The organism is Bradyrhizobium sp. HKCCYLS2038 (genome assembly GCF_051167655.1).
GTDB lineage: Bacteria > Pseudomonadota > Alphaproteobacteria > Rhizobiales > Xanthobacteraceae > Bradyrhizobium.
Genome location: NZ_JBNPTM010000003.1, coordinates 1 through 57,671 on the forward strand (window position 1 = coordinate 1; position 57,671 = coordinate 57,671).

The following is a 57,671-nucleotide window of genomic DNA, read 5'->3' on the forward strand; positions in this document are numbered from 1 at the left end:
CCACCTATCGCCCAAGGAGGGGCGTTCGAGAATCGCAAGCATTAGGGTGAATTCATCAGGAACTTCTTCTGATGTTCCTTCATGCAGTGATTAGATTCCAACTGTGCTGCACAAAACGAGCAGCGCTCGATAGATATAACGGAGGATATTATGCAACTACTTGAAAAAATTGCTTTTAGCGACATCGAAACGTCTGAACGCTGTTCATTGGTCAAACATGGTGAGATAGTGCAATTTTCCCACCTTCAGGAAACTCACATTGGTATTCGCACATTCTTCGACGATCCGATGGGAGGCAAAGAGGCGGTTTTTATAATCGGAGGTCCAGATCACGGCCATCTTCTTTCACTTGATCTGATCGGGAACCCGGCAGCACTTATCATAACGAAGCTCGTGCGTTTTGTGGCTGTTGAACCAGCGCCATTTATTGTTGGACGAACGTCAACGGCCGGTGAGTTATATCAGCAAAATGAGTCGGGAGCATTTCTTGCGAGTGGCGTTGTCGTCGACCAAAGCGTAAGGCGCCCGGCATACGTATACTTGACTCCAGAAGGGGAACAGTTCGGTTCGGGACATTGCCTAGCGATGATCAATCCTGGTCGTTGGCGTGGGATCTCGCACAGGTTTGAGGTAGAGGTTTTGCCCGATAGGACATCGTAAGCGTACCCGAAATCGCGCCATATTGGACGGTCCAATGTGGCGCTTCGTCGAAAGGCGCAACGATTAGCGGATTTTTAATCTTCTAGTCCTCATTATTCCTACGCAAATCCAATCGCTTAAAGCGCTATGTTGCGCTCATGTGGCGCCCTTGGCCGGTGACTCCGGCTGTGGGCGCTTTTTTCGGTTTCGCGTGGTCAATTCGCAGGTGTGTTGAGTAATGGGCAAATCCGGCCCGAAGTGTTCAATCTGCTCCCACAAGTCCCGGCATCAGATCGAGATCGGGCTCGCGCACGGCATCTCACACGAGGCGCTGGCCAGGCGGTTCAACGTCAGCCACGACGCGATCGGCCGTCACGCGAAGAACCACGTTACCCCGGCGATGCGCGCGGCGATCCTGACCGCGCAGGCGCCCAGCAAGATCGACCTCGCCGAGCTGCAGGCGACGGAGCAGGAAGGCTTGCTGTCGCAACTCGTGCACCAGCGGGCGCGGCTGCAGCAGCTCGCCGCCATGGCTGGCGATTACGGCGACGTCGGCGCGGCGATAAACGCAGAAGGCAAGATCACGGCCAACCTGGCGCTGGTCGGCAAGCTGCTCGGCATGATCGTGCAGCGCCACGACGTGCGGTCTACCAATCTCCTGGTAAGCGCCGATTATCTCGCCATCCGTCAGGTGCTCGTGGAGACGCTGCGGCCGTTCCCCGACGCGGCCCGGGCCGTGGGCGCGGCGCTGCACCGCCTTGAGACGGACGCCGCCGCGGCGATCACGCAGGCCACCAGGCCGGCGCCGAAGGTGATCGACGTAACGCCCGCAGCGCCGCCTTGCCCCGTGCCGCCGCCATGTTGATGGCCCGAGACATAGCGCGCGCGCTGGATCCGGCCTTGCTGGCCTCCGATGCGGATATCGTCCTGGACCCGTGGCAGGCGGAGTTCGTGCGCTCCGACGCGCCTCAGACTGCCATGCTCATTCCCCGCCAGCACGGCAAGACCGAAGCCGCGACCATCAAGGCGCTATCCGTCGGCACCACCGAACCCGACAGCCTCATTCTGATCGCCAGCCCCGCACAGCGCCTCTCTGACGAGTTCGTGCGCCGGTCCCGCAAGACTTACGGCAAGTTGGAAAATGTCCCTGAGCTGGTCGGGGACGCCGCGCGCCGTATGGAATTCGCAAACGGCTCCCGCATCCTGGCGCTGCCCGGCGACAACGACGGCGACACCCTGCGCGGCCTAGCAAACGTGCGCTTGGCCATCATTGACGAGGCGTCCCGCTGCTCCGACGATCTGATCACTGCCATCCGCCCCATGCTGGCCACCAACCCGCGCGCCCAACTCGTCTATTTGAGCACGCCCGCCGGCAAGCGTGGGAATTTCTACGAAACGTGGGTCACCGACGATCCGGACTGGCACAAGATCCGCGTCGAACTCGGGTCGTGCTCCCGCATCACGCCTGAATTCCTCGCCCGCGAGCGCAAGAATCTCGGTGAGACGAAATATCGCCAGGAATATCTCTGCGAGTTTCTCGACAGCGACGAGTCAGCGTTCGCGGGCGACATCATCGACGCGATGTTCACCAACGAGGTGCGGCCGCTATGGATGTGATTCTCAACCCGACGCTGGACGGTTGGCGATCCAGCTACGCGCGTCCGGTCGATCGCTGGTTGGTTGGCGTCGACCTTGGCCAGAGCACCGACCCGACCGCAATCACCGTCATGAACCATCGCGTCGTTCCGCTCGACGGGTGGGAATTGAACGAAAAGGCACGGATCCGTCGACAGAAACGAGCGGTGCATTTTGACGTTCGCCACCTCGAACGGCTCAAGCTCGGAATGTCCTATCCGCAGCAGATTCAGCACGTCGCCAATCTGCTCGTACGTCCGCCGCTGAGCTTACTCAATCCGCAACTCGTCATTGACGAGACGGGAGTCGGGCGGCCGGTCGGCGATATGTTCGATGCGGCCGGGCTCTATCCCGCGCGGATCACGATCACCGCCGGCCTCGAAGCGACACAGCACGGCGCCAAAACGTGGCATGTGCCAAAAGGGCTGCTGATTTCGAACCTCGAAGCACACGCACACAGCGGCGAACTGCGCATTGCTGCCGTTGCCAACGACGCCGCCGCGCTCAAGGATGAGCTGAAGGACTTCAAGCGCAAGATCTCGGAAGCCGGCCGGACGACCTATGCCGCGCGTGTTGGCGCGCATGACGACTTGGTGTTGTCGGTCGCAATCACGCTGTGGCTGGCGACGCAGGGACCGACGACCAGCATCCAAGAACTGAGGGTGTGATTAGGCAAGCGGGCTGTAAAGTTCAACCGCATCAAATTCGGTAGTATCGATCTTTGAAGAATCCATAACTATTCCATATCCTGCGATCGAGTCGCGAAACATACAGAAATACGCGGAGAAAGACGATCCGTTTGGATCAACTACAAATGTATAGTCAAATTGATCATTCAGGGTCACCCGATTTCTAACGAGTTGAGGGCGGCCGGAAAGCAAAGAGAGGAAATCCGCGAATAGTTCTCCGCGATGAGTGTACGCGTTCGTCATCCAGCGAATAAACATTTTACCGCTGGGTGGCAGGATGTCGTTAGTGTGCTTGTAATGCAGCGCACACAGTAGTTTTCGTAAAATGATTAGCGTAGAGTCTTCGGTGAGGCGTGCATCGAGGGCGCACATATCCAACTCGGAAAAGAGCGCGCCCTGCGGCAGCTTAAGTCCTTCAGCCTTGTAAAACGCACGCTTCTCTCGAGTCGACATCGGATGAAGAAGCCCAGGAAAATTGTTCTTAGCTGCATCGAGGTATTTGTGGAGCTCCTTCCTCTGAGACTCTGTTCTAGGCCCCGATGGGCCGAGCCTAGTGAGTATCGCGAAAACATTTTCGTGGCTGCGCGAGGTGGCGTTGCATTCCGAGCAAGCTGGGAAGCTATACCCTTCGGGCCAATTTCGTTCATCGAAGATTGACCTAGCAGGCTGGTGATCCTCCGTTGTCGCCGGCCTGCTTCCGCCGCAAAAGCAACAAAGTGGGTGTAGCTTAAAGAATTGATCTCGAAGCGATTTGCGATCGGCTTTCATCGAAAGGCTCGGTCTTATCCAGGATCGGATGCTATTGTAGGTTGCGGTTGATCGATAGGCTCAGATTGCATGCATCCTGTGGAAGCTCACGCTTTGCCATGTCGCGCTTATGTCGCACCGAGTAGCCGGGAGCCTCCGGGAATCGTTGGAAGTATTGGGGAATTTTGCGCAGCACGCGCGACATGAATTTGATTAGCTCAATGGGTTTAAGTTGTTGAAATCGTTGGCGATCCCAGCAGGACTCGAACCTGCAACCCGCGGAGTAGAAATCCGCTACTCTATCCAGTTGAGCTATGGGACCGTCGTCGCAAGATGAACGGCCGCGAGGGCGGTTCACGCGATACGCGCCGGCGGGCGGAGCCCGGCGACGCGGCTTCCATAGCACGGGTCATATGAAAAATCTCTGGTTTCGCCAAGAGTGAGCGAACCGGGAACGGGGTGGCGGCGACCAAGCGGAGGCGGAGGGCGGTTCTGGTCGCCTCGTCCGCGTGGCCACCGGCCCCTGACGGGGGTGCCGCGGCCTTTGCCGGTATGCCATGTGCTGTGAATTGCCGTTGATGAACAGATTTTCCGGTGCTGCACGCTCGACGATCACGGCGGCGGCGAACGGGCGCCATGGCCCCTGCAACCTCTGCCATCAGCCCGTCACCATTTCGCGTCCATTCTCGCCACGAATCGGCCAAACACGGGCATCGTTCGGGCTGTCCCGACGAGCCGTCCCCATCGCCGTCCAAGGAGTTGTCCCATGATCGGTCTGGTTCGCGCCGTCGCCGTCTGCGCCATCATGGCGCTCGGCCTCGTCTCCGCCGGGTCTGCAGCTCTCGCCGCCGACAAGGCGTTCAAGCGCGACGATCTGGCGGATGCCGCGATCAAGCTGGAGGCGCAGATCAAGAGCGAGGCGGGGGCGGTCAACAAGCCGCTGGCGACCTTGCGCACGGATGCCGACGCGGCGCTCCGGCGCAACGATCTGCGTACTGGGCTGCAGATCCTCGGGCAGATCGCGACCGCGGCGCCGGAGGATTCCGGCAACTGGCTGCGGCTGGCGCGTACCGTGCTCACCCAGATTCGGCCGTTCAACACCTCGGAGCAGACCTTCCTGTTGGAGCGCGCCTCGACCGCCGCCTACATCGCCTATCAGCGCGCCGGCAATGCCGGCGAGGAGGCGGATGCGCTGGCTCTGCTCGGCAAGACCATGGCCGAGCGCAAGCTGTGGCGGCCGGCGCTCGATACGCTCAGGATGTCGCTTGAGCTGCGCGAGGTCGCCGATGTCCGCGGACAGTATGAGCGGATGCGCGACGAGCACGGCTTCAAGCTGCTCGACTACACTGTGGATTCCGACTCGGCGAGCCCGCGCGCCTGCTTCCAGTTCTCCGAGGATCTCGCCAAGCGCACCGACTTCTCGCCGTTCGTGGCGCAGGCCGGCAATGACAAGCCGGCGCTGACCTCGGAGGACAAGCAGCTCTGCGTCGAGGGCCTCAAGCACGGCGAGCGCTACAACATCAATCTCCGCGCCGGGTTGCCGTCGGGCGTCAAGGAGAGCCTGCCGAAATCAGCCGAGTTCAACATCTATGTCCGCGACCGCAAGCCGTTCGTGCGCTTCACCGGCAAGGCCTATGTGCTGCCGCGCACCGGGCAGAAGGGCATTCCGCTGGTCAGCGTCAACACGCCCGCGGTCAACATCAAGGTGTTCCGGATCGGCGACCGCAACCTGATCAACACCGTCATCGACAGCGATTTCCAGCGGCCGCTGTCGAGCTACCAGCTCAGCGATCTCGGCAACGAGCGCGGCATGAAGGTGTGGAGCGGCGAGCTCTCCACTCAGATGACGCTGAACCAGGACGTCACGACGGCGTTTCCGGTCGACCAGGCGCTCAGCGACATGCAGCCGGGCGTCTATGTGATGACGGCGGCGCCGAAGGGCCAGGCGAGCGGCAATGACGAGGACAGCGGCGGCCAGCTCGCCACGCAATGGTTCATCGTCTCCGATCTCGGCGTCGCCGCGTTCTCCGGCAATGACGGCATCCACGTATTTGTCAACTCGCTCGCCTCGACCGATCCGGTGGCGCGCGCCGAAGTGCGGCTGGTCGCCCGCAACAACGAGATCCTGGCGACGCGCAAGACCGACGAGGCCGGCCATGTGCTGTTCGAGGCGGGGCTGGCCCGCGGCGAGGGCGGGCTGTCGCCGGCGATGCTGACGGTGTCAGGCGACAAGGCCGACTATGCTTTCCTCAGCCTGAAGACGTCGGCGTTCGACCTGTCGGATCGCGGCGTCGCCGGGCGCGAGGCCCCGGCCGGGCCGGATGCCTTCGTCTATTCCGAGCGCGGCGTCTACCGCTCCAGCGAGACGGTCTACCTCACCGCGCTGCTGCGCGACGGCAAGGGCAATGCCATGACCGGCACGCCGCTGACGCTGGTCGTCGAGCGTCCCGATGGCGTCGAGTTCCGGCGCGCCGTGCTGCCCGACCAGGGCGCCGGCGGGCGCTCGTTCAGCGTGGCGCTGAACTCGGCGGTGCCGACCGGCACCTACCGCGTGCGCGCCTTCACCGATCCGAAGGGCGCGGCGGTCGGCGAGACCACCTTCATGGTCGAGGACTACATCCCCGAGCGGCTGGAATTCGACTTGTCGTCCAAGGACAAGCAGATCAAGGCTGAGGCTCCAGTGGAAGTGAAGGTCGACGGCCATTTCCTGTATGGCGCGCCGGCCTCCGGCCTGCAGCTCGAGGGCGACCTGCTGGTGACCACCGCCGCCGAGCGGCCGGGTTTTCCCGGCTATCAGTTCGGCGTCGCCGACGAGGAGAGCGCCTCCAACGAGCGCACGCCGATCGAGGGCATGCCGGAGACCGACGCCAAGGGCGCCGCGACGTTCCCCGTGAGCCTTGCGAAGCCGCCGTCCTCCAGCCGGCCGCAGGAGGCACAGATCTTTGTGCGCCTGGCCGAGACCGGCGGCCGCGCCGTCGAGCGCAAGCTGGTGCTGCCGGTCGCGCCGAAGGCGGCGCAGATCGGCATCAAGCCGTCGTTCACCGGCAAGAGCGTCGGCGAAGGCGACAAGGCCGAGTTCGACGTCGTGTTCGTCTCGCCCGAGGGCAAGACGCTGGCGCGCAACGGGCTGCGCTATGAGCTCTTGAAGATCGAGTCGCGCTATCAGTGGTACCGGCAGAACTCCTATTGGGAGTACGAGCCGGTCAAGTCGACCAAGCGCGTCGGTGACGGCGATGTCACGATATCAGCCAGCAAGCCGGCGCGGCTGAGCTTCCAGCCGGAGGCCGGCCGCTACCGGCTCGACGTCAAGTCGGCGGATGCGGATGGCCCGGTGACGTCGCTGCAGTTCGACGTCGGCTGGTACACCGATGGCAGCGCCGACACGCCCGATCTCTTGGAGACCTCGCTCGACAAGCCGCAATACCAGTCGGGCGACACCATGGTCGTCACGGTGAATGCGCGCACCGCCGGCAAGCTCACGGTCAACGTGCTCGGCGACCGGCTGCTGACGACGCAGACCACCGAGGTCAAGGAAGGGACCAACCAGGTCAAGCTCGCGGTCGGCAAGGACTGGGGCACGGGCGCCTATGTCGTGACGACGCTCCGCCGCCCGCTTGATGCGGCCGCGCAGCGCATGCCGGGCCGCGCGCTTGGGCTGGCCTGGTTCGGCATCGACAAGTCCGTGCGGACGCTCAACGTCGCGCTGACGCCGCCGGCACTGGTGCGGCCGGGCGCGGCGTTGAAGATCCCGGTCAAGGTCGGCGGGCTCAATCCCGGCGAGGACGCCAAGATCGTAATCGCGGCGGTCGATGTCGGCATCCTCAACCTCACCAACTACAAGCCGCCGGCGCCGGACGATTATTATCTCGGCCAGCGCCAGCTCTCGGCCGAGATCCGCGATCTCTATGGCCAGCTGATCGACGGCATGCAGGGCACGCGCGGCCAGATCCGCTCTGGCGGTGACTCCGGTGGGGCCGAGCTGCAGGGCTCGCCGCCGACGCAGAAGCCGCTGGCGCTGTATTCGGGCATCGTCACCGTCGGGCCCGACGGCACCGCCGAGGTTAGCTTCGACATTCCGGAGTTCGCAGGCACCGCGCGCGTCATGGCCGTGGCGTGGAGCGCGACCAAGGTCGGCCGTGCCAATGTCGACGTGACCGTGCGCGATCCCGTGGTGCTGACCGCGACCCTGCCGCGCTTCCTGTTGTCAGGCGATCGCGGCACGCTGTCGTTCGACGTCGACAATGTCGAGGGCATGGCGGGCGACTACGTCGTCAGCGTCAAGGCAAGCGGGCCGGTCAAGGTCTCCGGCAACGCCAATGTGACGCTGAAGCTCGCGGCCAAGCAGCGGGCGTCGTCGACCCTGCCGCTTGATGCATCGGGCACCGGCACGGCGCAGCTCGATGTCGACATCAAGGGACCGAACGGGCTGAGCCTCGCGCGGCACTATCAGCTCGACGTCAAGCCGGCGACGCAGGTGCTGGCGCGGCGCTCGATCAGGACCTTGGCGAAGGGCGAGAGCCTGACGCTGACCTCGGACATGTTCAGCGACCTCGTGGCGGGCACCGGCACGGTGTCGCTGTCGGCGGGGCTGTCGACCGCGCTCGATGCGGCGACCATCCTCAAGGCGCTCGACCGCTATCCGCATGGCTGCTCGGAGCAGATCACTAGCCGCGCGATGCCGCTGCTCTATGTCAACGAGCTCGCCGCCGGCGCACATCTGGCGATGGATACCGAGGTCGACCAGCGCATCCGCGACTCGATCGATCGCTTGCTGGCGCGGCAGGGTTCGAACGGCTCGTTCGGGCTTTGGTCGGCCGGCGGTGACGATCCCTGGCTCGACGCCTACGTGACCGACTTCCTGACCCGCGCCCGCGAAAAGGGATTTGCGGTGCCGGACGTGCTGTTCAAGAACGCGCTCGACCGCGTCAGGAACTCGGTGGTCAATGCCGAGGAGCCTGAGAAGACCGGAGGCCGTGATCTCGCTTATGGCCTCTACGTGCTTGCGCGCAATGGCGCGGCGCCGATCGGCGATCTGCGCTATCTCGCCGACACCAAGCTCGGCAATCTCGCCACGCCGATCGCCAAGGCACAGCTCGCCGCCGCGCTGGCGTTGGTTGGCGACCGCGCCCGCGCCGAGCGGGTCTATGGCGCGGCAGCCGACAGCCTCGCGCCAAAGCCGGTGCTGGTGTTCGGCCGCACCGACTACGGCTCGGACCTGCGCGATGCCGCCGCGCTGGTGTCACTGGCTGGCGAGGGCAACGCGCCGCGCGCGACGCTGACCCAGGCCGTGGCCCGCGTCGAGGCCGCACGTGGCCTGACGCCGTACACCTCGACCCAGGAGAATGCGTGGATGGTGCTGGCGGCGCGGGCGCTCGCCAAGGAGACCCTGGTGCTCGATGTCAACGGCCAGGCCGTGAAGCAGGCGTTGTATCGCAGCTACAAGGCCGCGGAGCTCAGCGGCCAGCCGCTGAAGATCACCAACACCGGTGATGCGCCGGTGCAGGCGGTGGTCTCGGTGTCCGGCTCGCCGCTGACGCCGGAGCCGGCGGCGTCGAACGGCTTCAAGATCGAGCGCGGCTACTACACGCTCGACGGCAAGCCGGCCGACATCAAGACGGTGAAGCAGAACGATCGCTTCGCGGTGGTGCTGAAGGTCACCGAAGCCAAGCCGGAGTATGGACACATCATGGTGTCGGACTATCTGCCGGCCGGGCTCGAGATCGACAATCCGCGCCTGGTGTCGTCGGGTGACAGCGGAACGCTGGACTGGATCGAGGACGGCCAGGAACCGGTCAATACCGAGTTCCGCGACGACCGCTTCACCGCCGCGCTCGACCGCGCCGCCGACTCCAAGGCGGTGTTCACCGTCGCCTACGTCGTGCGCGTGGTGTCGCCCGGCAAATACGTGCTGCCGCAGGCCTATGTCGAGGACATGTACAATCCCTCGCGCTATGGTCGGACCGGGACCGGCTCCGTGGAGGTCCGCGCGGCGAAATGAGTGACGGTGGAACGAGTGGTGGTGGACGCAGGACGGAGCCTCAGTCTCCGTCGTCATGGCCGGGCTTGACCCGGCCATCCACGGCCGCGCGCGAGGACGGCGTGGATGCCCGGGTCAAGCCCGGGCATGACGAGAGGAGGGGGCGCGTCGCAAAACGTATAGCGGTACTTGCGCTCCTGCTATTCGTGGTCGTAGCGACGGCCCTCACCACCTACACCATCTCCCTCGGCCCACTTCCGCTGCGCGAAGCGAAAGCCGTCTCCACCACGGTGGTCGACCGCCACGGCAAGCTGTTGCGCGCCTATGCGATGGCCGACGGACGGTGGCGGCTGCCGGTCAGTGCGAAGAAGGATGTCGATCCGACCTATCTCAAGCTGCTGCTGGCCTATGAGGACCAGCGCTTCTTCGAGCATCACGGCGTCGATCCGCGCGCGCTGGCGCGCGCGGCGATCCAGCTGGGATCTCATGGCCACATCGTTTCCGGCGGCTCGACCATCACGATGCAGCTGGCGCGGCTGCTCGAACCCAGGCGGCAGCGCTCGCTGCACGCCAAGCTCAGGCAGATCGTCCGCGCGCTCGAACTCGACCATGAGATGAGCAAGGACGAGATCCTCGATCTCTATCTCACGCTCGCGCCTTACGGCGGCAATCTCGAAGGCATCCGCGCCGCCTCGATCGCTTATTTCGGCAAGGAGCCGAAGCGGCTGTCGCTGGCGGAAGCCGCGCTGCTGGTGGCGCTGCCGCAGTCGCCGGAGACGCGAAGGCTCGACCGCCATCCGGAGGCTGCGCGGCGCGGCCGCGATCGCGTGCTCGACCGCATGGTCTCGGAAAACGTAATCTCCGCCGAGGACGCCGCGCAGGCGAAGGCGCAAGCCGTGCCGGCGTTCCGCAACCCGATGCCGATCCTGGCGCCGCATGCGGCCGACCAGGCGACGGCTATCGTGAAGGACCAGCCGATCATTCGGCTGACGCTGGATGCCTCGCTGCAGAAGGTCCTTGAGCCCTTGGCGCGCGACCGCGCCGTTGCGCTGGGACCGAACGTCTCGGTCGGCATCATCGTGGTCGACAACGACAGCGGCGACGTGCTCGCCCATGTCGGCTCGGCGGATTATTTCGACCAGAGGCGGGCAGGGCAGGTCGACATGACCCGTGCGGTGCGCTCGCCCGGCTCGACGCTCAAGCCCTTCATCTATGGCCTCGCCTTCGAGGATGGCTTCGTGCATCCGGAGAGCCTGATCGAGGACCGCCCGGTGCGCTTCGGCTCCTACGCGCCGGAGAATTTCGATATGACGTTCCAGGGTACGGTGCCCGTGCGCAAGGCGCTGCAGCTGTCGCTGAACGTGCCGGCGATCGTGCTGCTCGATCGCGTCGGCGCCAGCCGGCTGTCGTCGCGGCTGAAGCAGGCGGGCGGCAATCTGGTGCTGCCGAAGGACGAAGCGCCGGGCCTCGCCATGGGCCTCGGCGGCGTCGGCGTGACCCTGCAGGACCTCGCCCAGCTCTATGCCGGGTTCCCCCGTCTCGGCACCACCAAGCCGCTGCGCGAGATCATCACGGCCGATGAGACCGACCCGCGCGAGCCGATGCGGCTGATGGACCCTGCGGCCGCCTGGCAGGTCGGCAACGTGCTCCTGGGAACGCCGCCGCCGGAAAACGCGGCGCGGAACCGGATCGCGTTCAAGACCGGCACCAGCTACGGCTATCGCGACGCCTGGTCGGTCGGCTTCGACGGCCGGATCACGATCGGCGTCTGGGTCGGACGCCCCGATGGGGCGCCGGTGCCCGGCCTGATCGGCCGCGTCTCAGCGGCGCCGATCCTGTTCGACGCCTTTGCCCGCAGCGGCAAGCTGCCGGCCGCCTTGCCCAAGCCGCCCAAGGGGGCGCTGGTCGCCGGCAATTCAAAGTTGCCGTTGCCGCTGCGCCGGTTCCGCCCGATCGGCGAGCTCGTGCGCACCGGCGCGGAGCAGGCGCCGCATATCCAGTTCCCGCTGAATGGCTCGCGGATCGATGTCGACCGCTCCGCCGGACAGGAGGCCTCGGTGATGCCGGTGAAAGTGTCCGGCGGCGTGCTGCCGCTGACGATGCTGGTCAACGGCCTGCCGGTCGGCGAGATCGACAGCCGGCGCCAGCGCCTGATCGATCCGCCCGGGCCGGGCTTTGCACGCCTGACCGTGATCGACGCCACGGGCGCTGCGGACACAGTTGTGGTCAGAATCCAGTGACCGTTCGCTAAGCGGTTGTCGGCATGGCGGTTTCAGCGTATTCGGAACCCCATGGTCGAGACCTATGCCCGCCCCCGTTTTGGAGAGCCGCGCGAGCCGAAAAACCTGGTGAATCCGGGCAGTCGGCTGGTGCGGATGATCGATGCCGTCACCGTGAGCCACACCAGGGCGATCGCGTTCCTGCTCGTCTGCGGCCTGCTTTTGTTTCTGCCCGGCTTCTTCACGATCCCGCCCATCGACCGCGACGAGGCGCGCTTTGCGCAAGCCACCAAGCAGATGGTCGAGAGCGGCGATTACGTCGACATCCGCTTCCAGGACGACGTGCGCTACAAGAAACCGGCCGGCATCTACTGGTTGCAATCGGCTGCGGTCGAGACCGCCTCGGCGATCGGCCTGCCGCGGGCGCAGCTGCGCATCTGGGTCTATCGAATTCCCTCGCTGATCGGCGCGATCGGTGCGGTGCTCCTGACCTATTGGACGGCGCTCGCTTTCGTGACGCGGCGTGGCGCAGTGTTCGCGGCACTGTTGATGTGCTGCTCGGTGCTGCTCGGCGTCGAGGCGCGGCTCGCCAAGACCGATGCGATGCTGCTGTTCACGGTCGTCGCCGCGATGGGCGCGCTGGCGCGCGTCTATCTGTCCTGGCAGCGCGGTGACGATCCGGAGCGTCCGCCGTGGGGACCGCCGGCGATCTTCTGGACTGCGATCGCCGTGAGCATCCTGGTCAAGGGCCCGCTGATCCTGATGCCGGTCGGGCTGGCGATCATTTCGCTCGCGATCATGGACCGCGGCGCGAACTGGCTGTGGCGTCTGCGCCCCCTGTGGGGCCTGATGTGGATGCTGGTGCTGGTGCTGCCCTGGTTCGTGCTGATCTTCCTGCGCTCCGGCGACGCCTTCTTCGCGGACTCCGTGGGTGGCGACATGCTCGCCAAGATCTCGGCCCAGGAGTCGCATGGCGCTCCGCCCGGCCTCTATCTGCTGCTGTTCTTCATCACCTTCTGGCCCGGGGCGCCGCTGGCGATCATGGCCGCTCCCGCCGTGTGGCGCGCGCGCCGCGAGCCTGGCGCGCAGTTCCTGCTGGCGTGGCTGGTGCCGTCCTGGATCGTGTTCGAGGCCGCGCTGACCAAGCTGCCGCATTACGTGCTGCCGCTGTATCCGGCGATCGCGATCCTGACCGTCGGCGCGCTCGAGCGGCGCGTATTGTCGCGCTCCTGGCTGCGCCGGGGCGCGGCCTGGTGGTTCGCGATCCCGGCGATTACATCGGTGGTGGCCGTGATCGGTGCCATCATCGTCGCGCACCAGCCGGTGTTCCTGGCTTGGCCGTTCGTCGCGGCCTCGCTGATCTTCGGCCTGTTCGCATGGTGGCTGTATGACGACAGCCGCGCCGAGCGCTCGCTGCTGAATGCCGGCGTGGCGGCGATGTTCCTTGCGTTCGTGGTCTACGGCGCGGTGCTGCCGGCGCTGACGCCGCTGTTCCCGAGCGCCGAGATCGCACGCGCCCTGCGAAACGTGGTGTGCGTCGGGCCCAAGGCGGCCGCCGCCGGCTTCCACGAGCCGAGCCTCGTGTTCATGACGGGCACCTCGACGCAATTGACCGACGGCTCCGGCGCGGCCGACTTCCTCAGCCAGGGCACATGCCGCTTCGCCCTGATCGAGCAGCGCACCGAGCGCGCCTTCGTGCAGCGCGCCGAGGCGATCGGGCTGCGCTACAACGTCGCCACTCGGATCGACGGCTACAACATCTCGCAGGGCCGCGCGGTCTCGATTGCGATCTACCGTTCGGAAGGCACCGAGTAGATGGCGGCGGAAACACCCTCGTCATCGTCGTATGTCGCGCAGCTCGCCCTGGTCGGCAAATTCTCGCTCGGCCGCCTGGTGCGCCGGCCGCAGACGGCGCCTGACGCGGCGGCTTGGCAGCGCCTGTCGCGTCAGTTGCTGCTGCTCGGCGGCATCGGCATCGGCACGATTCTGGTGCTGATGGTCGCCTTCGACGCCTATGAGATCGGCTTGATGCCCGCGCGCGGCACGCCGAGCCTGTGGCCTTGGCGCATGATCACCGATTTCGGTAAGGATGAATATGTGCTGGGTCTGCTGGCGGTCGGCGTCGTCGCGACGATCCTGATCGTGCCGCTGTGGCCCGAGGCGACGCGCAGCCGCCTGCTCAACTTCGCCACCCATGTCCAGTACCTGTTCTTCGCGTTGCTGACCTCATTGCTTGCCGCTCAGGTGCTGAAATACGTCATCGGCCGCGGCCGGCCCTTCGTCGGCGGCGAGGCGAACGCCTTTCACTTCGATCCCTTCAACGGCACGCCGGCCTATTTCAGCATGCCCTCGGCGCACGCCGTGACCGCGTTCGCACTGGCCTTCGCGATTTCAGCGGTCTGGCCGCGGCTGCGGATTCCGATGTTCATCTATGCCGCTATCATCGCGCTCAGCCGGCTGGTGCTGCTGGCTCACCATCCGAGCGATGTGGTCGCTGGCGCCGTCCTCGGCCTCGCCTGCGCCATGCTGGCCCGCTACTGGTTCGCAGCACGGCGGCTCGGCTTTCGACTGTCGAAGGACGGTCGAATCGTACCGCGCTAGGGGGTTGCGAGCGGGGCCCAAGCCCCATAATAAGCCTCCGCCGCAGCGCCCGGGGCAGGAACCGGTCCGATCACGTCATCACGAGTCCCCATCTTGTCGACCGAAACCCCCGTTGCCGTCTCCATCGTCGTTCCCGTGCGCAACGAGTCCGGCAACATCACGCCGCTGATCACCGAGATCGCGGCCGCGCTCGATGGTCGCTGGCCCTACGAGATCATCTACGTCAATGACGGCTCGACCGACGACACCGCGCAGCGGCTCGCGGAGGAGATGGCGCGCCGGCCGAACCTGCGCGTCCTGCGCCACGAGAAATCGACCGGTCAATCCGCGGCCGTGCGCAGCGGCATCCGCGCCGCCCACGGCGCCATGGTCGCAACGCTCGACGGCGACGGGCAGAACAATCCAGCCTTTCTTCCCGACCTCATTGCCGCGCTCGACAAGGGCGGCGCTGGTGTCGGCCTCGTCGCCGGCCAGCGTGTCGGCCGCAAGGACACCGGCTTCAAGAAGCTGCAGTCGCGGATCGCCAACAAGATCCGCAACGCCGTCCTGCATGACGGCACCCGTGACACCGGCTGCGGCCTCAAGGCCGTCCGCCGCGACGTGTTCCTGATGATGCCGTATTTCGATGGTCTGCACCGCTTCCTGCCGGCGCTGGTGCGGCGCGAGGGCTACGACATCGCCTATATCGATGTGATCGATCGTCCTCGGCACTCGGGCGTATCGAACTACGGCTTCTTTGACCGGCTGTGGATCGGAATCATGGATCTCGCCGGCGTGTGGTGGCTGATCCGCCGCAAGAAGCCGACGCCGGTCGCGATCGAGGTGAAGTGATGCTGATTCAATTCGGGCAGGCGTTCAGCAACTATCTCTACGACATCTTCATCGCCAAGTTCGATTTCTGGCTGGTGTTCGGCCTCGCCGCCCAGCTCGCTTTCGCCGCGCGCTTCCTGGTGCAGTGGATCGCGAGCGAACGCGCCGGCAAGAGCGTCGTGCCGCTCGCGTTCTGGTTCTTCTCGATCGGCGGCGGGCTGATGACGCTGGTCTATGGCCTGGTGAAGCGCGAGCCGGTCATCATCTTCGGCCAGCTGCTCTCGAACATCATCTACGTCCGCAACGTCATGCTGATCTTCAAGAACCGCCAGCGAGAATCGCAGACGCTGAGCAATTGAGCGGCGGTGCTGACTTGCCGGATCTGAGCTGGTGCAGTGGGAATCAGCATCCGCCTCTGACATCGATTTGGGCGCAACTCGTCCCAAGCCGTCATGCCCGGGCTTGTCCCGGGCATCCACGTTCTTCCTCGTTGCTAGACGTGGATGGCCGGGACAAGCCCGGCCATGACGGAGCAGAATAATTTGCAGCGCGCCAGTGCGCTCAGCGTGGCAGCGGCTGAGCTCGGGACGAGGGCAGGGCGACCGGCGCGGGGCTGTCCGCCACTTCGCTCCGGCGACTAGCCACCTCGCCCGCCGCATCCAGCACCGGATACGCCACCGAGCAGATGTGTGAGTGGATGCGCCGGAGATCGCGCAGAACGTCGAGGTGCAGTGAGGTGGTTTCGAGCGTCTCCGAGCGGCCCTCGCGCAGGCGCTCGAGATGGCGCTCGGTGGCGGCGAGCTCGGCGTTGCGGAGTTCGCTCTTCTGGTCCAGCAGCTGATGCGCCTGCTGCGCGTTGCCCGACATGAAGATGCCGAAGGCGATGCGCAGCGATTCCATGATCTGGCGGTGGAACGCCTGCAGCTCGTCGGCGCCTTCGATCGAGAACTGGAAGCGGCGCTTGATCTTCTTGGTCGCGAGCTCGCTCAGGTTCTTGTCGATGATGTCGCCGATATGCTCGAGGTTGATCGCGAAGGAGATGATCTCCATCGCGCGCTTGCCCTCGCGTTCGTCGAGGCTGCCGCGCGTCAGCTTGGTGATGTAGAGCTTGATCGCTTCGTCGAGCCGGTCGACGATGTTGTCGGTGCGCGAGACCTGGTCGACCAGGCCGCGGTCGTTGGTCATCATCGCCGTCATGACGTTGCGCAGCATGGTCTCGACCAGATCGCCCATGCGCAGCGCCTCGCGCGCGGCGTCGGCGAGCGCAAGCGAGGGCGTCTCGAGCGCCGTCTCGTCGAGATAGCGCGGCTTGGCCGGATCGACCTCGGCCGGACGGTCCGGGAACAGCCTGACCAGCAGCTTTTCCATGCCGCCGAGCAGGCCGATGAAGATCACCGCCGTGCCAAGATTGAAGGCCATGTGGAACTGCGCGGTCAGCTTCGACAAATCGGGCTGCCACAGTTGCAGCTGCTCCGCGAGCGGATGCAGGAACGGCGCGATCAGTCCGACGCCGATGATGCGGTTGAGGAGATTGCCGACCGGCAGGCGATAGCTCGCCGGATTGTCGCGGCGGGCGCCCTCGAACACCGGATTGACCGCGCTGCCGAGATTGGCCCCGAGCACGAGCGCCAGCGCCGCATCAGGCGTGATGAAATGCGCATAGGCGAGCGACATCACCAGCAGCACGCTGGCGACGCTGGAATGCACGATCCAGGTGACGGCGGCGCCGAAGATGATGCACAGCGTGACGTCGGCGGTGATCGCCTGCATGAACACGCGCATCGCCGGCGCCTGCTCGGCGGGCGCGAGCGTGTCGATCAGGATGTGCAGCGACAGCAGCATCAGGCCGAGGCCGATCGACACCCGGCCGATGTCCTTGATGCGCGAGCGCGGCCCGCTGCGGAACGCAACCAGCCCCAGGATGAACAGCACCGGCGCCACCGCGGCGACGTTGAACGAGAGCACCTGGACGATCAGCGTCGTGCCGATATTGGCGCCGAGCATGATCGCGAGCGCCGGAATCAGCCCGACCAGACCTTCGGCCGCGAAGGAGGTGGTGATGAGGGCGGTCGCGGTGCTGCTCTGCAGCAAAGCGGTGAGACCAAGGCCCGCGGCCAGCGCGCTGAAGCGATTGCGCAGCGCACGCGACAGCAGCAGGCGGAGATCCGGACCGAAGGCGCGCAGAATGCCGCTGTGGACCATGTGGAGGCCCCACAGCAGCAACGCCACACCGCCCATCAGATCGAGAAGAACCATGGATTTCCGTTCGTATCCGCTTCCGTCAATGCCGAGGCTACGCCCAATCGGCAGCGGATCAACGCCATTTTGTCAGCCCCGCCTGCCTGATCGCGGGGCGTTCCGTTGTCGTCGGCCAGTGTGATCGGGCGTGATCAGGCCGCGTTGAAGGCGGCGAAGCCGCGGTCGAGATCCGCCTTGAGATCCTCGACATCCTCAAGGCCGATGTGCAGGCGCAGCGTCGGGCCGCCGGGCGCCCAGGTTGTGGCGCTGCGGTAGCTGGTGCAGTCGAACGGGATCGCGAGGCTTTCGAAGCCGCCCCAGGAATAGCCCATGCCGAACAGCGTCAGCGTATCGAGCATGGCGTCGACAGCGGCCTGCGGCTTCGGCTGCAGCACGATGCTGAACAGGCCCGAGGCGCCGGTGAAGTCGCGTTTCCAGATCGCGTGCCCCGGGTGGCTCTCCAGGGCGGGATGCAGCACCTCGATCACTTCGGGACGCGCGGCGAGCCAGCGCGCCATCTCCAGGCCTGAGCGGTGGTGCTGCGCCAGCCGCACCCCGAGCGTGCGCACGCCGCGCAAGGCCAGGAACACGTCGTCCGGGCCGGCGCAGACGCCGAGCAGGCGGATGCCCTCGGCAATCAACGGCCAGGCTTTCTCGTTCGCCGAAATCGTGCCGAACATGATGTCGGAATGGCCGCCGATATATTTGGTCGCCGCCTGCATGCTGATGTCGACGCCCTGTTCGAGCGAACGGTGGTACAGCGGCGTGGCCCAGGTGTTGTCGTCGATGACCAGCACGCCATGGGCGTGCGCCACGGCGGCAATGGCCGGAATGTCGGGCATCTCGAACGACTGCGAGCCGGGCGCCTCGACAACCACCGCGCGTGTATTCGGCTTGAGCAGTTGCTCAATTCCTGTGCCGATCAGCGGGTCGAAATAGGTCGTTTCGACGCCGTAGCGCGCCAGCATGCCGTTGCAGAAATTGCGGGTCGGACGATAGATGCTGTCGCAGACCAGCACGTGATCCCCGCCCTTGAGCACCGACAGCAGGGTCGTGGAGATCGCCCCGAGACCGGACGGGGCAATGCCGACGCCAGCGCATTGCGGCCCTTCGAGCGCCATCAGCGCCTGCTGCAATGCCTTTGTCGTGGGCGTCCCATGGCGGCCATATTGGAATTCGCCGCGGTGCGCGTGCAGATCGTCGGCCGTCGGGTAGAGAACGGTCGAACCGTGAACGACAGGGGGATTCACGAATCCGTGCTGCGCCTTCGTGTCCCTGCCCGCCGTGATCAGCCGTGTTCCGACATTTTGTCGCACCGCCGCAGCGGGGTCGTTGTTCGAGGCCATTCGCGTGTCTGCTTTCGTGTGAGGCTGCCGGAATCGCGAAATTCGGGCAGGGGCGATCGTTAATAACAGAATGCAGAACAGGGCCGTCAACCCCTTGACCCGGACCGCCAGTCGTTCTGTGATGCTGGCGCAATTCGATCGCTGCACGTTGAGGGGCTTGCCGCGATTTCCGCTCCATCAGTCCTGCATGGCTTGGCCGTGCATGGGAGCGCCATATTGTTGGTATGGCGTTTGCAGTGGCGGATTCAGGTCGGGCCCATCGACGCGCTGAGATTTCATCGCTCCCCAAGGACGACTGCGAAAGGCTGTATTTATGAAACGCGTCACTCTGGCTCTCACTCTTGCTCTCGCCCCGGTCATGGCGAGCGTCGGCGCCCACGCCGAAACGCTCAAGACCGTCAAGGATCGCGGCATGGTCGCCTGCGGCGTCAGTCAGGGTCTGCCCGGTTTCTCGAACCCGGACGACAAGGGCAACTGGACCGGGCTCGACGTCGACGTCTGCCGCGCCATTGCCGCCGCGATCTTCAACGATCCGACCAAGGTCAAGTACGTCCCGCTGTCCGCCAAGGACCGCTTCACCGCGCTGCAATCCGGTGAAATCGACGTGCTGTCCCGCAACACGACCTGGACCCTGTCGCGCGACACCTCGCTCGGCGCCAACTTCGCCGGCATCACCTATTATGACGGTCAGGGCTTCATGGTGAAGAAGGCTCTGAAGGTCAATTCCGCGCTCGAGCTGAACAGCGCCTCGGTCTGCGTGCAGACCGGCACCACGACCGAGCAGAACCTCGCCGACTACTTCAAGGCCAACAAGATGAAGTACGAGGTGATCGCGTTCGCCGGCGCTGACGAGACCATCAAGGCCTATGAGTCCGGCCGTTGCGACGTGTTCACCACCGACGTCTCGGGCCTTTATGCCGAGCGCCTCAAGCTCGCCAATCCGGCCGATCACGTCGTGCTCCCCGAGGTGATCTCGAAGGAGCCGCTCGGCCCGATGGTGCGCCACGGCGACGACCAGTGGTTCGACGTCGTGAAGTGGACGCTGTTCGGGCTGGTCACGGCCGAGGAAATGGGCGTCACCCAGGCGAACGTCGACGAGATGGCCAAGTCTGACAAGCCGGATTTCAAGCGCGCCTTCGGCACCGACGGCAATCTCGGCGAGCAGCTCGGTCTGACCAAGGACTGGTTCTCGCGGATCGTCAAGGCGGTCGGCAATTACGGCGAGATGTACGACCGTAACGTCGGCGCCGGCTCCAAGCTGCAGATCGCCCGCGGTCTGAATCAGCTCTGGAACAAGGGCGGCCTGCAGTACGCACCGCCGATCCGCTGATCGCTGTACGATATCGGGGCTGCGGCGAATGAGCATCGAAGCGAGGTTACCGCCTCCGCAATATGGGCTTCGTCTGAAGCGCATGCTCGGGGGCAAGGCAGGATGGAATGGCATCATCCTGCAGATCCTGTTCGTCGCAGTCCTGGTCTGGGTTGGCTACGAGATCGTAGCCAACGCCCGCACCAACCTCGCCGCCCAGCGCATCACGACGGGCTTCGGGTTTCTGAACAATACGGCCGCTTTCGACGTCAACCAGACGCTGATCAGCTATAGCGGCTCCGACAGCTACAGCCGCGTGCTGCTGGTCGGCATCCTGAATACGCTACTGGTGTCGGTGATCGGCATCTTTCTGGCGACGATTCTGGGTTTCCTGGTCGCGCTCGGCCGGCTGTCGCCGAACGCCTTGCTCTCGCGCGTCTCCGGCGCCTATGTCGAGCTGATCCGCAACCTGCCGCTGTTGTTCCAGATCCTGTTCTGGTACCTCGCGGTGCTCGCGGCGCTGCCTGGACCGCGCCAGAGCATCTCGCTGTTCTCGATGTTCTTCCTCAACAACCGCGGCTTCATCGTTCCCAGCCCGGTCGAAGAGCCTGGACTGATGCCATTCCTGGCCGCGCTCGGCGTCGCGATCGTCGCCTCGCTCGGTCTGCGCTCCTACGCGCGCCGTGAGCTGTTCGTGCGCGGTCACGCGATGCGGATCTGGCCGTACGTGCTGGGCATGCTGATCGGATTGCCGCTGATTGCGACCCTCGTGTTCGGCGTGCCCGTTGCGTTCGAAATCCCCGTGCTGAAGGGCTTCAACTTCGCCGGCGGCTCCCGCATCATCCCCGAGTTCGTCGCGCTGACCTTGGCGCTGACGATGTATACGGCCTCGTTCATCGCCGAGGTCGTCCGCGCGGGCATTCTGTCGGTCCACAAGGGCCAGATGGAGGCGGGCCTGTCGCTCGGACTGAGCCGCGGCACCGTGCTGCGCCTGATCGTCGTGCCGCAGGCGCTGCGCGTGATCATGCCGCCGCTGACCAACCAGTATCTGAACCTGACCAAGAACTCGTCGCTGGCGGTTGCGATCGGCTATCCCGACCTGGTGTCGGTGTTTGCCGGCACCACGATGAGCCAGACCGGCCAGGCGATCGAGATCATCGGCATCACCATGGGCGTCTATCTCGCGATGTCGCTGATCACGAGCGCTGTGATGAGCTTCTACAGCTGGCGACTTGGCAAGAGATTGGGCGCATGACCGACATCACCGCTTCGAGCTTCATTCGCCAGGACATGGCCGGGGAGCGCCCGGCGCCGATCAAGACCACGGGCTTCGTCGGTTTCGTCCGCACCCGGCTCTTGAATTCGCCGACCAACATCCTGCTCACCTTGGTGAGCGCCTTGTTGATCTGGTTCACGGTGATCCCGGCCTTGCAGTTCCTGCTGGTCGACGCCGTCTGGGTCGGCAAGGATCGCGAAGCGTGCCTGGCGCAGAATGCCGGTCATGCGGTCGGGGCGTGCTGGCCTTACATCACCGCGAAGTTCAGTCAGTTCATGTACGGCTTCTACCCGGAGGCCGATCGTTGGCGGGTCAACCTGACCTATGTGCTGGCGGTCGTGCTGCTGGTGCCGCTGCTGATCCAGCGTGTACCGGCCAAGGGCCTGAACGCCGGCCTTTTCTTTTTCGCGCTGCCGGTGGTCGCATTCTTCCTGCTGTATGGCGGCGGCCTGTCCGGCTTCGGCGTGAGCTGGACGACGGGCGCCTTGCAGCTGTTCGTGGAGAGCGTCGATACGGCGGGCAACGCGCTGGTCCGCGCCGGCGACAGTGTTCCGGTGATCGGCCTGCTGTTGTGGCTGCTCGGCAAGCTGGTCGTGCTGATCGGAACGCTGGCGTCGCTGATCATCTGGCCGCTGGTCTGGATCCGCAACGAGCTGCAGCAGTCCCATCAGCCGGTGTGGAACGATCTCGCTGTCACGGCGATCGTCGTGACCGCGCTGGTGTTCGTGATCGGCGGCGGGAGCAGGGCGCTGCGCAGCGTGATCGCGACGGCTGCCACCTTCGTCGGCATCGCCATCGTCATTGCGATCATGGGACTAGACCGCAACGGCCTTCCGATCGTGGATACCCGACTGTGGGGCGGCCTGCTGGTCACCCTGGTCGTGTCGGTGATCGGCATCGTCGCCTCGATGCCGATCGGCATCGCGCTGGCACTCGGCCGCCGCTCGACCATTCCGCTGATCCGCATCTTCTCGATCGCCTTCATCGAGCTGGTGCGCGGCGTGCCGCTGATCACGGTGCTGTTCTTCGCGACCTACATGCTGCCGCTGTTCCTTCCCGGCAACGTCCGCGTCGACGGCCTGGTGCGGGCGCTGATTGGCGTCGCGCTGTTCTCCGGTGCCTATATGGCCGAGGTGATCCGCGGCGGCCTGCAGGCCATCCCGCGCGGCCAGGCGGAGGCGGCGAGCGCGCTCGGCCTGTCCTGGTGGAAGACCACGAGCTTCATCGTGCTGCCGCAGGCGCTGCGCCACGTCATTCCCGGCATCGTCAACAGCTTCATCTCGCTTTTCAAGGACACCTCGCTGGTGTCGATCGTGGCGCTGTTCGATCTGCTCGGCAGCCTCAAGGCCTCGTTCGCCGACCCGGTCTGGGCGACGCCGACCACCGCCTTCACCGGCTTTGCCTTCACCGGGCTGATCTACTTCGCCTTCTGCTTCGGCATGTCACGCTACTCCCTGCTGGTCGAGCGCCGCCTGAACGCGCACCGGCGCAATTGAGCCAGAGATCATCGAGAGATCCATGACCGCAAATTCGATCGTTAGCATTGCCGCGCTGAACAAATGGTACGGCGAATTCCACGTCCTGCGCGACGTCAACCTGTCCGTCGCCAAGGGCGAGCGCATCGTGATCTGCGGGCCCTCGGGCTCCGGCAAATCCACCCTGATCCGCTGCATCAACGCGCTGGAGGAGTTTCAGGAAGGCGAGATCAATGTCGACGGCATCGACCTCGGTCCGAATCTCAAGCGCGTCGACGAGGTGCGCCGCGAGGTCGGAATGGTGTTCCAGAGCTTCAACCTGTTTCCGCATCTGACCGTGCTGGAGAACTGCACGCTGGCGCCGATCTGGGTGCGCAACATTCCACAGAAGGAAGCTGAGGCGGCCGCGATGAAGTACCTGGAGCGGGTCAAGATCCCGCACCAGGCGCACAAATATCCCGGGCAGATGTCTGGCGGTCAGCAGCAGCGCGTGGCGATCGCCCGCGCGTTGACGATGAATCCCAAGGTCATGCTGTTCGACGAGCCGACCTCGGCGCTCGACCCGGAAATGGTCAAGGAGGTGCTCGACACCATGGTTGACCTCGCCAAGGAAGGCATGACCATGCTGGTCGTCACCCACGAGATGGGTTTCGCCCGCGAAGTCGCCAACCGCGTCGTGTTTATGGACGCCGGTCAGATCATCGAGTCCAACACGCCGGACGAGTTCTTCGCCAACCCGCAGCATGCGCGCAGCAAGCTCTTCTTGAGCCAGATCCTGCGGCATTGAAGAGGGGCGAATAGGGATTTGCGAATAGCGAATAGGGCGGTAGTCCCGTCGCTACTCGCTACTCGCTACTCGCTACTCGCTACTCGCTACTCACACGAACGGCGGCTTGATGCCGCTGCGGCGCTCCAGCCATTCCGGCACCGGCAGATTCTTCGAGCGCATGAAGTCGGGGTTGTACAGCTTCGACTGATAGCGGTTGCCGGAGTCGCACAGGATGGTCACGATGGTGTGGCCTGGACCCAGCTGCTTCGCGAGTTGCATCGCGCCCGCGACGTTGACGCCGGTCGAGCCGCCAAGGCAGAGGCCCTCGTGCTGCAGCAGGTCATAGATGGTGTTGACGGCGTCTTCGTCCGACACCAGGAACGCCGTGTCGACCTTTGCGGTCTCGATCACCGGGGTGACACGGCCGATGCCGATGCCCTCTGTGATGGAATCGCCGGGCGTGGATTTGACCTCGCCGTTCTTGAACCAGTTGTACATCGCAAAGCCGTGCGGGTCGGCGCAGGCGGTGACGATGCCCGGGTTCTTTTCCTTCAGATAGCGGCTGGTGCCGGAGAGCGTGCCGCCGGTGCCCACGGCGCAGATGAAGCCGTCGACCTTGCCGCCGGTCTGCTCCCAGATCTCGGGCCCAGTCGACTCATAATGCGCCTTGGCATTGTCGAGGTTGTTCCACTGGTCGGCGAACAGCACGCCATTCGGCTCGGTCTTGCGCAGTTCGTCCGCGAGCCGGCGGCCGACATGCTGGTAGTTGTTCGGGTTGTTGAACGGCAGCGCGGGGACTTCCACCAGGTCGGCGCCGCACAGCCGCAGCATGTCCTTCTTTTCCTGGCTCTGCGTTTCCGGGATCACGATCAAGGTGCGATAGCCGCGTGCATTCGCGACGACGGCCAGCCCGATGCCGGTGTTGCCGGCGGTCGATTCCACCACGAGTCCGCCCGGCCGGAGTTCGCCGCGCTTCTCGGCCTCGAGGATCATCCACTTGCCGGCGCGGTCCTTGACCGACTGGCCGGGATTCATGAATTCGGCCTTGCCGAGAATTGTGCAGCCCGTCGCTTCCGAGGCGCGCTTCAGCTTGATCAGGGGCGTGTTGCCGATCGCCTCGATGACGTCGTTTCTTATGGACATGTCGCAAATACCTTGGGCAGCTTTCCTGAGACCAGATCTAGGAAGACCCTAGCCTAGTCTCCAGTGTGGCGTAAGCGGCCGGTGTCAGGCGCCTGACTTGGCGAAAACGACCTGCCTGACGTCGATGTTCCCCGACAGGAAACCGGCCTCGCAGTACGACAGGTAGTATTCCCACAGCCGGCGGAAGCGCTCGTCGAATCCCGCAGGCGTCAGGTCCGGCCAGGCGCTGCGGAAATTGCTTCGCCAGATCGCGAGCGTCTTGGCATAATCTTGCCCGAAGATGCGCTCGCGAATGACGGGCATGCCAAAGCGCTCGCCGAACGACTTCAGGATCTGCGGCGTCGGCAGCATTCCACCCGGAAAAACGTAGCGCTGGATGAAATCGACCTCGCGGCGATAGTGCTGGAACAGGCTGTCCTGGATGGTAATCGCCTGGACGCCCGCCAGCCCGCCGGGCCGCAGTCGGTCTCGCAGCTGCGAAAAATATCTTGGCCAGAACTGCTCGCCGACCGCCTCGATCATCTCGATCGAGGCGATGCGATCGTAGCGATCGCGTTCGTCGCGGTAATCCTGCAGCCGGATCTCCACCTTCTCGGCAAGCCCGGCCTCATGGATGCGGCGCTGCGCGAACTCGCGCTGCTGCTCGCTGATCGTCAGGCCCACGACCTTGGTGCCGAACGTCTTGGCGGCATATTCGGCAAATCCGCCCCAGCCGCAGCCGATCTCGAGCAGCGTCTGGCCGGGCTTCAGGTCGATCGCCTCGGCGAGCCGCTTGTACTTGTTGGTCTGCGCCGCGGTGAGGTCGGTGGTGTGCTCCTCGAACAGCGCCGAGGAATAGGTCATGCTAGGATCGAGCCATCGCGAGTAGAACGCGTTGCCGATGTCGTAATGGGCGTAGATGTTGCGCTTCGCCTGCCGCTTGGTGTTGCGGTTGAACCAGTGCCGCACCAGCTGGGCAAACCGGATCAGCGGCTTGTCCTCCAGCATCGATTGCAGCAGATGCTGGTTGACGCAGAACAGGTAGAGAAACTGCGTGAGGTCGGGCGTATCCCAGTCGCCGTTGAGATAGGCTTCGGCAATGCCGATATCGCCGCCGTTGATGATGCCGGCAGCGAAGCCGTAATTGGCCAGGATCATCGCCGCCGCGGGTCCGGGCTCGACGCCGCCGAGACGGACAACGCGGCCGTCGGGCAGGGTGACGTCGAGCGTGCCCTTCCTCAGGCGCGAGCCGAATCCCAGCGCGAGGCGGGGCAGGCGAGGCAGATCGGCAAGCACCTTGTCGATGTTGTCGGGGGTGATGGTGATGACGTCCGGCATGGCAGGTCCATTTACGCAACTGCGCCGCGTCCACCTCTCCCTTTGCAGCAGCCGCTGAGGCGCCTGTCCAGGTCGGAGGTGGAGCAGAGCGCGCTGCCCGTTTGTGGGTCAGCGCCGAGATATATAAGCGTGACTGTCGTTTCTCGCCAAGCCGGTTCCAGCACTTGCGGCGATTTCGCCGCGCGGGACGAGGCGGACTCCCTTGGCCCACAACCGCAGCGCCTCCCAGTGGATGGCAGCGAAGATCTTCAGGGTCACGAGCGGGAGGGAGAGGAAGGCGGCAAGCAGTGACCGCGACGTCAGCGACCGCCGGCAGCCGAAGAACGTGGCAGCGAGCAGCGGACCGTCGGCCGACGTTTCGAGAATCCGCAACTTCACATTGTCGCCCGGGGGCGTCACCCGGAAATGATAACGCATCGCCATGTCGATGAAGGGCGACACATAGAAGGTCTTGTCCTGGGACTGGCGCAACCCGGCCGCGGACAACTCGTTCGGCTTGACCGGCAGCACGTAGGGATTGATCTCGCCAAACGTGTTGCGGACCTCGTAGATCATCAACGCCAGGGCGCCGTCGCTACGGTAGCAGAAATACACCGAGAGCGGATTGAACACGTAGCCCAGCAGGCGCGGATAGCACAGCAGGAGCACGCGACCACCGTCGAGGTCGATGCCATGCTCGGCCGCACGGTCCTTTGCGTAGGCGAGCAGGGACGAGCCGTCGCGCCGGCCGTGATCGCGCTCGTGAAAGCTGTAGAGCGCGCGCCGGTTGATTCCGAAGAATGCCGACTGCCGGTCGGCTTCCTCCAGCCGACCGACATCCACCAGCAGGCTCATCACCCGATACTGGAAGCGGTGCGTGGCCGGCCTCATGCGGGCGTGCATGACCTCGCCCACATAGAGCGCCGCTGCGGCGTCCCGGCCGTCCTCGCTCCGCTGGTGAAGTTTCGTGTCCATCTCGTGCCTATTCCGCCGCTTCGGCGAGTTCGGTCGGAAGCGCACGCCATGGAACGCTGGCGCCGAGCGCTTCTGCGACGGCGAGACCCGAGCGCAAGCCGTCCTCATGGAAACCATACCCCGTCCAGGCCCCGCAGAACCAGGTGTGGCGTTGCCCCTGAATCGTCGCCAGACGCTTCTGCGCCGCAAAGGCGGCAGCCGTGTATTGCGGATGTTCACAGACATACTTGCCGAAGGTCAGTTCGGGAGCCGGAGCGAAAGGCGGGTTGAGGCTGACGAACACCGGCTTGTCGTGATCGATGCCCTGCAGGTTGTTCATCCAATAGGTCACAGCGACGTCGTTCATCGGAACGCCCTCACGCTGCCAGCGCAGGAAATTCCACGACGCCCAGGCGCGTCGCCGCTTCGGCATCAACCGGCTGTCGCGGTGCAGATAGATCGTGTTGGGCGAGTACTTGATCGCGCCGAGCACGCTGCGCTCATTCTCGTCGGCATCGGTGAGCATGGCCAGCGCCTGGTCGCTATGGGCGGCGATCACGACGTGATCGTAGGTGTCGCGATGACCGCCACTGTCCTCGACGACGACCCCGTGCGCCGTGCGCTGGATGCCGGTGACGGCGCTGCCGAGCCGGACCTGGTCGCGAAAGCTCGCCGTCAGCTTCTCGACATAGCGTTGGCTGCCGCCCTTGACGGTGCGCCAGACCGGACGGTCATATTGCAACAACCGGTGATTGCTGAAGAACGCGACGAAGTTCTCGGCCGGAAAGTCCAGCATCTCCGATGCCGGGGCCGACCAGATCGCGGCGCCCATCGGCGCGAGGTAGTCGGTCAGCAGCCGCGGGGCGAAATGGTTGCGGCGAAAATAGTCGCCAAGCGTGAGTCCCTCGAGGCGGCCGGCCTTGAAATCGGCGGTGCTCTGCTCGTTGAAGGTGAGAATGTCCCTCAGCATCCAGAGATAGGATGTCGACAGCAGGTTGCTCGGTTGGGCGAACAGCCCCTTGGCGGTGTCGAGCCAATTGTTGCCGCCGCCCTTCCATTCGAAGCGGCCGGCGTCTGCGGTGACGGCGAAGCTCATGCTGCTCTCGACCGTCTCGACCCCGAGATGATCGAACAGCGCCGTCAATTCCGGGTAATTCAGCACGTTGTAGACGATGAAGCCGATGTCGACCGCAACCGCGGCGCCATCATAGTCGATGGTGACGGTGTGGCTGTGGCCACCGGGTCGGATATCGCGCTCATAGACGGTGATCGGGTAACGCTTCGCCAGGGACCAGGCCGCGGCATTGCCCGCGATTCCCGTCCCGATCACCGCAATTCTCATCGATTGTCCCCCAAAGTTCACGCGCAAGTTACGGAGCCGCCGCCAAACGGTTTCAGAGCGCGCGTTCCGCGCGTCACACCCCGCCTAAAATGGCCGTCGACAGATGAAATGTTGGTAAGGCTATTCCGGGAGACCTGTGGCCCTTCTGGCACCAAAACCCGCTGAATTACGGGAGATTCGTGGATTCCGGGGAGTGATGATGGCGGCTCGCCGCAACGGGACAGCGGAGCTGCAGGGCTGTCCGCGGCGATGGGGGGCGGGTAGAATGATTCCCAATACGACAGGGAAGCATCACGCCAGTGTCACCAGTGGGAATCGCCGTCGACGAGCCTTGCCGCGCGTCCGCTGACACGCGGGCCGCCGTCGAACGGCGGAAGCGTCGCGCCTTTATTGGCCTGCGACATTTCGTCCGCTGGGTTGCCGCGATCGGATTGGCGGCGGGCTCGGCAGGCTGCCTGCTGACCCAGGACATTCCAGATCCGGCGCTCGACATGCCCCGGCGCTACAAGTCCGCCTCCGGTGCCGATCTGGCGGCCCCGCCGCCCTTGGACTGGTGGCGCGGCTTCGGCTCGCGCGAGCTGACCCAGCTGATGGAGGAGGCGCAGAGCGTCAACCTCGATATCGCCGCGGCGGTGGCGCGGTTCAGGCAGGCCGACGCGCTGGCACGCCAGGCCGGCGCGGCGCTGCTGCCGAGCCTGTCGACCACGGGGCAGGAGACCTATTCGCGCACCTCAGGCTCGAGCTCCAGCGGACTGACCAACGGCGGCCGCGAGGTCGTCAATTATCAAGCCTCGCTCTCCGCGAGCTACCAGCTCGACTTCTTCGGCCAGAACCGTGACGCGCTTCAGGCTGCCGAGGAGACGGCGGTCGCCAACCGTTTCGACCGCGACGTTACCCAGCTGACGACGCTGGCTACCGTCGCCAATGCCTATTTCCAGGTACTGGCGGCGCAGGACCGGATCCGCACCGCCGAGCGCAACATCGCCAGCGCGACGCGCGTGCTCGATGCCATCCGTGAACGCCAGAAGGCGGGCACCGGCAACGATCTCGACGTCGCCCAGCAGGAGAGCGTGCTGGCCAACCAGAAGGCGGCGGTGCCGCCGCTGCGCCAGACGCTCGACCAGAACGTCAATGCGCTGGCTGTGCTGGTGGCGCGTTCGCCGGAAGGCATCCGCATCGCTGGCGGCTCGCTCGACCAGATCAGGACGCCGCGGGTGGCGCCGGGACTGCCGTCCGAGCTCCTGACGCAGCGGCCGGACATCCGCCGGCAGGAGGCGCAGCTGGCCTCGGCCACGGCCAATGTCGGCAGTGCGCGGGCGCAGTTCTTTCCGAGCATCCAATTGACCGGGAATGGCGGCTACCAGAGCGCGGCGCTGGTGTCGCTGTTTCAGCCGCATGCGGCGTTCTTCAGCCTGGCCGGCAGCCTGACCCAGCCGATCTTCGACGGCGGAAGGATCCTGGGCAATTTCGAAAATGCCAAAGCGCGCCAGGACGAGTTGCTGCAGACCTATCGCAAGACCGTCATCCAGTCCTTCACCGACGTCAACAACGCGCTGTTCTCGATCAAGCAGACCACGATCAGGCTGCAGCTGCAGCGCCAGGTCGTCGCGGCCTCCCGGCGGGCTTTCGAATTGTCGGAGCAGCAGCTGCGCGCAGGAACTGCCGACATCGTGACCGTCTTGAACACGCAGTTGACGCTGTTTCAGGCCGAGGACGCGCTATGGCAGGCGCAGCTGGCCCGCCTGCAGGCGTTCGTGAGCCTGTATCAGGCGCTCGGCGGCGGCTGGGAGCCGCGCATGGAGAAGTCGGCCGATGCTCTTTAAACCTGACGAGAAGGGAGCAGGGGCCGTGAAACGGGCGCGGTCGAGCGTGGCCCGGCGGCTGGTTTCGATCACCATCACGCTGCTGATCCTGGGCGGTCTTGGCTATATCGGCTGGTCGGCTATGCAGCAGAAGCAGCAGGCCAACAACCGCTTCGCGCGGCCCGACCTTCCGGTCCCGGTGTTGGCGGCATCTCCCGTCGTCAAGGACGTGCCGGTCTATCTCGACGGTGTCGGCGCGGTCCGCGCGCTGAACACGGTGACGGTGCGCTCGCAGGTCGACGGCAAGCTGATCTCGGTCAATTTCGTCGAGGGCCAGGACGTCAAGCAGGGCGACGTGCTCGCCGAGATCGATCCGGCGATCTATCAGGCCCAATACGACCAGGCCGTGGCCAAGAAGGCGCAGGACGAGGCGCAGCTTGCCAATCAGAAGCTCGACCTGGCGCGCTACGAGCAACTCGCGGCCAGCAGTGCGGGCTCGAAGCAGCAGGCCGACACGCAGCGCGCCGTCGTGGCGCAGCAGCAGGCGCTGATCAAGGCCGATCAGGCGGCGATCGACAATGCCGCGGCGACGTTGAGCTACACCAAGATCGTGGCCCCGCTGTCGGGGCGTGCCGGACTGCGTCAGGTCGACAAGGGCAACATCATCCGCGCGTCGGATACGACCGGTCTCGTCGTGATCACGCAATTGCAGCCGATCGCCGTGCAGTTCAGCCTGCCACAGCAGCAGATCATGCGCGTCAATGCCGCGGCGGCCAAGGGCGCGCTCCCCGTCGACGTGTTCGGCAATGACGGTGTGACGGTGATCGACACCGGCACGCTGCGCGGCATCGACAACCAGGTCGATCAGACCACCGGCACGCTGAAGCTGAAGGCGGAATTTCCCAACGGCAAATTCCAGCTGTGGCCCGGCCAGTTCGTCAACGTCCGCCTCAAGGTCGAGACGTTGTCGCAGGCCATCACGGTGCCGACGTCAGCGGTGCAGCGCGGGCCGGCCGGCACGTTCAGCTACGTGATCGGCGAGGGCGACATCGTCGCGGCGCGCCCGGTGAGTGTGGTGCAGCAGAACGAGAACGAGGCCGTGGTCGCGAGCGGGCTGAGCCCCTCCGACCGCGTGGTGACGACCGGCTTCACCAATCTCGCCGATGGCGCGAAAGTGGTGGTGGGGCGCGCTGATCAGGCCCCGCAGGTCGATCTCGCGCCGCGCAAGCGCGGCCGCAATCCGCAAGGTAAGGATCAAGCCAAGGACCAGGCAAAGGATCAAGCTAAGGACCCGGCGAAGGAGGGCGCTGCGTCGACCGAGGGCGCGCCGAAGGATGGCGAGCGGCGGCGCCGGCCGCAGGCCGACGGCCAGACGGATTCGGGCGGCACGCCGGCGCAGGGAAGCGGAGAGTCGGGGCGCGCGGCGAGGCCGCAGCCATGATGCGCCCGAGAGAGTGACGAGCCCGCGATGAGCGTCTCAGACCCCTTCATCCGCCGGCCCATCGCAACGTCGCTGCTCGGCGTGGCGCTGCTGATCGGCGGGTTGCTCGGCTATCTCGCGCTGCCCGTCTCGGCGCTGCCGCAGGTCGATTTCCCGACCGTTCAGGTGACGACCCAACTGCCGGGCGCCAGCCCCGACGTGATCGCCTCGCTGATCACGGCGCCGCTGGAGCGGCAGCTCGGCCAGATTCCCTCGCTGTCGGCGATGAACTCGACGAGCTCGTTCGGCGTCAGTCAGATCTCGCTGCAGTTCGACCTCGGCCGGGACATCGACGGCGCCACCCAGGACGTGCAGGCTGCGATCAACGCCGCGGCCGGCGTGTTGCCGAGATCGCTGCCCTATCCGCCGACCTACGCCAAGGTCAATCCGGCCGATGCGCCGGTCATGACGCTCGCGCTGACCTCGGACACGGTCTCGCTGCGCGCGATGAGCGACATGGCCGACACCATCCTGGCGCAGCGGCTGAGCCAGGTGTCCGGCGTCGGCCGTGTCTCGGTGCTCGGTGGATTGAAGCCCGCCGTGCGCGTGCAGGCCGATCTGGCGCGACTCGCCGCCTACGGCATCTCGATGGAGGATCTGCGCGCGGCCATTGCCGGCGCCAACGTCTCCGGACCCAAGGGCTCGCTCGACGGCGCCCACCAAGCTTATCTGATCACGGCCAACGACCAGATTGCCGCCGCCGACGCCTACAAGCCGATCATCATCGCCTATCGCAACGGCTCCCCGGTGACGATCGGCGACGTCGCCACGATCGTGGACGGGCTGGAGAACGAGCGCACCGGCGGCTGGTACCAGGGCGTCCCGGCCGTGATCCTCGACATCCAGCGCCAGCCCGGCGCCAACGTCATCGACGTCGTCCGGCAGATCCGGGATGAAATCCCCAAGCTGCAGCGCACGATCCCCGCCGGCGTGAAGCTTGCCATCGTCAGCGACCGCACCGTGACGATCCGCGCCTCGGTGCACGACGTGCAGTTCACTTTGGTGCTCAGCGTCGTGCTGGTGACGCTCGTGGTGCTGCTGTTCCTGCGCTCGCTGCGCGCCACGATCATTGCCGGCGTGGCGCTGCCGCTGTCGTTGATCACGAGCTTCGGCGTGATGTATTTCGCCGGCTTCAGCCTCGACAATCTGTCGCTGATGGCGCTGACGATCGGCACCGGCTTCGTCGTCGACGACGCCATCGTGATGATCGAGAACATCGTGCGCCACATGGAGGATGGCGAAAGTGCGATGAACGCCTCGCTGCGCGGCGCGCGCGAGATCGGATTCACGGTGATTTCGCTGACGGTGTCGCTGATCGCGGTGTTCATCCCGCTATTGTTCATGTCGGGCCTCGTCGGCCGCATGTTCCGCGAATTCGCGCTGACCTTGACGATCGCTGTCGTGACATCGGCCGTGGTGTCGCTGACCTTGACGCCGATGATGTGCTCGCGGCTCCTGAAGCATACCAGCGAGGAATGGGTGCTGCCGGGGCTGAATGCGATCAGCCGTTTCATCGACCGCACCGTCGCCGTCTATCACCGCAGCCTGCTCTGGGTGCTGGACCGCCAGACCGAGACGCTGGTCGTCACCTTCGCCACCCTCGCCGCGACACTGGCGCTCTACATCGTCGCGCCGAAGGGCTTTCTGCCGCTGCAGGACACCGGCTCGATCACGGCGGTGACCGAGGCCGGCCCCGACGTGTCGTTCGCGGAAATGACGCGCCGTCAGGCCGAGGTTGCGGCTGCGATCCAGGCCGATCCCGACGTGACCGGCGTCGTCTCGGTGATCGGCGCCGGATCGGTCAATCCGACGACCAATGTCGGGCGCCTCGTCATGACCTTGAAGCCGCTCGGCGAGCGCAAGAACGGCGTCGCTGAGGTCATCGACCGGCTGAAGCAGAAGACCGCGAGCGTGCCGGGGATGACCGTGTATTTTCAGCCGGTCCAGGACGTGCAGATCTCGACCCAGGCGAGCCGCTCGCAATATCAGTACACGCTGACGGGTGCCGATGCCGGCGAGGTGTCGAAATGGGCGACACAGCTGGTTGCCGAGATGCGGCGCGATCCGCTGTTCCGCGACGTCTCGTCCGAAGCGCAAGAGGGAGGCCTGCGCGCCGAGCTTTCGATCGACCGCCAGCGCGCCGGTCAGCTCGGCGTCAGCCTGCAGGGCGTCACCGACACCCTCAACGACGCCTTTGCTCAGCGCCAGATCTCGACCATCTACGGCCAGGCCAACCAGTACCGCGTGGTGCTTGAGGCGCTGCCGATGTATCAGCGCGATCCCTCGATTCTGTCCAAGCTGTATCTGCCCGGCGCCGGCGGCCAGGTGCCGCTGTCGGCAGTCGCGAGCCTGAAGCGCACGACGGCGCCGCTGGCGATCTCGCACCAGGCGCAATTCCCGGCGGTCTCGCTGAGCTTCAACCTCGCGCCCGGCGCCGCGCTGGGCGAGGCCGTCGACGCGCTGCACGCCGCCGAGAGCCGCATCGGCATGCCCAAGAGCATCACCGGTGTCTATTCGGGCGATGCCGCCGAGTTCGCCAAGTCGCTGGCGGGCCAGCCCTGGCTGCTGCTCGCGGCCGTCATCACCATCTACATCGTGCTCGGCGTGCTCTATGAGAGCTATATCCACCCGATCACGATCCTCTCGACGCTGCCCTCGGCCGGCGTCGGCGCGATCCTCGCACTGATTCTGTTCGGCCAGGATCTCTCGGTGATCGGGCTGATCGGCATCATCCTGCTGATGGGCATCGTCAAGAAGAACGCGATCATGATGATCGACTTCGCGCTGGAGGCCGAGCGGCACGAGAGCCGCACGCCGTACGACGCGATCGTGCAGGCGTGCCTCCTGCGTTTCCGTCCGATCATGATGACGACGCTCGCCGCGCTGTTCGGCGCGCTGCCGCTGGCGATCGAGAGCGGCACCGGTTCGGAGCTGCGCTTCCCGCTCGGCATCTCGATCATCGGCGGCCTGCTGCTCAGCCAGTTGCTGACGCTTTACACCACGCCGGTGATCTATCTCGCGCTCGACCGCATCAACCGCCGCTTCGAGCGCGCGCTGCCGCCAGCGCCCGATCTGCCGTCGCCGCCGATCGCGGGTGCCACCGAAGGCATCCAGTGATGGCCTCGATCTCTCAGGCCATACTGCTGGTGATCGAGATTGGCGTCGGCTGTCCCGGGGTCGATGCAGACGCGATGCACAAGGCGTTCACGCTACCTCTGGAGCAGCGGCTGTCCGACATCAGAGGCGTCGCCCAAATGAGTTCGGCGACGTCGCTCGGCGAAAGTCATATCGGTCTCGAGTTCGTAGCTGGGGATGACATCGAGCGCGCCCGGCAGGACGTGAAGGCCGCGACCGATGTTGTTTTGTCGGGCCTCGCGGGAAGTCTGTCCTGCGACAGCGCGCGGATCGCGCTTGTCGAGAAAGGCCAGCGCTGATGGCCTCGATCTCCGAGCCGTTCATCCGCAGACCGGTCGGCACCACGCTGCTCTCGATCGGCCTGTTCCTGCTCGGGATCGTCGCCTACATCGACCTGCCGGTGGCGCCGGTCCCCAACGTCGACTTCCCGTCGATCTTCGTGTCGGCTGCGCGCCCCGGTGCCGATCCCTCGGTCATGGCGGCGACGGTTGCTGCGCCCCTGGAGCGGCGGCTCGGCGAGATCGCCGGCGTCGACCAGATCACCTCGACGAGCTCGCTCGGCAACACCATCATCCAGATCCAGTTCTCGATCGGCCGCGACATCGACAAGGCCGCGCGCGACGTGCAGGCCGCCATCAACGCCGCGCTGTCCGATCTGCCGAGCGACCTGCCGACGCTGCCACGTTTCCGCAAGGCCAACACGGCGGCAGCTCCGGTGTTCGTGCTGGCGCTGACGTCGAAGACGCTGACGCCGAGCGCGATGTACGATGTCGCCGATACCGTGCTGGCGCAGCGCCTGTTCCAGGTGCCGGGCGTCGGCAATGTCATCGTCAGCGGCGCCGACCAGCCAGCGGTGCGGATTGCGCTCAACCCGGTGTCGCTGGCCAATGCGGGGATTTCGACCGATGACGTGCGCACGGCGATCGTCAACGCGAATCCGATCGGTCCGGTCGGTCTCTTCGAGGGCGGACAGCAGAGCGAGACCATCGCCGTCAACCGGCAGATGCGGACCGCGGCCGAGTTTCGCGACATCCTGGTCAAGAGCAGCAATGGCAGCTTCGTCAGGCTGTCGGATGTGGCAGACGTCGAGGATTCCGTCCGCAACGTGCGCTCGATCGCATGGTTCAACAAGCAGCCTGCGGTGCTGATCCAGATCGCCAAGCAGGGCGACGCCAACGTGATCGAGACCGTCGACCGCGTGAAGGCGCTGATCCCCGAGCTGAAGCAGTGGATTCCCTCAGGCATCGAGATCTCGACACTGGTCGACCGCACCGGCACGATCCGCGCCTCGGTCGAGGACATGCAATTGACGCTGCTGGCGACGGCGGTGCTCGTCATGCTCGTCGTCTTCCTGTTCCTGCGGCGCCTCGTGCCGACGGTGGCGGCGGGCGTGTCCGTGCCACTGGCACTGGCGGGCACCTGCGCCGCGATGTGGCTGGCGGGCTACTCGATCGACAATCTGTCGCTGATGGCGCTCACGATCTCGGTTGGCTTCGTCGTCGACGATGCGATCGTCATGATCGAGAACATGTACCGCAATCTCGAACATGGCCTGTCGCCGCTACGCGCCGCGCTCGACGGCGCGCGCCAGATCGGCTTCACCGTGCTGTCGATCAGCCTGTCGCTGGTCGCGGCCTTCGTGCCGCTGATCTTCATGGACGGAATCGTCGGCCGCCTGCTGCGCGAATTCTCGCTGACGCTGACGTTTGCGATCGTGGTGTCGACCCTGGTGTCGCTGACGGTCACGCCGATGATCTGCGCGCACTACATCAGGGAAACGCCGTCCGACCGCGCCACCTGGTTCGACCGCGTGGTCGAAGGCACGCTGTCGGGCATGGTGCGCTTCTACACCTGGACGCTGCGCGGCGTGCTGCTCTATCCCTTCCTCACTTTGCTGGTGTTCTTCGCCACGATCGCGCTCACGGTGACGCTCTACATCAAGGTGCCGAAGGGCTATTTCCCGACCGACGATTCCGGCTTCGTCATCGGGGCCACGCGCGCCTCGGCGGACATCTCGTTCCAGGCGATGCTGAACCTGCAGCAGCGGCTCGCCGACATCGTGATGGCCGATCCGGCGGTGGCGGGCATCGGTTCGACCATCGGAGGCGGCGGTGGGCCGGGCGGTGCGACCTCGAACCGCGGCACGATGTTCATCAATCTGAAGCCGCCGGAGGAGCGCGAGGGTGTCACGACCGAGATCGTGATCAACCGGCTCAGGCGGAACCTCGCCATGGTGCCCGGCATCCGTCTCTTCATGTTTGCCGCGCAGGACGTGCGCGCCGGCGGCCGGCAGAGCGATTCCGACTATCAGTACACGCTGAGCAGCCCCGATCTCGATCTCTTGCAGAAATGGGCGCCGATCGTCGCCAAGCGGATGGAGAGCGTCGAGGGCATCACCGACATCTCCAGCGATCGCGATCCCGGCGGGCTGCAGCTTTCGCTCAAGATCGACCGGCAGAAGGCCGCGAGCCTCGGCGTCCGCGTCCAGGACATCGACAACGCGCTCAACAATGCGTTCGCCCAGCGCCAGATCTCGATGGTCTACAGCCAGCGCAACCAGTACATGGTCGTGCTGGAGATCGATCCCAAGTTCCAGACCGATCCGTCCAATCTCGATCGCATCTATGTCGCCGGGGCAGGGGACGCGCAGATTCCGCTGTCGGTGCTGGTGAAGGCCGAGCGCGGCCTGTCACCGCTCGCGGTCTATCACTCGCAGTCGTTCCCATCGACGACGGTGTCGTTCAACCTGCTGCCCGACGTGCCGCTGCAAGTGGCGACCACGAACATCCAGCGCGCGGTCGACGAGCTGCACATGCCCGAGGGCATCCGCGGCGGCTTCGACGGCAATGCCGGCGACTTCAACAAGGGTAGCGGCCGGCAACCGCTGCTGATCCTGTCGGCGCTCCTCGCGATGTATATCGTGCTCGGCGTGCTCTATGAGAGCCTGGCGCATCCGCTGACGATCATCTCGACCTTGCCGTCGGCCGGACTCGGCGCGCTGCTGGCGCTGCAGGTCACCAATACGCCGCTGACCGTGATCGCCTTCGTCGGCATCATCCTGCTGATCGGCATCGTCAAGAAGAACGGCATCATGCTGGTCGACTTCGCGCTCGAGGCCGAGCGCCAGCGTGGCATGTCCTCGGCCGACGCCATCTTCGAAGCCTGCCGGGTGCGTTTCCGCCCGATCCTGATGACGACGCTGGCGGCGTTGTTCGCCGGCCTGCCGCTGGTGCTGGCGACCGGGCCCGGCACCGAGCTGCGCCGCCCGCTCGGCATCACCATCATCGGCGGCCTTCTGGTCTCGCAGGTCCTCACCCTCTACACGACGCCGGTGATCTATCTCCTGATCGACCGGCTGCGCCGCCGCCCGGCGCCGGAGCCGCTCGCCGCTCCGGCAGAATGAGGCGTTGTGGCGCGGCTCCGCCACGCGTATAGGCGCGCCATGTCCGATCAACCCCACGACCACCCGCCGCTCGCGGAAGCGCCGCCCGACTGCCCGCAGTGTCAGAAGCCGTTGCCGCTGTGCATCTGCGACAGCATTACGCCGCTGCAGAGCCGCCTGGGACTGCTGATCCTGCAGCACCCGCAGGAGCAGGATCGCGCGCTCGGCACGGCACGGCTCGCCGCCCAGCATTTCCAGGACGCGGTGGTGAAGGTCGGGCTGTCCTGGCCGAGCCTCGCCAAGGCGCTGGGACGGCCGGTCGATGATCCCGCGCGCTGGGCGATCCTCTATCTCGGCTCGGCCAAGGCCGCCGATCTCGATCCCGAGAGCGAGGTCGTGGCGCTGACCCGCAAGGGCGAGGTGGCCGACAATCAGCGCGCCATCCTCAAGTCGATCGAGGGCGTGATCCTGCTCGACGGCACCTGGAGCCAGGCCAAGGCGCTATGGTGGCGCAATCCGTGGATGCTGAAGTGCCAGCGCGTGATCCTCGGACCGCGCCGTCCCTCGCGCTACGGCCAGTTGCGTCGGGAGCCGCGCCGGGACGGGCTGTCGACGATTGAAGCTGCCGGCATGCTGCTGGCAGCCCTGGAGCGCCGCCCGGAGATCGCCGCCACCCTCGATGCCAGCTTCGAACGGATGCTCGCGCGGTATCGAGAGGTGGAAAAAGTGCACCCCGAGCTCACGCCGCGGCCGAAGCCGCGGGCCAAGCAGGACTGGCGCCGACGAAAACCCCGGTCTTAGGAACCGGGGGTACGGTTCTTGCATTGCAGCATGGCGAGAGGAGCCAGGCGATGCAGGACGCGGAGAAGTCGAACGTGGTGCAGTTTCGTGATTATGCCCGCCGGAGCGTGAGTCGCCCTGGCGCCGAGCCGTCGGGCGGTCCCGCGGCGGAACGCGGTGCTATCCTGGCTTGGCCGCGTAGCCAAGCCGTCTATCCCGGCGGGATCGACGATCTGCCGATCTAGATCGGACGAAGCAGGTCCAGTGGTTGGTCCAACCGCTTGATTTGATTGAGTGGAGGCCACGACCAGAATTGAACTGGTGTAAACGGTTTTGCAGACCGCTGCGTAACCACTCCGCCACGTGGCCCCTGTGCGCGGAGCAATATAGCCATTCCGTCGCTGAGGCAACCACTCTCGTCACGGGATCGGCCTCTCGCCCGATTGCCTGTCGATCCGCCGATCAACTGCGCCGGCTGGCGCGAGTCGCGCGGCCGAATATCGGACCTGCCAACACCGGACGCGTCTGCCGAGTTCGATCCCCGCTTGATGATCCCGACGTCCAGCGTGTGCGCACGTCAAGGAATGACCGGGAGAAGGATGTGAGACGGACGGGACGAATCCACGAACAGAGTGTTGGTGGCGATGCGCGTCGATAGCCCCCGTCCTTCCGGCGCGCCGGTGTTCGGGTTCACGTCGAAATGCGGGAAGTTGCTCGACGAGATGTCCAGGCGAATGCGGTGGCCCGCCTTGAACAGGTTGGAGGTGGGCAAGGCTGTGACCTTGATCGGATAGGTCTGGCCTGGAATCATCAGGCTGGGCTCCTCCCAGCTGTCGCGATAGCGGCAGCGCAGGATGCCGGACGTCAGGTTCATCTCGAACCCTTCCGGATAGTCCGGGCTCGGCGGGTGAACGTCGATCAGCTTGATCGTGAAATCCGTATCCGGACAGTTGGAAGCGATCCACAGCAACGCCTCGATCGGACCGGTGACCTCGATGTCACGGTCGAGCGGCGGCGTTTCGAACACCAGCACGTCGGGCCGCGCTGACAATGGCAGAAACGGCGGCTTGGCGCCGTAGACGGAAGCGGTCTCGCGCTGGTCGAACGCTCCGCCGCGCATCAGCGGCTCGCCCGATGTGACGGCGCCGCCGATCGTGGGCACGGGATCGCGTGGATCGAAATCATAGCTCGGCGCATCGGCGTCGGCGGCTGGCAGGACTTCGGACAGCGCGCCCGACCCGTGGCAGTAGTAGCGCGTCCATTGCGTCCGCGGGATCGGCCAGTCCGTCTCGCTGCGCCAGCGGCCACCATGATCGAGCCGTCCCTCGGCATTGCGCCGGCCGCTGCCGCCGCCCATCACGAACACGCGCACCGGTGGCTGCGCGTCGTCAGCGCCGGCGATGCCGCGCAGATGCCGGTCGAAATAAGCGAGGCGATAGGCGAAATAGTCCTGGCCGGTGGCGTGCTCGAAGGTCGCATCGGGCCCGAAATCGACGTCGCCTGCGAATGTGGTCGATCGGGCGCCGTGGGTCCACGGACCCATGATGAGCCGCGCCGGCTGCGATCGCTGTTGCCGCGTGCCGACGAAATTGTCGGTCGCCGTGCGCGAATAGGGATCGTACCAGCCGGAGAGATGCACGGTGGCGCTCTGCGCCAGCTGCGGATAGAAGCCGGCGGCGTAGATGCCCAGCCGCTTCCAGTAGGCGTCGAACTTGCCGTGCTGCCACTGGTCGAAGACGTAATCCTCGTAGTCCGGGATCAGGCTGATCGGCGTATGGCCGCGCTTCCAAGGCATCGACGCAAACCAGGCCTTGAGATCGACAGCCTTGAGGGCCGCGAGGCGTTGCGGATCGCGCGCCAGATCCGGACTGTCCAGTCCGAGATTGTAGGCCCAGGTGACCTGCTTCAGCTCGAACGCGCCGCCCTGCCGTATGCCGCTCTGATAGGCGTTGGAGAAGCCACCGAAGTCGAGGAAGACGGCCTTCAGGCCCGGCGCTCCGGCGCAGGCGGCCGCGGCCTGGGTATGAGCGTCGTAAGACGTCCCGAGCATGCCGATGCGTCCGTCGCTCCAGGGCTGGGCGGCGATCCACTGGCACATGTCGTAACCATCATGGCCATCGTCGAGATATTTGACGAACTGGCCCTCGCTGCCGCCTCGGCCGCGCGTGTCCTGATAGATGAACACATAACCGCGCCGCACGTAGTACTCGGCGACCTCGGCGCGCGTGCGGCGGCGACCGTCGGCGGTCATCTCGCGAGCGGCCGTCTTGCTGCGGCCATAGGGGGTGCGGTTCATGATGACGGGCAGGCGCCCGTCCAGGCGCTTGCCATCGAACGCCGGGAAATAGATGTCCGTGGCCAGATGCACGCCGTCGCGCATTCCAACCATCACGCCGGTGTCCTGCGTCATGGCGTAACCGGACGGCGCGGTGTCCGCAACGGCTCGCGGCCATCCGGCGCCCATGGCGCCCATCAGCGCCGCGCCCTGTACGAAGCGGCGGCGGGACAGCCCGTTCGCATCGGTCATCATCCGCACTCCCCATCCGCCGCCTGGCAACAAAGTGGAGCAACTCGGTAACAGTCGTGGAGCGCCCTCTCAAGTCAAACGCAGACGACGTCTGGGAGCGCCGCGTGCAGCCGCTCCTTATTGTCGTCATTGGCTATTTGGATTGTGACGTGGAGCAGTGCTGCGGGCACCACCAGGGAGTGCATTGTGGTTCCGCCTCCTGCGTCAGGACGCGCCGATTGCGCGGAGGCGATCTGTCGTTTGGTTTTGCACCGATTGTCCCGTCTGTTGCACCCGCAATGACGCGCAGCAGCGACGTATTTTGAAAAAGATCGCGGCGAAATCGCGCTGCGCGCCTTGATTTCGTCAGGTTGTGTTGTTCTAATTGTTCTATGTCAGGGTGCGTTGCGGGAGCGCGGGGCTGAGTAGCAGCAAACCCAGATTTGCACGTCACATCACACGCAAAGAGCAACGATGAACGATCATCCGACACGTCGCTCGGTGGTTCTCGGCACGCTCGCTGCTTGCGCTTCGGTCACGAGCGCGGCGGCTGACGATGATGATCCTCGCAAGGAGAAGCGGCCGCAAAAAGGCGATCTCCTCGTCTTCTCGGAAGGCGACCGCGAAGGACAGACGATCACGCTCGACGATATGAAGGTCGGCGATCCGCCGCTTCACGCATGGCCGAAGGATCCGGCGAACGCCATTGTGCGCGACGGATCGCGGTTGAACGAGGTGCTCATCGTCAGGCTGGATCCGAACGAGCTCGATGATGATACGCGGCCGCGCGCGGCAGAGGGGGTCGTGGCCTATTCGGCCATTTGCTCGCATGCGGGCTGCCCGGTCACGGCCTGGATCAAGGCGAGCGAGGGCAACGACGACGTCTTCAAATGCATGTGCCACAACTCGGAGTACGACCCGAGGCGAGGGGCACAGGTCGTATTCGGTCCGGCGCCGCGGCGGCTCGCGGCGCTGCCGCTCGTCATCAAGGATGGCGCGCTGGTGATCGCCGCACCCTTCATCGGAAAGGTAGGTGGCCAGCAGGGCTGATGAGATCTCGTGTGCCTATCGGAAGTCGCATCGTCTCGACACGCGTCACAACAACAATCCAAGCGAAAAACGAAGCAGGGGAGGTTTGTCCATGACCATCACGTCGAAGATCATCAAGCAATGGTTGCTCTCGAGCACCGTCGCGTTCACCTGTCTCGCAGCGCCAGCGGCCATCGCCGGCCCGATCGAGAATTATAGTGCGGTCACGCCCGCGCGGCTCGAAAATCCAGAGCCCGGCAACTGGATGCTCTATCGCCGCACCTATGATGGCCAAGGCTACAGCCCGCTCGACCAGATCAACACCACAAACGTGAAGAGCATGGTGCCGGTCTGGACCTTTGCGACCGGCGTGATCGAGGGCCACGAGTCGCCGCCGCTGGTCAACAATGGCGTCATGTTCATCACCACGCCGATGGGGCAGGTGATCGCGCTGAATGCCAAGACCGGCGATCAGTACTGGCGCTACAAGCGCGAGCTCCCCGACGATCTGTTCCAGCTGCATCCGACCAATCGCGGCGTCGGCCTGTGGCAGGACAAGCTCTACCTCGCCACCACGGACGATCACCTCGTCGCGCTCGACGCCAAAACCGGCAAGGTGCTGTGGGACAAGAAGGTGCAGGACTACAAGAAGGGCCAGTATCTCACGCTGATGCCGCTCATCGTCGACGGCAAGGTGTTGGTCGGCGGCTCCGGTGGCGAGTTCGGCGTGCGCGGTTACGTCGTGGCGTACGATGCCGAGGACGGCAAGGAGCTGTGGCGCACGTTCACGATTCCCGGCGAGGGCGAGCCCGGGCATGACACGTGGAGCGGCGACGATTGGAAGTCCGGCGGCGGCTCGGCCTGGATGACCGGCACCTACGACAAGGATACCAAGACGGTGTATTGGGGCGTCGGCAACGCCGCGCCATGGCCGGGCGGACTGCATCCCGGCGACAATCTCTACACCAGCTCGGTGATCGCGCTGGATCCTGCGACCGGCAAGATCAAGACGCACTTCCAGTATCACCAGAACGATTCCTGGGACTGGGACGAGGTCGACGCGCCGATGCTGGTCGATCTGCAGCGCGAGGGCCGTAGCTTCAAGAGCCTGATCCATCCCGGACGCGACGCTATCTTCTGGGTGCTCGAGCGCACGCCGGAGCGCATCAACTACGTCAGCGGCTGGAACTTCGTTCACACCGACGTCTGGAAGGGCATCGAGCCGGAGACGGGACGGCCGATCGTCGATCCCGCGCACAAGCCGACGCTCGGCAAGCGCGTCGACTTCTGTCCGTCCCTGTGGGGCGGCAAGGACTGGCCGTCAGCCGCCTACAGCCAGAAGACCCGCTTCGTCTACGTGCCGGCGAACGAGAACTTCTGCGGCGGCTTCACCGGCGAAAAGGTGCCGCTGGTTCCCGGACAGCTCTGGCTCGGCACCAAGCCTGAGGATATCGGCTTGACGGTCCGGCCCGGCGCCGACCATTTCGGCGAGCTGCAGGCCTGGGATCCGGCCACCGGCAAAAAGGTCTGGGCACACAACTTCCCGAAGTCGCAGCTGTTCGGCTCGGTGACCGCGACCGCAGGCGATCTCGTTCTCGTCGGCGGCACCAACGACCGCATGTTCCGGGCGTTCCACGCCAAGACGGGCGAGCTGCTGTGGGAGCAGAAGACCAACTCGGGAATCATGGGCATGCCCGTGGCCTATGAGGTCGACGGCACGCAGTACATCGCGGTGCAGTCGGGCTGGGGCGTCGATGCGCAGCGCATCCAGGATGCACTGTCCAAGGGCAACATCGGACTCGAGGACAACGTCCCGCAAGGCGGCGTGGTCTGGGTGTTCGCCGTCAAGAAGTAGGCGCAGAGATCAGCGTGGCGGCGGTAACGTGCCGCTGCCACGTTTTGCCATCAAGTCTAGCCATCGCTGGTGCTAGGCCAAGATCCGCTCGATCATACGCAGGAAGGCCGGCGCTCGCGGCGGCTTTGATGGGAAAGTAGCGATGCCCGGAGACGCGCGGCTATCGCGCGCCCGGTCCCGTCGAGGCTGACGAGCCTTTGCCGGTCATCTCGTTCTTCAGAGCCTCGAAGCGCTCGATCGCCTCGCGGGCGCGGGCGTCGACCAGCTTGATGGCGGCCTCGGCGCTCATCGGACCGCTGCTCACGGCAATCGAGGTCGGCCCAACCGTCTCGTCAACGTAATAGCCATCCTCACCCCGGCGGGCTGCCCAGCGGAAACGAATCGCGGAAATCGGACCAGGACCGACTTTGGCATAGCCATCAGCTTGATCGAAGGCGACGACCGTGCCGGCAGCCTTCTTCGGCGCAGCCGTTTTGTCAGCCGCCTTGGTGGTTTCCTTGGCAGCTTCCGGCTGATCCAGAATGCTCGCTATTGTTGCGAGCGCATGCTCCGTCGCAACACTCATCGCCGCCTGTCCCGTCCCGGCGCGCGTAGATTCTGGCGCCAATCATCACAGTTGTAGCGAGATTCGGGCTGGATGCAACAATGCGTTCAAAATTGGGCAACAAAGCGGTGGACGGGAGCCGATCCCCGCTGTGCTCGACGCAGGAGGCGGGCGAGTGGAGGTCGCGACCTTGCCGGCGGCGGGACGATCCCGCCACCGGCTCGGCGCGGCTTACAGCACGTCCTGATTGATCACGTTCTGCCGGATCGGCTCGCCATCGAGGACGCTGAGGATGTTGCGCGCGGTCTGCTCGCTCATGCGGTCAACCGCCTCGCGGGTGACGCCGGCGACGTGCGGCGCCATGATCACGTTTGGCAGCGCATGCAGCGCATGGCCGACCGGCGGCGGCTCCTGCTCGAACACGTCGAGGCCGGCGCCGGCGAGACGGCCCGACGACAGCGCGTCGTACAGCGCGGCCTCATCGATCAGGCCGCCGCGCGCGGTGTTGATCAGGTACGCCGTGGGCTTCATCAGCCTGAGACGCGCGGCGTTGAACAGGCCGATGGTCTCAGGCGTCTTCGGGCAGTGGATGCTAACGAAGTCGGCGCGCGGCAGCGCGGCATCGAGATCGGCGATTGCCTCGCAGCCGGCGGCGGTGATGTCGGCCGCGGGCTTGTAGGGGTCGTAGACCAGCACCTGCATTTCCATCGCCAGGCAGCGCTTGGCGGTGCGGCTGCCGATGCGGCCGAAGCCGATGATCAGCACGGTCTTGCCGTAGAGATCGAACGGCAGCACGCCGAGCCGCGTCGCCCAGGTGCCGTCCCTGACCATCGCATGCATCTCGTTGGCGCGCTTGGCGAGCGTCAGCATCATGAACAGCGCCTGCTCGGCGACCGAGGGCGAATTCGCGGTGCCCGCCACCATCAGCGGTACCTTGTGCTTCGAGAGCGCCGGCACGTCGACCGCGTCGAAGCCGACGCCGATCCGGGTGACGACCTTCATGTCGCCGGCGGCAATGAGCTCGGGCTCGCCGAAGCGGGTGGCGCCGAGCGCAACGCCATGCACCGGCGCGAGCGATGACAGCAGCGCCGAAAAATCGGCTGCCGAGATCATGTTGGGGAATTCGATCATCTCGACGTCGTCGCGCGCCGCGAGCAGTGCGCGCCCCTTGGCCGAGAACGATTCCGTGACGAGGATCTTGTTCTTGTTGGTTGCCGTCCTGGTGGTCATATCCTGCCCTTGAAGCTTCTTGTGCTCGTCAGATCACGAGCCCGGTCGCTTCATTTAGCAGGTGCATGTTGTTGAGGTCCATTGCCATGCGCAGGGGGCTGCCATCCCGCGCGCCGGCATTGGGGTTGACCCGCCCGCACACCGGTGTTTCGTTGAGCGCGAAGTAGACCAGCGTCTCCATGCCCATCGGTTCGGTGACGTCGAGCATTGCTTCGAACGGCTCGATGCCGGGCTCCGCATGCGGCCTGGTCTCGGTGATGTGCTCCGGCCTGATGCCGAGCAGCAGCGGCTCATTCCGTGACACGGATTGATAACGCGCGGCGCGCGCCGGCGGCAGCGGGAAGGCGATCCGGTCGGTCAGGCGAAGATGCAGCCGGCCGTCGGTTTCCTCGAGCCGGCACGGCACGAAGTTCATCGCGGGCGAGCCGATGAAGCCGGCGACGAAGCGCGTCGCCGGATGATGGTACAGCTCGGTCGGTGTCCCGATCTGCTCGATGCGGCCCTTGTTCATGACGACGACGCGGTCGGCGAGCGTCATGGCCTCGACCTGGTCGTGGGTGACGTAGACCGTCGTGGTGCGAACCTTTTGGTGCACCTTCTTGATCTCGATGCGCATCTGCACGCGCAGCTTGGCGTCGAGGTTCGACAGCGGCTCGTCGAACAGAAAGACTTTCGGATTGCGCACGATGGCGCGCCCCATCGCGACGCGCTGGCGCTGGCCGCCGGACAGCTGCTTCGGCTTGCGGTCGATGAGATCGGTGATGTCGAGCATGCGCGCCGCCTCGGTCACGCGGCTCTTGATCTCGGCCTTCGGGTAATGCTTCAGGCGCAGGCCGAACGACATGTTCTCCGCGACCGTCATGTGCGGATAGAGCGCGTAGTTCTGGAACACCATCGCGATGTCGCGGTCCTTCGGCGGCACGTCGTTGACGACGTCGCCGCCGATCGTGATGTCTCCGTCGGAGATGTCCTCGAGCCCCGCGATCATCCGCAAGGTCGTCGACTTGCCGCAGCCGGAGGGGCCGACCAGCACCACGAACTCGTGGTCGGCGATGTCCAGGTCGATGCCGCGGACGGCCTCGACATCGTCGTAGCGTTTCACGACCTTGCGCAAGCTCACTTCAGCCATATCGGATCAACCCCCGTCATCAGCCCTTGGTCGCGCCGGCGGTCAGGCCGGCGATGTAATAATCCATCAGGAACGCGTAGATGATCAGTGGCGGCGCCGCTCCGAGCAGCGCGCCGGTCATGATCTGTCCCCAGTTGAAGACGTCGCCCTTGATCAGGGTGGTGACGATGCCGACCGGCAGCACCAATTGGTCGGTCGAGGTCGTGAACACCAGGGGATACAGGAACTGTGCCCAGGAGACGGTGAAGGCGAAGATCGTCGCCGCGATCAGGCCGGGGAGAGCAACCGGAATGAAGATCCGCGTCAGGGTCTGCAGCCAGGACGCGCCATCGATGATGGCGGCCTCGTCGAGCTCCTTGGGGATCGAGGCGAAGTAGCCGATCATGATCCAGGTGCAGAACGGCACCGTCAGTGTCGGATAGATGAAGAGCAGCACGTACCAGCGGTTGACGAGTTGGATGCCGGTGACGTCGCCGATCAGCGCGAACATCTTGAACAGCGGCAGGAACAGCAGGCTGTCCGGGATCAGATAGGTCAGGAACACGCCGGTCGCGAGCGTCGCCGAGCCCCAGAACTTCATCCGCGACAGCGCGAAGGCGGCGGGAATGCTGATCAGCATGGTGATGATCACGACGATGATCGAGACCATGGCGGAGTTGAAGAAGAAGCGCAGGAACTGGTTCGAGGTCAGCAGCCCGATGTAGTTCTCCAGGGTGGGATGGAACACCCACCACGGATTGGTCGCGGCCGATATTTCGGCGCTGCCCTTCAGCGACGTGATCAGCATGTAGAGCGGCGGCACCAGCGAGAAGATCGCGAACAGCGTCAGGAAGAAATACGACCAGCGCAGCGCCCACGCACGGTCGCGGCTCATCGAGCCGTATTTGACGTTGCGGGTCGGGCCGGCCTTGTCGACGGTCAGGGTGCTCATCAGGACTCGTTCCCCCGCTTGTTGACGTCGCGCAGGATGAAGATCGCGGCGACCGCCAGGATCGGTACCATGAACAGAGAGACGCTGGCGCCGAGCGGAATGTCGCTGCCCTCGATGCCGACGCGGAACGCCCAGGTCGCGAAGATGTGCGTCTTGTCGAGCGGGCCGCCGGCGGTGAGGATGCGAACGATGTCGAAATTGGCGAAGGTCACGATCAGCGAGAACAGCGTGGTGATCGCGATGATGTTGCGCATCATCGGCAGGGTCACGTACCAGATGCGCTGCCACCAATTGGCGCCGTCGATCGCGGCGGCCTCGTAGAGCTGGTCTGGCACCGATTTCAGCGACGCCAGATACATGATCATGAAGAACGGCGCGCCGTACCAGACGTTGACGAGGATCACCGAGAACCGCGCCCAGGCGGCGTCGCCGGTCCACGGGATCGGGCCGATGCCGAAGAACGACAGCGCATAGTTGAAGGCGCTGTAGGACGGGTCGAACAGCCACAGCCAGGCCAGCGTGCTCATCGCCGGCGGGATCACCCAGGGCACCAGCAGCATGCCGCGCCATTTGCGCTGCCCCTTGGCGGGAATGTTGTGGACGAAATGCGCGACGATGAAGCCGATCAGCGCCTTGAACAGCACGGCCGAGATCGCGAAGATGCAGGACTGTTTGACGACCAGCCAGAACGTATCGCGCTTGAACAGGAACTCGAAATTGCCGAAGCCGACGAAGCGCTGCATCGACTTGTTCAGCGTCGCCAAGTGTACCGAATAGAACGCCGGATAGACGACGAGCAGCGCGATCAGCAGGATCAGCGGGAGCGTCATCAGAAAGGCGACGGTTGATTTCCGCTTAAGGGTCTTGCGTAGACCGCTGCGGCCGACCGCGGGGCGGGGACGCGCCACCGCGTTTTCGCCGAATGCAGCATCGACCATGACGACAAGCTCCTTGGCTTGGCCGGCCGACGCCGGCGTTCACGGGGCGGGGGAGGCGGGCGGCGGCCCACGATGGCGACTGGAATAGCCGCCATCGTGAGACCTGCGGTCGGCTCAGCTGCGTAGGAATCCTTCGCACTCGCCTTCGGCCCAGGCGAGCGTCTTCTCCATGCTTTCGCCTTGGGCATAGCGCAGGGCCATCTTTGTCTGCGTGGCCTGGAAATAGATCTGCTGCGCGACCTTGGGCGGCGCAGGCGAGGCCGCGATGGACAGCACCTGCTGCTGATAGGGATCGGGATAGTGGAAGAGCGTCCCCTTCGGCGGTCCTTGCTCAGCCCAGACCTTCAGCTTGGTGAGCTTGCTGAAAGCTGGCAGATCGTAGCCGCCGCTGGCTTCGACCATCTTCTCGATCGACGACGGCTTGGAGAGATGCGCGAGCAGGCTCTTGGCGGCCGGCTTGTTCTTGGAGAAGCTCCAGATCGACCAGAAGAAGGGGAGGAACGGGGCGAAACGGCCCTTCGGACCGGCCGGGAAGCCGTGGGTCCAGCACTGCTCCGCCACCTGCGGGGCGTCGCGCTTGGCCACCGCCCAGGCGCTCGGCGGGTTCATGATCAGCGCGCCCTTGCCGGCAATCAGCCATTTGTTGTTCGAGGCATCGTCCCAGGCGCCGGCGTCCGGCGGCAGGAAGGCGATCAGCTTCTTGTAGAACTCGAGCACCTGGCGGACCGCATCGGTCTTGACGGTGAGATTGCCCTTTGCGTCGACGAGTTCGGCGCCGAACGCCCTGAAGAAGGCGCCGGCGGTATCGACATTGTCGGATGTCTCGCCCAGCCCGATTCCAAATGGAACGCCGGCCTTGTGGCAGGCCTCCGCAGCCTTGAGGAAGGTGTCCGTGGTCCAGTTCTCCGCCTTCGGCGGTCCGCCGGCCGGATACAGCTCCTGGACATCGATGCCAGCGTGCTTCTTCATCAAGTCGATGCGCGAGCAGGGGCCCTTGATCTGACTTCCGACACAGGCCGGCACGCCCATCCACTTGCCGTCGAGAACGCCGAGATACTTGACGGTATCGTTGACGGTGCCGTTCTCCTGGATGATCGGCTCCATAATGTCGTTCACGGGCTCGAGCAGATCGGAGTTGGAGTGGCACCACCAGGTCGGCATCTGGAAAATGTCATGGCCCGACTTGGCCTGCGCCTCCGCGGCGATCGTGATGAGGTTCTTATTGCCCTGGCTGGTGATGTAGTCGACCTGGAGGTCGACCTTCTCTTTGTCCGCCCATTCCTTGCAGAGTTCCGTAGAGGCTTTGTTGGCGTCCGGCACCCAATGGTCCCAGAATCCGATCGAGAGCTTTCCGGCAGCATAGGCGCCGCGCACATAGGGTGCGGCAATCATGACCGCCGAAGTGGCAGCAGTTGCAGCAACGAATTGTCGGCGGTTCAGCTTCCTCCGTGACATGGCGTTCCCTCCCTGGTGAGCCAAGCATTGTTCGGGGCGAATCCAGTTGTTAGTTGTTGCGTCGCGTCATGCGCGCTTGGATCTCGCTCAGGCGCGATCAGAGCAGAATTGGGCGCGGCTGTCGAGAAAGCAGGTTACGCGGAACTTAGAACTAATGGCGTGCACAATGGTCGCAGGCGAGCCGCTTTTTTGCTGCACAGCGACGAGTGCTGCAGCGCGAAGCATGGATCCATAGGGCGGTGATGCGGCTGTGATCGATATGGGGGCGGCGCGGCAGTTGGACTTGCGCGTTGTGGCAACGATCGAATTCGAGACGGGACGTTGATGCGGCGAGAGAAACGGAAACCGATGACGATCACTGACGGCGAGGTGAGGACGGAGCGTCGTCTGTGCAGCGCGGTAGCTGTCCTGCTCGCTCCCGACAGCCGCGATCCCACCGCGTCAGGTTGACGCGCAGGGCCTGCTCAAGGGCGTCACTCGGAGCGCCAGCGAGCGCGGCGGTCCGGCCGGCGGCGTGCTCGGTGGCTGCGATACGGCCTGGACATTGCCCCCGTTTCCCGTCCCCGGTGGTTTTGGAGTTCCCTGTTGGGTCGCTATCTCGTTGCAATCCAATGCGCCGTCATGGCGATGCCGCGGGCGCCGAGGCCGGTAGGCCGTCGTCTGACAGCCGTCGCGCGGGCCGAACGTCAGCGCCTTGCAGCTGGTGTCGCCAAGCGAGCGCCGGTGTTCTGCCGAACCTGCGGAGCGGACGGTCGATGATGTGGTAGATCGCCATTGCGACGGTCATGGCGAAAAGTCCATAGACGATACCGTCAAACCACACATGGCTGTCGTGCATCACCGTGCTCGCCACGATGAACATCACCGGATAATGCGACAGATACAGCGGGTATCCGAGATCCCCGAGGTAGGTGAGCAAGCGTGCCGTGGAGCGCCGCAAAGCGAGGTTGGGTGGCATGAACAGGATCGCGACCACCGCGAACCAGGGAACGAGCGTGGCCAGGATCGTAAACCAGTCGTCGATGTTGAAGAACGGCGGATAGGACACGACCGCGAGCGGTGCCGATGCCGCGAAGATCACCATCAGCCAGATCCGGCGAGCGTTCGTGTAGGCAATCCAGCCGCAGGCAAACGCCCAGAAGATCGCGATCGCATGGACGAATACGGTCTTCTGAAACACCAGGGTCTCCAGAACGGTCCCTTTCAGCAGATGAAGTCCCAGGAACGCGAGCAGAGACAGCGCGGACACGGAGAGAAGCAGACCGAGACTTGCCCGTCGGAGCAGCGGCGCCAGCATGTAGTAGGCGACCTCGATCGACAGCGACCAGGCCGGGAACATCAGCGGCACCATGATCGGAAGGATCGTCTGCAGCAGCAGATACGATCCGATCCAGGTGAAGGCTGGAATGGTCTCGCCGCCGGCGTGGCCGACGGCCGACTTCAGGTCGGGACCGAGGATGAGATAGGCGACCAGCGCGATCGATACGGTGGCGAAGTTGGTCAGATAGACGCGCCAGAAGCGCCGCCGAAAATATCCGCTGGGCTCGGTCGCGATCGAGTGATGGATGCTGAAGCCGGAGATCGCGAAGAAGCACAGACCGGCATCGCCCCGCTCAAGCTTGGAGCTGGCAGGGGGGCCTCAGCGAAACTGACGGTATGCGCGCAAAGCACCCACAGCGCGAACACGAAGCGCAGTCCGGCGAGCAGCGGCCACATGCCGGCTTTTTCGTTTCGCATTGAAGCAACTCTGTTACTGAATGTTTCCACATTAACATCGGGGGCCAAAGCCTGCATAGCGGGAGACGCGCGAACACGACACCGCACCTCGTGGCCGCGCGAGGCCCGAAATGCATGGCACGGGCCGCGGACGATTCCTGTCGCCCGCAGGTCGCACGCGCAGGCTGCGGCTAGCCGAGCGATGGGAGCGGCCGCAATCGTCGCGAGATCCGCAGAGGGGCAGCATCGTTCGCCTTGCGTTCAATCCCCCCATTCGCTAAGCGATTCAAACTCCTGAGATGGAAGGGTGGCCGAGTGGTTTAAGGCACCGGTCTTGAAAACCGGCGTGCCCGCAAGGGTACCGTGGGTTCGAATCCCACCCCTTCCGCCAGGATGTACCTCCGGTCGCACGGTCGCCCCGTCGCTCGGCCAGCCACAGCAGTTCGGAGCCTGCGCGTCGGGCCGATGCCGGCCACGGGAATCACCCCAGGTCTGATGTCGTACAACCGCAGGCGGACGTGGCAGCTCGTGCCGATGCCTCAGCCGTGCACCCGCCAGGAAGCCCGGTCGAGCCCCTGGTTCAGCTGCGTCACGGCTTGCGCGGGCGCAGCGACGGAATCTCGCCGTGCGCGCGCACGAATCATCGGTGCTCGGGCTGCTGTGCCGATCGCTTCAGGGCCATCGATTGCCCCTTCAGCCCATCAGCGAACGTGCAGTGTCGTAGAGGTCGAATGGATGGACAGCCCACCGGAGTCGGCTGAAATGCCGGTCCGAACTCGATCAGAGGGCTCGAAAAATCTTGCTAGAACGCGGATCGTGGAAATATCGGCTTCAGGCCAGTCCTGAAGTGTCGTTGTCGATGAGCGGACGAAAGCCGGCCGTGATGCCGGCTGTCCGACCGTTCCGTATCAGGCCCGCGAACGGACACCTTCAAACGCATGAGCGAGGAAGATACCGGCGCCAACCAAGCCCATCACCGCTGTCATTGCTTCGATCATCGCGAACACACCCTTGTTGCGCCCCGTGTGAAGGAAACGACGTGCAGCCCTGCACAGTCAAAACGATTCAGATCGCGGAAATCGAGATCCGCTCTAGATGATGTTTTCGAGCAACATATGTGTCTGAAATGGTGCACTCGAAACAAGATCGCCAAGGCAGAGTAGCGACCGAACGACGCTTTCCCCGATGGTGGCAGGCGGAAAGCTCCGGTTAACCACGGCGCGGCCCACCCCATTTCCGCCGCGTTCGGGTTGCGTTATCCTTGTGCATTGGGTTGCGGGGATGCGACTCACGGGGACGAGCCGGACCTGTGGCACCTGCAATGCGGGGCCCACGGTGACGAGCAGGGTGGTATTTGGGGTCGATGGGGATTGGTCTGACAAATCCGGTCGATAGAGCGGTGCGCGGCGCTGTTGTCGTCCTCGCCTGCCTGACGGTCGCGAATTGCGCCTCGTCGAACAAGTTCGCCAGCAAGGTCGATCCGAAATACGGCGTGTCGTCGAGCCCGCGCGTCGTCGGCATGGGCGAGCCGGTGCCCAAGGGCGGCGGCGTCTACCGCATCGGCAAGCCCTATACTGTTGCCGGAAAGACATACGTTCCGGAAGAGGATACCAATTATCGCGCCGAAGGCATGGCGTCCTGGTATGGCGACGATTTCCATGGCCGTCAGACCGCCAATGGCGAGGTGTTCGACATGACCTCGCTGACGGCGGCGCATCCGACGCTGCCGATGCCGAGCTACGCTCGCGTCACCAATCTCTCCAACGGCAAGTCGCTGATCGTCCGGATCAACGACCGTGGTCCGTACCATGCCAATCGCCTGATCGACGTCTCCAACAAGGCGGCGGACCTGCTCGAGTTCAAGAGCAGTGGCGTTGCGCGGGTGCGGGTCGAATATGTCGGCCGGGCGCCGCTCGAAGGCTCCGATGACACCCAGTTGATGGCGACCTTGCGCACCGGCATCCCGGCGCCGGCACCGTCCCTGGTGCGCGTCGCCTCGGCCAAGCCCTTCGTGCCCGAGGTCGGCGCCGGACGTCCGATGCGCGGCGAGATTCCGATGCCGGAGGGACGGCCCTACACGTTGGGCAACACCTCCGCCGACCTGGCCTCGATCGGTGCGACCTCGGAGATGTCGGCGTCCAGCCGCAGCAAGGGACGCAGCCTCGAAAATCCGCGCGCTGTGTCGTACGACCAAAACGTGCGCTCGCCGGCTTCCGCATCCGACGGCGCCGATGAGGCCCGAGACATCATGGGCGGTCGCGGACTGTACTGACGCGCCGCAACGGCCTTCGGCACAATCAACCGCCCCCTGGAGGGGCGGTTTTCGATTCCAGCGGCGTTACGGCTACTGCGCGGTGAACGGCACCCGTGCCTTGGCCGAGAAAGTCCAGACATGGGTGTTGCTGCCGAGACCACCGTACTCGGCCCCCAGTCCGACGCCGACACCGCTCTGGGTCTGAATGCCGAGGCCGCCGGTGGCGCGGGCCGACCAGCCCTGTAGCAGCGGTGTCGAGGCCAGCGCATTGGCGGCGAGCGCGTTGGCATCCTCCTTGTTGAAATAGTAGTCGCCGTACAGGCCCAGGAACGGCGTCAGTAGCAGGCCGCTATCCAGCCAGGCGACGGGGTAGGCGGCCCGTATACCGCCTGACGCGCGGCCGCTGGCGAAGTCATAGGAGCCCTGCCGCGTGCCCAGCGAATCCGTGTACGCGTTCTGGTGCTCCCACAACGCATAGACCTTGGCCGAGGGCTCGATGATAAAGCCAGCCGTCTTATAGGTGCCGGTGAGGCCGGACGACAGCATCCAGCGTTGGCCGTTGAAGCTGCCCTGTGCGGTGCCTGCGCTGCCGTCATAGCCGATGCCGGAATAGGCGACGGCGGCATCGAAACGCAGCGTCGGCACGATCTTCCAGCCGAGATAGGCGCCGGTGGTCCAGCCGTCACCCTTCAGCCTGCCGTTGATGTCCTGCTGGGTATAGCTGAACGTCTCGTAGCCTCCGAGCACGCCGACCAGGAAGCTCGGCGTCGCCCGGTAGGTCAGGCCCATGGTGGCGTTCAGTTGCTGGCCATAGAGCGAAGCTTGGTTCCCCTGCGTGATCCCCCCCGCCGTGGTCGTGCCCCAGCGATCGACGCCAGTGCCGCGCACGTCGGCCCACAGCAACCACTCCTTCTGCTCGTGCCATCTCGGTGCAGCCTGCTTCTTGTCGCCGCGGTCGATCGCCGCGAAGGCATCGTCGACCCGCCCGCGGCCACGGCCGCGCGGCGGCTCACGACCCGGCAGCACGGAGGAATAGGCATTGGTGCCATTGGCACCGGCACGGTCGCTGGCCGGCGATTGCTCGTCCTGATCGCGCGGATCGGCCGAGAAGTTGAAGCGCATGCGCCCATTGCTGGGGGTGAGGAACGTGCCGCCATCGCTGAAGCCGTCAGCGATCGCGTCATCGATCGCGCCCGAGATGGCCTGGCCCGAGTTCTGCGCCACCAGCTTGCTGACGGTCTGCTGCAGCGAGCGCAGCCGCACGCTGTCGACGGGCACGTTGACGGTCTGGGCGAGAGCGGGCGACGTGCTGGCCGTATAGAGGGCGCTGCCGCCGTAACTCGCCGTGATGGTGTGGCTGCCGACCGCGAGCGTCGAGGTCGCCAACGTCGCCACGCCGGCCGCCAGCGTTGCGGTGCCGATCGGCGAGCCGTTGTCGTTGAACGTGACCGTGCCGGTCGGCGTGCCGCTGGCGCTGGCCACGGTCGCCGTGAAGGTCACGGGCTGGCCGAACTGGCTCGGATTCTGTGACGAGGTCAGCGTCACCGTGGTGCTGAGCTGGCCGACAGCGAGGCTGAAGGTGGCGCTGGCGGCCGCGCTGACGGTGTCGGTCACCGTCACCGTGTAGGTCGCCGCCGCCGTCGTGACGGTCGGCGTGCCGCTGACCTGGCCGTTCGACGTGTTGAAGCTGAGCCCAGTCGGCAGGCTCGGAGACACTGCATAGGTCAGCGCGCCGGTGCCGCCGGAGCCGGTCACCGGAGTGAACGGCGTCACCGCCTGGTTGATCGGCAGCGTGCTGGACGGCACGGCCGTCGTCGCCGCGACCGGACCGTTGATGGTCAAGCTGAAGGTCGCCGTCGCAGACGCGCTGTTTATGTCGGTGACGGTGACGGTGAACGTCGTCGCCGCGGTGGGCACCGTCGGCGGCGTGCCGGTGATCTGGCCGTTGGTGGTGTTGAAGCTCAGGGCCGCCGGCAGCGTCGGCGAAACCGCGTAGGTCAGCGCGCCGGTGCCGCCCGATCCGGTCACTGGCGTGAACGGCGTGACCGCCTGGTTGTACGGCAGCGTGGTGGATGGCACGGCCGTCGTCGCTGCGACCGCACCGCTGACCGTCAGGCTGAATGTGTTCGTGGCGGTCCCGTTGGCGGCATCGGTCACGGTGACGGTGTAGGTGGCGGCGCCGCTCGCGGAGGTCGGCGTACCGGTGATGCTGCCGGTCGAGGTATTGATCGAAAGACCCGCCGGTAGCGCCGGGGATACGCTGTAGGTGTACGGCGTCGTGCCGCCGCCGCCGGTCACCGGCGTGAACGCGGTGACCGCCTGGTTCGCCGTGACAACATTCGACGCGATCGCCTGCGTCGCGGTCACCGCGCCGTTCACCGTCAGGCTGAACGTGTTGTTGGCGGTGGCGCTGTTGGCATCGGTGATCGTGACCGTGTAGGTGGTCGCGCCGCTGGTCGCCGTGGGCGTGCCCGTGATCGCGCCGGAGCTGGTGTTGAGCGACAGACCGGCCGGCAGCGCCGGTGCAATGGCGTAGGTGTAGGAGGGCGTGCCGCCTGCCGGGGTGACCGGCGTGAACGACGTCGCCGCCGCATTCTGCGTCAGCGCCTTGGAGGCGATCGCCTGCGTGGCGTTCAAGGGGCCGTTGACAGTCAGCTGGAACGTATTGCTGGCCGTGCCGTTGTTGGCATCCGTCACCGTCACCGTGTAGGTCGTGGTGCTGCCGGACACCGTCGGCGTGCCGCTGACCTGGCCGCTGGAGGTGTTGAAGCTGAGGCCGGTCGGCAAGGATGGCGAGATCGCATAGGTGCGCGGCGTCGTGCCGCCACCGCCCGTCACCGGGATAAACGGCGTGATGGCTGTATTCACGGTCGTCGTCGCCGAGGGAATGGACTGCGTGGCCGTGACCGCGGTGTTCACGGTCAGGCTGAACGTGTTGCTTGCAGTGGCAAGGTTGGCGTCGGTCACGGTGATCGTGTAGGTGGTCGCGCCGATGCTCGCGGTCGGCGTGCCCGTGATGGCTCCGGTGCTCGAGCTGAGC

The 57,671-nt window shown here is 65.1% G+C and carries 40 protein-coding genes and 3 tRNA genes (1 of these 43 running past the window's edge); 25 read left to right on the forward strand and 18 right to left on the reverse strand.

Going from position 1 to position 57,671, the window contains the following annotated elements; all coding sequences use genetic code 11:
* Positions 1-150 precede the first annotated feature (150 nt).
* The 4 genes from ACQR1I_RS13640 to ACQR1I_RS13655 all read left to right on the forward strand — a co-directional run bounded on the left by ACQR1I_RS13640 (position 151) and on the right by ACQR1I_RS13655 (position 2,942).
* Complete coding sequence (locus ACQR1I_RS13640) at positions 151-660, forward strand: hypothetical protein (protein WP_434867412.1); 510 nt, start codon at positions 151-153, stop codon at positions 658-660.
* Positions 661-877: 217 nt separating this feature from the next.
* On the forward strand, positions 878-1,504 hold the full coding sequence (locus ACQR1I_RS13645) for a hypothetical protein (RefSeq protein ID WP_434867411.1): 627 nt from the start codon (positions 878-880) through the stop codon (positions 1,502-1,504).
* A 35-nt stretch (positions 1,505-1,539) separates the two neighbouring features.
* A complete protein-coding gene (locus ACQR1I_RS13650) occupies positions 1,540-2,256 on the forward strand; it encodes a phage terminase large subunit (protein ID WP_434867410.1) in 717 nt (238 codons plus the stop codon).
* Positions 2,247-2,942 carry a hypothetical protein gene (locus ACQR1I_RS13655; protein WP_434867409.1) on the forward strand — a complete coding sequence of 232 codons (696 nt, stop codon included), beginning with the start codon at positions 2,247-2,249 and terminating at the stop codon, positions 2,940-2,942. Before ACQR1I_RS13650 ends, ACQR1I_RS13655 begins: the two co-directional genes overlap by 10 nt.
* Here the strand turns inward: ACQR1I_RS13655 and ACQR1I_RS13660 are convergent, their stop codons facing one another.
* A complete protein-coding gene (locus ACQR1I_RS13660; protein ID WP_434867408.1) occupies positions 2,943-3,731 on the reverse strand; it encodes a hypothetical protein in 789 nt (262 codons plus the stop codon).
* A gap of 224 nt (positions 3,732-3,955) precedes the next feature.
* Positions 3,956-4,032: transfer RNA gene (locus ACQR1I_RS13665), tRNA-Arg, on the reverse strand.
* Positions 4,033-4,476: 444 nt separating this feature from the next.
* On the opposite strand from ACQR1I_RS13665, the gene ACQR1I_RS13670 reads away from it, so the two are divergent.
* The 6 genes from ACQR1I_RS13670 to ACQR1I_RS13695 all read left to right on the forward strand — a co-directional run bounded on the left by ACQR1I_RS13670 (position 4,477) and on the right by ACQR1I_RS13695 (position 15,676).
* Positions 4,477-9,708, forward strand: coding sequence for an alpha-2-macroglobulin family protein (locus tag ACQR1I_RS13670; RefSeq protein ID WP_434867407.1), 5,232 nt, complete (start codon positions 4,477-4,479; stop codon positions 9,706-9,708).
* A complete protein-coding gene (pbpC, locus tag ACQR1I_RS13675) occupies positions 9,705-11,927 on the forward strand; it encodes a penicillin-binding protein 1C (protein WP_434867406.1) in 2,223 nt (740 codons plus the stop codon). Before ACQR1I_RS13670 ends, pbpC begins: the two co-directional genes overlap by 4 nt.
* A gap of 51 nt (positions 11,928-11,978) precedes the next feature.
* Positions 11,979-13,721, forward strand: coding sequence for an ArnT family glycosyltransferase (locus ACQR1I_RS13680; protein WP_434867405.1), 1,743 nt, complete (start codon positions 11,979-11,981; stop codon positions 13,719-13,721).
* On the forward strand, positions 13,722-14,507 hold the full coding sequence (locus tag ACQR1I_RS13685; RefSeq protein WP_434867404.1) for a phosphatase PAP2 family protein: 786 nt from the start codon (positions 13,722-13,724) through the stop codon (positions 14,505-14,507). It begins immediately after the preceding gene.
* A 93-nt stretch (positions 14,508-14,600) separates the two neighbouring features.
* Positions 14,601-15,338, forward strand: coding sequence for a glycosyltransferase family 2 protein (locus ACQR1I_RS13690; protein ID WP_434867403.1), 738 nt, complete (start codon positions 14,601-14,603; stop codon positions 15,336-15,338).
* A complete protein-coding gene (locus tag ACQR1I_RS13695) occupies positions 15,338-15,676 on the forward strand; it encodes a lipid-A-disaccharide synthase N-terminal domain-containing protein (protein WP_434835449.1) in 339 nt (112 codons plus the stop codon). The genes ACQR1I_RS13690 and ACQR1I_RS13695 overlap by 1 nt, the downstream gene beginning before the upstream one ends.
* Before the next feature lie 202 nt (positions 15,677-15,878).
* Here ACQR1I_RS13695 and ACQR1I_RS13700 read toward each other — a convergent pair whose 3' ends face one another.
* The gene (locus ACQR1I_RS13700) at positions 15,879-17,573 is read right to left on the reverse strand and encodes a Na/Pi cotransporter family protein (RefSeq protein ID WP_434867402.1); all 1,695 of its coding nucleotides are present in this window, start codon (positions 17,571-17,573) and stop codon (positions 15,879-15,881) included.
* A gap of 134 nt (positions 17,574-17,707) precedes the next feature.
* Positions 17,708-18,901: a cystathionine beta-lyase gene (gene metC, locus ACQR1I_RS13705; protein ID WP_434867450.1), complete on the reverse strand. Its 1,194-nt coding sequence runs from the start codon at positions 18,899-18,901 to the stop codon at positions 17,708-17,710.
* Positions 18,902-19,214: 313 nt separating this feature from the next.
* On the opposite strand from metC, the gene ACQR1I_RS13710 reads away from it, so the two are divergent.
* The 4 genes from ACQR1I_RS13710 to ACQR1I_RS13725 are packed head-to-tail and all read left to right on the forward strand — an operon-like array spanning position 19,215 to position 23,748.
* Positions 19,215-20,231 (forward strand): amino acid ABC transporter substrate-binding protein, encoded by a 1,017-nt coding sequence (locus tag ACQR1I_RS13710; RefSeq protein ID WP_434867401.1) that lies wholly within the window; start codon positions 19,215-19,217, stop codon positions 20,229-20,231.
* Between the two features lie 28 nt (positions 20,232-20,259).
* The gene (locus ACQR1I_RS13715; RefSeq protein WP_434867400.1) at positions 20,260-21,465 is read left to right on the forward strand and encodes an amino acid ABC transporter permease; all 1,206 of its coding nucleotides are present in this window, start codon (positions 20,260-20,262) and stop codon (positions 21,463-21,465) included.
* On the forward strand, positions 21,462-22,982 hold the full coding sequence (locus tag ACQR1I_RS13720) for an amino acid ABC transporter permease (RefSeq protein WP_434867399.1): 1,521 nt from the start codon (positions 21,462-21,464) through the stop codon (positions 22,980-22,982). The genes ACQR1I_RS13715 and ACQR1I_RS13720 overlap by 4 nt, the downstream gene beginning before the upstream one ends.
* A 22-nt stretch (positions 22,983-23,004) precedes the next feature.
* Positions 23,005-23,748 (forward strand): amino acid ABC transporter ATP-binding protein, encoded by a 744-nt coding sequence (locus ACQR1I_RS13725; protein WP_434867398.1) that lies wholly within the window; start codon positions 23,005-23,007, stop codon positions 23,746-23,748.
* A 90-nt stretch (positions 23,749-23,838) separates the two neighbouring features.
* On the opposite strand, the gene ACQR1I_RS13730 is transcribed toward ACQR1I_RS13725, so the two are convergent.
* From ACQR1I_RS13730 to ACQR1I_RS13745, 4 genes are all read right to left on the reverse strand, one after another.
* On the reverse strand, positions 23,839-24,873 hold the full coding sequence (locus ACQR1I_RS13730; RefSeq protein ID WP_434867397.1) for a cysteine synthase A: 1,035 nt from the start codon (positions 24,871-24,873) through the stop codon (positions 23,839-23,841).
* Between the two features lie 84 nt (positions 24,874-24,957).
* Positions 24,958-26,190 carry a class I SAM-dependent methyltransferase gene (locus ACQR1I_RS13735; RefSeq protein WP_434867396.1) on the reverse strand — a complete coding sequence of 411 codons (1,233 nt, stop codon included), beginning with the start codon at positions 26,188-26,190 and terminating at the stop codon, positions 24,958-24,960.
* Between the two features lie 108 nt (positions 26,191-26,298).
* Positions 26,299-27,144 (reverse strand): DUF1365 domain-containing protein, encoded by an 846-nt coding sequence (locus ACQR1I_RS13740; RefSeq protein WP_434867395.1) that lies wholly within the window; start codon positions 27,142-27,144, stop codon positions 26,299-26,301.
* Between the two features lie 7 nt (positions 27,145-27,151).
* Positions 27,152-28,465 carry an NAD(P)/FAD-dependent oxidoreductase gene (locus tag ACQR1I_RS13745; protein WP_434867394.1) on the reverse strand — a complete coding sequence of 438 codons (1,314 nt, stop codon included), beginning with the start codon at positions 28,463-28,465 and terminating at the stop codon, positions 27,152-27,154.
* Between the two features lie 299 nt (positions 28,466-28,764).
* Here ACQR1I_RS13745 and ACQR1I_RS13750 point away from each other — a divergent pair, with 299 nt between their 5' ends.
* Genes ACQR1I_RS13750 through ACQR1I_RS13780 form a run of 7 tightly spaced genes read left to right on the forward strand, consistent with a single transcriptional unit; the run spans position 28,765 to position 39,289 of the window.
* Positions 28,765-30,288: an efflux transporter outer membrane subunit gene (locus ACQR1I_RS13750; RefSeq protein ID WP_434867393.1), complete on the forward strand. Its 1,524-nt coding sequence runs from the start codon at positions 28,765-28,767 to the stop codon at positions 30,286-30,288.
* A complete protein-coding gene (locus tag ACQR1I_RS13755; RefSeq protein WP_434867392.1) occupies positions 30,278-31,708 on the forward strand; it encodes an efflux RND transporter periplasmic adaptor subunit in 1,431 nt (476 codons plus the stop codon). Before ACQR1I_RS13750 ends, ACQR1I_RS13755 begins: the two co-directional genes overlap by 11 nt.
* 27 nt (positions 31,709-31,735) lie before the next feature.
* Positions 31,736-34,864: an efflux RND transporter permease subunit gene (locus ACQR1I_RS13760; protein ID WP_434867391.1), complete on the forward strand. Its 3,129-nt coding sequence runs from the start codon at positions 31,736-31,738 to the stop codon at positions 34,862-34,864.
* Complete coding sequence (locus tag ACQR1I_RS13765; protein WP_434867449.1) at positions 34,864-35,181, forward strand: efflux RND transporter permease subunit; 318 nt, start codon at positions 34,864-34,866, stop codon at positions 35,179-35,181. Before ACQR1I_RS13760 ends, ACQR1I_RS13765 begins: the two co-directional genes overlap by 1 nt.
* The gene (locus ACQR1I_RS13770; RefSeq protein ID WP_434867390.1) at positions 35,181-38,285 is read left to right on the forward strand and encodes an efflux RND transporter permease subunit; all 3,105 of its coding nucleotides are present in this window, start codon (positions 35,181-35,183) and stop codon (positions 38,283-38,285) included. The genes ACQR1I_RS13765 and ACQR1I_RS13770 overlap by 1 nt, the downstream gene beginning before the upstream one ends.
* A 39-nt stretch (positions 38,286-38,324) precedes the next feature.
* The gene (locus ACQR1I_RS13775) at positions 38,325-39,065 is read left to right on the forward strand and encodes a tRNA-uridine aminocarboxypropyltransferase (RefSeq protein WP_434867389.1); all 741 of its coding nucleotides are present in this window, start codon (positions 38,325-38,327) and stop codon (positions 39,063-39,065) included.
* A gap of 50 nt (positions 39,066-39,115) precedes the next feature.
* Positions 39,116-39,289, forward strand: coding sequence for a hypothetical protein (locus ACQR1I_RS13780; RefSeq protein WP_434867388.1), 174 nt, complete (start codon positions 39,116-39,118; stop codon positions 39,287-39,289).
* Between the two features lie 50 nt (positions 39,290-39,339).
* Here the strand turns inward: ACQR1I_RS13780 and ACQR1I_RS13785 are convergent.
* Positions 39,340-39,413 (reverse strand) — tRNA-Cys (locus ACQR1I_RS13785).
* Between the two features lie 208 nt (positions 39,414-39,621).
* Positions 39,622-41,571, reverse strand: a complete 1,950-nt coding sequence (locus tag ACQR1I_RS13790) for a CocE/NonD family hydrolase (protein WP_434867387.1) — start codon at positions 41,569-41,571, stop codon at positions 39,622-39,624.
* Positions 41,572-42,024: 453 nt separating this feature from the next.
* Here ACQR1I_RS13790 and ACQR1I_RS13795 point away from each other — a divergent pair, with 453 nt between their 5' ends.
* Together ACQR1I_RS13795 and ACQR1I_RS13800 are read left to right on the forward strand one after the other, a co-directional pair.
* The gene (locus tag ACQR1I_RS13795; protein ID WP_434867386.1) at positions 42,025-42,600 is read left to right on the forward strand and encodes a ubiquinol-cytochrome c reductase iron-sulfur subunit; all 576 of its coding nucleotides are present in this window, start codon (positions 42,025-42,027) and stop codon (positions 42,598-42,600) included.
* A gap of 91 nt (positions 42,601-42,691) precedes the next feature.
* The gene (locus ACQR1I_RS13800; protein WP_434867385.1) at positions 42,692-44,434 is read left to right on the forward strand and encodes a methanol/ethanol family PQQ-dependent dehydrogenase; all 1,743 of its coding nucleotides are present in this window, start codon (positions 42,692-42,694) and stop codon (positions 44,432-44,434) included.
* A gap of 160 nt (positions 44,435-44,594) precedes the next feature.
* On the opposite strand, the gene ACQR1I_RS13805 is transcribed toward ACQR1I_RS13800, so the two are convergent.
* The 7 genes from ACQR1I_RS13805 to ACQR1I_RS13835 form a co-directional block, all read right to left on the reverse strand.
* Positions 44,595-44,999, reverse strand: a complete 405-nt coding sequence (locus ACQR1I_RS13805; RefSeq protein WP_434867384.1) for a hypothetical protein — start codon at positions 44,997-44,999, stop codon at positions 44,595-44,597.
* A 210-nt stretch (positions 45,000-45,209) separates the two neighbouring features.
* Positions 45,210-46,208: a hydroxyacid dehydrogenase gene (locus ACQR1I_RS13810; protein WP_434867383.1), complete on the reverse strand. Its 999-nt coding sequence runs from the start codon at positions 46,206-46,208 to the stop codon at positions 45,210-45,212.
* 28 nt (positions 46,209-46,236) lie between these two features.
* The gene (locus tag ACQR1I_RS13815; RefSeq protein ID WP_434867382.1) at positions 46,237-47,337 is read right to left on the reverse strand and encodes an ABC transporter ATP-binding protein; all 1,101 of its coding nucleotides are present in this window, start codon (positions 47,335-47,337) and stop codon (positions 46,237-46,239) included.
* 19 nt (positions 47,338-47,356) lie between these two features.
* Entirely contained in the window at positions 47,357-48,268 is a 912-nt protein-coding gene (locus ACQR1I_RS13820) for a carbohydrate ABC transporter permease (protein ID WP_434867381.1), read from the reverse strand.
* Positions 48,268-49,206: a carbohydrate ABC transporter permease gene (locus ACQR1I_RS13825; RefSeq protein ID WP_434867380.1), complete on the reverse strand. Its 939-nt coding sequence runs from the start codon at positions 49,204-49,206 to the stop codon at positions 48,268-48,270. The genes ACQR1I_RS13820 and ACQR1I_RS13825 overlap by 1 nt, the downstream gene beginning before the upstream one ends.
* Positions 49,207-49,320: 114 nt before the next feature.
* Positions 49,321-50,661, reverse strand: coding sequence for an ABC transporter substrate-binding protein (locus tag ACQR1I_RS13830; RefSeq protein ID WP_434867379.1), 1,341 nt, complete (start codon positions 50,659-50,661; stop codon positions 49,321-49,323).
* 619 nt (positions 50,662-51,280) lie between these two features.
* Positions 51,281-52,258 carry an acyltransferase family protein gene (locus tag ACQR1I_RS13835; RefSeq protein ID WP_434888752.1) on the reverse strand — a complete coding sequence of 326 codons (978 nt, stop codon included), beginning with the start codon at positions 52,256-52,258 and terminating at the stop codon, positions 51,281-51,283.
* A 420-nt stretch (positions 52,259-52,678) separates the two neighbouring features.
* On the opposite strand from ACQR1I_RS13835, the gene ACQR1I_RS13840 reads away from it, so the two are divergent.
* Together ACQR1I_RS13840 and ACQR1I_RS13845 are read left to right on the forward strand one after the other, a co-directional pair.
* A tRNA-Ser gene (locus tag ACQR1I_RS13840) sits at positions 52,679-52,768 on the forward strand.
* A gap of 972 nt (positions 52,769-53,740) precedes the next feature.
* Positions 53,741-54,649, forward strand: coding sequence for a septal ring lytic transglycosylase RlpA family protein (locus ACQR1I_RS13845; protein WP_434867378.1), 909 nt, complete (start codon positions 53,741-53,743; stop codon positions 54,647-54,649).
* Positions 54,650-54,721: 72 nt separating this feature from the next.
* Here ACQR1I_RS13845 and ACQR1I_RS13850 read toward each other — a convergent pair whose 3' ends face one another.
* On the reverse strand, positions 54,722-57,671 hold the 3' portion of the coding sequence (locus ACQR1I_RS13850; RefSeq protein ID WP_434867377.1) for a putative Ig domain-containing protein. The gene runs 1,151 nt beyond the window's last position; only the last 2,950 of its 4,101 coding nucleotides appear in the window; the start codon falls outside the window, past its right edge; its stop codon occupies positions 54,722-54,724.

What these genes read in the sequence shown, in the direction of transcription:
- ACQR1I_RS13640 (WP_434867412.1), top strand. Translation starts at nt 151, where the DNA reads ATGCAACTACTTGAAAAAATTGCTTTTAGCGACATCGAAACGTCTGAA.
- ACQR1I_RS13645 (WP_434867411.1), top strand. Translation starts at nt 878, where the DNA reads ATGGGCAAATCCGGCCCGAAGTGTTCAATCTGCTCCCACAAGTCCCGG.
- ACQR1I_RS13655 (WP_434867409.1), top strand. Translation starts at nt 2,247, where the DNA reads ATGGATGTGATTCTCAACCCGACGCTGGACGGTTGGCGATCCAGCTAC.
- ACQR1I_RS13660 (WP_434867408.1), bottom strand. Translation starts at nt 3,731, where the DNA reads ATGAAAGCCGATCGCAAATCGCTTCGAGATCAATTCTTTAAGCTACAC.
- ACQR1I_RS13670 (WP_434867407.1), top strand. Translation starts at nt 4,477, where the DNA reads ATGATCGGTCTGGTTCGCGCCGTCGCCGTCTGCGCCATCATGGCGCTC.
- pbpC (WP_434867406.1), top strand. Translation starts at nt 9,705, where the DNA reads ATGAGTGACGGTGGAACGAGTGGTGGTGGACGCAGGACGGAGCCTCAG.
- ACQR1I_RS13680 (WP_434867405.1), top strand. Translation starts at nt 11,979, where the DNA reads ATGGTCGAGACCTATGCCCGCCCCCGTTTTGGAGAGCCGCGCGAGCCG.
- ACQR1I_RS13685 (WP_434867404.1), top strand. Translation starts at nt 13,722, where the DNA reads ATGGCGGCGGAAACACCCTCGTCATCGTCGTATGTCGCGCAGCTCGCC.
- ACQR1I_RS13695 (WP_434835449.1), top strand. Translation starts at nt 15,338, where the DNA reads ATGCTGATTCAATTCGGGCAGGCGTTCAGCAACTATCTCTACGACATC.
- ACQR1I_RS13700 (WP_434867402.1), bottom strand. Translation starts at nt 17,573, where the DNA reads ATGGTTCTTCTCGATCTGATGGGCGGTGTGGCGTTGCTGCTGTGGGGC.
- metC (WP_434867450.1), bottom strand. Translation starts at nt 18,901, where the DNA reads ATGGCCTCGAACAACGACCCCGCTGCGGCGGTGCGACAAAATGTCGGA.
- ACQR1I_RS13710 (WP_434867401.1), top strand. Translation starts at nt 19,215, where the DNA reads ATGAAACGCGTCACTCTGGCTCTCACTCTTGCTCTCGCCCCGGTCATG.
- ACQR1I_RS13715 (WP_434867400.1), top strand. Translation starts at nt 20,260, where the DNA reads ATGAGCATCGAAGCGAGGTTACCGCCTCCGCAATATGGGCTTCGTCTG.
- ACQR1I_RS13720 (WP_434867399.1), top strand. Translation starts at nt 21,462, where the DNA reads ATGACCGACATCACCGCTTCGAGCTTCATTCGCCAGGACATGGCCGGG.
- ACQR1I_RS13725 (WP_434867398.1), top strand. Translation starts at nt 23,005, where the DNA reads ATGACCGCAAATTCGATCGTTAGCATTGCCGCGCTGAACAAATGGTAC.
- ACQR1I_RS13730 (WP_434867397.1), bottom strand. Translation starts at nt 24,873, where the DNA reads ATGTCCATAAGAAACGACGTCATCGAGGCGATCGGCAACACGCCCCTG.
- ACQR1I_RS13735 (WP_434867396.1), bottom strand. Translation starts at nt 26,190, where the DNA reads ATGCCGGACGTCATCACCATCACCCCCGACAACATCGACAAGGTGCTT.
- ACQR1I_RS13740 (WP_434867395.1), bottom strand. Translation starts at nt 27,144, where the DNA reads ATGGACACGAAACTTCACCAGCGGAGCGAGGACGGCCGGGACGCCGCA.
- ACQR1I_RS13745 (WP_434867394.1), bottom strand. Translation starts at nt 28,465, where the DNA reads ATGAGAATTGCGGTGATCGGGACGGGAATCGCGGGCAATGCCGCGGCC.
- ACQR1I_RS13755 (WP_434867392.1), top strand. Translation starts at nt 30,278, where the DNA reads ATGCTCTTTAAACCTGACGAGAAGGGAGCAGGGGCCGTGAAACGGGCG.
- ACQR1I_RS13760 (WP_434867391.1), top strand. Translation starts at nt 31,736, where the DNA reads ATGAGCGTCTCAGACCCCTTCATCCGCCGGCCCATCGCAACGTCGCTG.
- ACQR1I_RS13765 (WP_434867449.1), top strand. Translation starts at nt 34,864, where the DNA reads ATGGCCTCGATCTCTCAGGCCATACTGCTGGTGATCGAGATTGGCGTC.
- ACQR1I_RS13770 (WP_434867390.1), top strand. Translation starts at nt 35,181, where the DNA reads ATGGCCTCGATCTCCGAGCCGTTCATCCGCAGACCGGTCGGCACCACG.
- ACQR1I_RS13775 (WP_434867389.1), top strand. Translation starts at nt 38,325, where the DNA reads ATGTCCGATCAACCCCACGACCACCCGCCGCTCGCGGAAGCGCCGCCC.
- ACQR1I_RS13780 (WP_434867388.1), top strand. Translation starts at nt 39,116, where the DNA reads ATGCAGGACGCGGAGAAGTCGAACGTGGTGCAGTTTCGTGATTATGCC.
- ACQR1I_RS13790 (WP_434867387.1), bottom strand. Translation starts at nt 41,571, where the DNA reads ATGACCGATGCGAACGGGCTGTCCCGCCGCCGCTTCGTACAGGGCGCG.
- ACQR1I_RS13795 (WP_434867386.1), top strand. Translation starts at nt 42,025, where the DNA reads ATGAACGATCATCCGACACGTCGCTCGGTGGTTCTCGGCACGCTCGCT.
- ACQR1I_RS13800 (WP_434867385.1), top strand. Translation starts at nt 42,692, where the DNA reads ATGACCATCACGTCGAAGATCATCAAGCAATGGTTGCTCTCGAGCACC.
- ACQR1I_RS13805 (WP_434867384.1), bottom strand. Translation starts at nt 44,999, where the DNA reads ATGAGTGTTGCGACGGAGCATGCGCTCGCAACAATAGCGAGCATTCTG.
- ACQR1I_RS13810 (WP_434867383.1), bottom strand. Translation starts at nt 46,208, where the DNA reads ATGACCACCAGGACGGCAACCAACAAGAACAAGATCCTCGTCACGGAA.
- ACQR1I_RS13815 (WP_434867382.1), bottom strand. Translation starts at nt 47,337, where the DNA reads ATGGCTGAAGTGAGCTTGCGCAAGGTCGTGAAACGCTACGACGATGTC.
- ACQR1I_RS13820 (WP_434867381.1), bottom strand. Translation starts at nt 48,268, where the DNA reads ATGAGCACCCTGACCGTCGACAAGGCCGGCCCGACCCGCAACGTCAAA.
- ACQR1I_RS13825 (WP_434867380.1), bottom strand. Translation starts at nt 49,206, where the DNA reads ATGGTCGATGCTGCATTCGGCGAAAACGCGGTGGCGCGTCCCCGCCCC.
- ACQR1I_RS13830 (WP_434867379.1), bottom strand. Translation starts at nt 50,661, where the DNA reads ATGTCACGGAGGAAGCTGAACCGCCGACAATTCGTTGCTGCAACTGCT.
- ACQR1I_RS13845 (WP_434867378.1), top strand. Translation starts at nt 53,741, where the DNA reads ATGGGGATTGGTCTGACAAATCCGGTCGATAGAGCGGTGCGCGGCGCT.